This window comes from Pseudomonas sp. p99-361, from assembly GCF_003935475.1.
In the GTDB taxonomy this organism is placed as follows: domain Bacteria; phylum Pseudomonadota; class Gammaproteobacteria; order Pseudomonadales; family Pseudomonadaceae; genus Aquipseudomonas; species Aquipseudomonas juntendi.
Map to the genome: position 1 here is coordinate 52094 of NZ_RHQO01000010.1, position 55705 is coordinate 107798.

Sequence of the window (55705 nt, forward strand, 5' to 3'; positions counted from 1 at the left end):
CAGGTGAACCTGAAGTGCCAGCTCTTCACGCCAGTGTTGGCGATGTACAGCGTCAGCCCGAGCGAGTCCGCTAGGGTGTAGCCCTTTTCCCGGGGCTTGGCCTGCCTGGCCGCGGTGTCCGTGAGCGCCACTAGTACATTGCCTCTTGCTGGTCGTTGGATGTACTGGATGATGTACTACGTTTTGGTCATTGGGAAGGTACAGCGTGGTACGCGGCGATACGCCAATGACGCCGCATTCAGGGCGTCATGGCTGTTTGTGGTATCGCGCGGTTTTCGGCGGGAATCCACTGTTGAATCCTTGAAGATTTCCACGCTGTCAGAACTCTGAGTGAATCAATAATGCGCGCAGTTTAACAGCATGACCGCTACAAGGCTTGCAGGCGTTCATGCAGCCGCCCGGTGGCGACCAGTTCCAGCAATTCGTCGCCCAGCCGCTGGCTTTCGGCAATGGCCTTGTACCAATAGCGTTTGCGCCCCGCGGCATCGCCCATGAAACGCTTGAAGTCGTTGCGGTCTGGCAACTTGCCGAAGGGCAGGGCGGCCAGATAGTGCGGCGAGGGCGTCATCAGCAACACGTTCTGCAACCGCCTGGCATCGCCCTTGCGCCAGGGCAGCGCCTTGTCGAACCAGCCGGGTATGACCTTGTCGGTGAAGTGCGGGTACAGCACCAGGTCGTCGCCGTGGTAAGGCAGGTCGAGGTGGTAATCGAGCAAGCCGCCGTCGCGGTAAGTACCGGCGCCCGCCCCAGGAATATCCTTCACCCCCTGCATGACCATCGGGATCGAGCCCGAGGCGAGCAGGGCCTGGCGCAGGTTGGCCAGGTCCAGCGGCAGACAGCGCGAAGGGAAGTCGGTCAAGGCATCGAGCGGCGGCGCGCTACGCCCGTCATGCAGGATGATGCGCTCGAAGTGGCGCGCCAGGCGTGCCCGGCCCAAAAGATTGCTGGCGACCACCGAGCCCAGGCCGAGGCCCAGGCGGGCGCGCTGGTCGTGGGCGAGCTGACCATGGCTTTTCACCACCAGGATGTTCAGGCGATAGTGCGGGTTGGCCAGCAACTGGGCGTCGCGGCCCTGCAGCAGGTCATCGAGCATTGTTGCGCAACTGCGGCTGATTTCTGCCGGTGTAACCCCTTTGGCAAAGTCTTGCTCGGTATACAGTTCGCCAAGCCGGCGGATGCCGGCTACCGGGTCTTGCAGGCAGGCACTGGCGAAGCGCCAGGCGCCGATCGAGGCGCCGATCAGTGCGCGTTGGCGGGGTGCCGACGGTAGCCACTCACCGAACAGGGCCAGGTCCAGGCCTTGGATGCCGAGTGGCTTCGGCCCGCCCGCCGCGCCTGGCAGTACACCCACATCGGCCGCCTGTAGCCCGCGTTCGCGGATGTGCCGTAGGGCACGTTGGCCCGCCTTGAACGTGAGCGCAGGGTATTTGATGTGGATGGCGCTCATGACGGATCTCCTGGGTATCGAGCCGGTGATTATAAGGTTCGGTGAAGCGAATACTGCGTGCCGATGCAACGGCGCGGTGGAACATCACAGGGGCCCGCAGGCTGCGCTATCATGCCGCCCGTTGCTTTCAGGTTGAATTAAGGACCGCCGGGTAATCTTAACCCCGTAGACAACTTGTACAGCTCTCAGGAGAGAAGCACGATGAAAACCTTGACTGCCCTGTTCACCGCCGCCGCCCTTGCCCTGGGCGCCAATGCCGCTTTCGCTAAGGATGTGCAGCCCGACGAAGTGGTCAAACTGGTAAACGCCAAGACAATCAAGTCGCTGGACGAACTCAAGGCCACTGCCATGGCCAAGCACCCCGGCGCCACCGTTACCGATTCCGAGCTGGAAGACGAGTACGGCCGTTACATCTACAAAGTCGAGCTGCGCGATACCCAGAACGTGGAATGGGACGTGGCACTGGACGCCAAGACCGGTGAAGTGGTGAAGGATGAGCGAGACAACTGATGCGTCGCTTACCACGGCCAGCGCGCTACCTGGCGCTGGCGCTGCTGGCCGTGTGCTCGCTGGCAGCCGCCCGCGACCTCGACCAGGATGAAGCCCTGAAGCTGCGGCAAAAGGGCGTCATCCTGCCACTCGAACAGTTGCTGGAAACCGCCCTGGGGCGTTACCCCGGGGCGCGTTTGCTGGAAGCCGAACTGGAAGAGGACGATGATCGCTACGAATATGAGGTCGAGCTGCTGACACCTGCTGGCGTGGTTCGCGAAATCAAACTTGACGCCAGCACCGGCGCCCTGCTTAAAGATGAGGAAGACGACTGAATGCGCCTGTTGCTTGTCGAGGACAACGTACCGCTGGCCGATGAGCTGATTGCCGGCTTGCAACGCCAGGGCTATGCCGTGGACTGGCTGGCCGATGGCCGTGACGCGGTGTACCAGGGCCAGTGCGAGCCTTATGACCTGATCATCCTCGACCTCGGCTTGCCGGGCATGCCGGGCCTGGAGGTGCTCGCCCAGTGGCGTGCCGCTGCGTTGGCCACGCCGGTGCTGATCCTGACCGCGCGCGGCTCCTGGGCCGAGCGTATCGAAGGGTTGAAGGCAGGGGCCGATGACTACCTGAGCAAGCCGTTTCACCCCGAAGAGTTGCAGTTGCGCATACAGGCGCTGTTGCGCCGTGCCCGCGGCCTGGCCAACCAGCCCAGGCTGGAAGCGGCCGGCTTGCACCTGGATGAAGGCCGCCAATGCGTGAGCCGCGAAGGTGTAGATATCCAGCTGACCGCTGCCGAGTTTCGCTTGCTGCGCTACTTCATGCTGCACCCGCAGCAGATCCTGTCCAAAAGCCACTTGGCCGAACACCTGTACGACGGTGAAACAGAGCGTGACTCCAATGTATTGGAGGTGCACGTCAATCACTTGCGCCGCAAGCTGGGGCGCAGCGTGATCGAAACCCGCCGTGGGCAAGGTTACATCTACGCCGGGAGCGCCGAGTGAAGTCGATCCAGGCGCGCTTGAGCCTGGGCCTGGTCGCTGTGCTGGTGGTGGTGGGCGTGATGCTGGCACAACTGACCCTGTGGTTGTTCGAAGCCGGCCTGCAACGCTACCTGGAAAACGGCCTGCGCAAGGAAAGCGAGAACCTGCTGGTGGCCCTGGTGCGGGGGCCGTCCGGCCTGCAGCTGGACGAGCGGCGTATCTCGGCGGCTTATCAGCGGCCGTTTTCCGGCTACTACTTCCGCATCGACTTTGACCAGGGCACCTGGCGTTCTCGCTCGTTGTGGGACCTGGATATGCCCAAACCGGCGGCCCCAGGGCTTTCCGACAGCCATGAGCTGCGGCCGGAAGGGCAGCACCTGTTGGCCCTGCGTGCCGACTACCGGCGCCTGGGGCAGGATATTTCCATCAGCGTGGCCCAGGACTATTCCCCGGTACGCCAGGGGTTCCGGCGCCTGCAACAGATAGGCCTGGGCATGGGCCTGGTGGCGTTGATCCTGGTGCTGGTGCTGCAGCGCATTACCGTCACCCGCTCGTTACGGCCGCTGGAGCGGGCTCGTCAGCAGATCGCCCAGCTGCAGCAGGGGCAGCGTTCGCAACTGGATGCCGAAGTCCCCAGCGAGTTGGCCCCGTTGGTGGGGCAGATCAACCATTTGCTCAGCCACACCGAAGACAGCCTGCGCCGTTCCCGCAATGCCCTGGGCAACCTTGGCCATGCGCTGAAAACACCGCTGGCAGTGCTGCTCAGTCTGGCGTCGAGCGAGCGCCTCAAGGATTTGCCGCAAGTCAGCGCGCAGATGCGTGAGCAACTGGAGCAGATCCAGCAACGCCTGGCCCGTGAGTTGAACCGGGCGCGCCTGGCCGGCGACGCCCTGCCAGGCGCGCAGTTCGATTGCGATGCCGAGTTGCCCGGCCTGCTCGAAACCCTGGGCATGATCCATGGCGAAGGTTTGCTGCTGGCCAGTGATGTGCCGCCTGGGCTGTCACTGCCATGGGACCGTGAAGACGTTCTGGAGCTGCTGGGCAACCTGCTGGACAACGCCTGCAAATGGGCTGACAGCGAAGTGCGCCTGGGGGCCGAGGCGGATGCCGAAGGGTATCGGCTGTGGGTCGATGATGATGGGCCAGGCATTCCCGAGGGGCAGCGCCAGCAGGTGCTGGGGCGTGGGTCGCGGCTGGATGAACAGGTGGACGGGCACGGCCTGGGCTTGGGCATCGTGCGCGACATCGTGGAGGCCTGGGGAGGGCAGCTGGCGTTGCAGCAAAGCCCGTTGGGCGGGCTGCGGGTGAGCCTGAACCTGCCGCGCAAGGCCTAGTGGTCCCGAGCCGCGCCTGCGGCTGCGGCGGCCTGCTTTGCCGATAGGCACTGCAAAAAAATTGCAGTACAGGCGCATTTTTTTGAATTGGCCCATTCGTGCCGCGCTCGGCACAATGCCTTCACGAAACCGCGTGGTTTCCATCTCTCCACGGACGGAGCCCCTTGTGATATTGCCTGCGCAATACCAGGCCCAGGCAGCTGCCCTGGGCTTTCTTTTCAAACCGAAAAAAACACGACCCCGATAGTTCAAATGCCTGCCTCGCGTTCCGAAAGTCGTCTGCTGCGGCTATTGCCGCCCGCCCTGAATATCCCCCCCAAGGAATGGTTGCGTGCCGGTATTGGCGCACTGCTTGGCTTGTTCCTCGCCGGCTGGCTGACCAGCATGGCCTACGGCCCGGGCATTGCTCTGCACTTGCTCGGCCCGTTGGCCGCGTCGGCGGTGCTGGTGTTCGCGGTGCACTCCGGCCCGTTGGCCCAGCCTTGGCCAGTGCTGGGCAGTTACGCCCTGGCAGGCGCTGTTGGCCTGGCCATGCGCCAGGGGTTCGGCCCCGAGTTGTGGGTGGCCGCCGTGGCGCTGGGGATCTCGATCCTGGTCATGTGCCTGCTGCGCTGCCTGCACCCCCCGGGTGGCGGGGTGGCCGTGAGTGCGGTACTGGCCGACCCGGGCCTGAGCGCCCTGGGCGACCACCTGTTGCAACCGGTGTTGCTCAATGCACTGATCCTGGTAACGGTGGCAGTGCTCTACAACCGCCTGACGGGTGTGCGATACCCCAAAGGCGCGGTAATCCGCAAGGACCTGCACCATACCCATGACCCGCTGCCTACCGAGCGCGTTGGCGTGCGCGGCGAAGACCTGGACCATGCCCTCGAAGAGCTGGGCGAGTTCGTGGACGTCACCCGTGATGAACTGGAGCGCATTATCCTGGCCACCGAGCAGCATGCCTTGCAGCGCAGCCTGGGCGGCATCACTGCGGCGTCGGTGATGTCTCGCGATGTGCAATTCGCCAGCCCCGACACGACGCTGGAGCAGGCCTGGGCCATGCTGGCCAGCCATCATCTGAAAACACTGCCGGTGCTGCAGCACGGCAAACTGGTGGGCATTGTCAGCCTCAGCGATCTGGTTGGCCCGGCCATGCAACGTGGCCGCTTCACCTGGCGCGGACTGTTCGGCCGCCCGCCCGTGCGCTTGGCCCAGGTGATGATGCAGCCAGTGGTCAGCGTCAGCAGCCAGCACCCGCTGGAGCGCCTGCTGCCGCTGCTGTGCGAACAAGGCCTGCATTGCCTGCCGGTGCTCGACGATGGCCGCCTGGTGGGGGTGATCACCCAGACCGACCTGATCGCCGGCCTCAAGCGCCAGTTGCTCAGCAAGGCCCAACAGGTTTCAGAGAACAGGGTCCCAGCGTTGTGACCAGTCGCTTGCGCCGGCGGCCACCAGCCGGCGCAGCACGCTGAACGCCTGTTGCAGGGCTTCGCTGTCGCGTTTGCGCGGGTAGACCAGATAGGTTGGGTAGGTGAATTCCGGCGCGTGCGGGACTCGCTCGAAAACCCCGCTGTCGAGGTAGGCTTGAACTACCCGTGTGCGGAAGTAGCCGCTACCGCCTTGGTCGAGAATGAACTGCAGCGCCAGTGGGCCGAGGTTGAAGCTCAGCGCCGGGCGCGCGCAGTCGGGCAAGGCCGCGTCATGCTGGCGACGGAAGGCCTGGCCCCAGTCGATGTAGATATACGGCTCTGGCCGATCGACCCGGCGCACGCGGATCAGCTTTTCTTCCATCAACTGCTCGACCTGCAAACCCGGGCCATAGGTTGGCTGGTAGACCAGCGCAGCGTCCAGCAGGCCCATCTCGACCTTGCGCAGCAGCGCCTCGCCGTCGCTGACCTCGCTGCGGATTGCGTGGCTGGGCAGTTCGCGATGCAGGGCGCTGACCCAATCGAGCATCATCGGGTTGCCCAGGCTCACTTCACCGCCTACATGCAGCACCTGCTGGCAGCCCTCGGGCAGCGGCAGGTCACGGCGCGCCGCCTCCCAGGTCTGCACCAGCTGGTTGGCATAACTGACGAAAGCTTCGCCATCGCAGGTCAAGCTGGCGCCACTGCGGCTGCGCACGAACAACTGGCAACCCAGCTGCTGTTCAAGGCGCTGCACCCGGGCGGTGATCGCCGTTTGCGAAACGAACAGGCGCTCGGCGGCAGCGACCAGGCTGCCGCAACGCACGATCTCCAGAAAGGTACGGGCCTGTTCGATATCCATGGGCTGCTCGGTGGCTTGAGGGGGGCCTATTCTAGGGGTTTTGCACCGAAATAGGGCGCATTGGCGCGTTATGCAAATTTGCAGGTCGGTTGTGACTTTAGTCGCCTGGCGAGGCGGGCGGTGCAGGCCATACTTCAGGTTCGCCCTTCAATAACAACAAAATCGGGTTCCTTTCGATATGAGCTACCAGCACAGCTACGCCCAGTCCATCTCCGACCCTGCCGCTTTCTGGGCGGAACAGGCCGCTCACCTGGCCTGGTATCAAAAACCTGCCCAGGTCTTGCAAGAGAACGCCGATGGCACCCACCGCTGGTTCGCCGATGGCCGGCTCAATAGCTGCTACCTGGCCCTCGATCACCAGATCGAGCAGGGCCGCGGCGAGCAATTGGCGCTGATCTACGATTCGCCGGTGACTGGCGTGCAGCAAACCTACACCTACCTGCAGTTACGCGACGAGGTGGCGCGCCTGGCCGGCTTGCTGCGCGAGCTGGGCGTTAACAAAGGCGACGGCGTGATCATCTACATGCCCATGGTGCCGCAGGCGGCCATGGCCATGCTGGCCTGTGCGCGGATTGGTGCGGTGCACTCGGTGGTGTTCGGTGGCTTCGCCGCCAACGAGCTGGCCCTGCGCATCGATGACGCGCGGCCGGCGCTGCTGCTGACGGCTTCCTGCGGGCTGGAGTTTGACAAGGTGATCCCCTACAAGCCACTGGTCGACCGTGCGCTGCAACTGGCCAGGCATCAGCCGCGCTCGGTACTGGTGCTGCAGCGGCCGCAGGTGAAGGCCGATCTGCTGCCAGGGCGCGACCTGGATTGGCAGGTGGCGGTGCAGACTGCCAAGCCGGTTGAGCCGGTGGCGCTGGATGCCGGTGACCCGCTGTACATCATGTACACCTCGGGCACCACGGGCAAACCCAAGGGCATCGTCCGCGAAAACGGCGGCAACGCAGTGGCACTGTGTTACGCCATGCGCCATATCTATGGCATGCAAGCCGGTGATGTGTGGTGGGGCATTTCCGATGTGGGCTGGGTGGTGGGGCACTCGCTGATCGTCTACGGGCCGTTGATGAGCGGCTGCACCACGATATTCTACGAGGGCAAGCCGATTCGCACGCCAGACGCCGCTGCCTACTGGCGGGTGGTCGAGCAGTATCGGGTCAATGCGCTGTTCTGTGCGCCCACGGCCATGCGTGCCATTCGCAAGGAGGACCCGCAGGGCGAGCGGGTGCGCAACCATGACCTCAGCTCGCTGCGCCATGTGTTCCTGGCGGGTGAAAAGCTCGACTCGAGCACCCATCAATGGCTGGAGCAGGTGAGTGGCAAGCCTGTGCACGACCATTGGTGGCAGACCGAGACCGGCTGGCCAGTCACTGCGCCCTGCGTGGGGCTGGAGGGCAGCGCGGCACGGCCGGGTTCGAGCAACCGCGCCGTGCCCGGCTATCACGTGCGTGTGCTGGACGACGAAGGGCGCCTGCTGGGCCCCCACCAGCAGGGCTCGATCGTGATCGCCCTGCCATTGCCGCCCGGTTGCAGCCAGACGCTGTGGGGCGACCACGCACGTTACCTGCAGGCCTATCTGCACAGCTACCCTGGCTACTACCACACGGGCGATGGCGGCTACCTGGACGATGATGGCTTCGTTTACATCATGGGGCGCACCGATGATGTGATCAACGTGTCCGGGCATCGGCTTTCCACGGGGGAAATGGAAGACCTGGTGGCGCGCCACCCGGCAGTGGCCGAGTGCGCGGTGATTGGCGTGCATGACGAAATAAAGGGCCAGGTGCCGTTGGCGCTGGTGGTGCTCAAGGACGGCGAGGGCATTACCGAGGCGCAGTTGCTGGTCGACCTGGTGCGCTGCGTGCGCGAGGAAATAGGCCCGTTGGCGTGCTTCAACCGGGTGCGGCTGGTGAAGCGCCTGCCCAAGACCCGGTCCGGGAAGATCCTGCGGGCGGTGTTGCGCAAGATTGCAGATGGGCAGGATTACGTCCCGCCTTCGACCTTGGACGACCCGGCAGTGCTGGGAGAGATCGAGGCGCTGCTGGCTGACTTGCCCAGGGCGGTTTAGCCCTGCGGCCCGACCACCTGCAGCTGCCCCAGGCGGCTGCGGGTGCGCATCAGGTCGGCAAGCGGCCCACCCAGGCTTTCTTCCAGTGGTCGTTTGCCGATCACCGTCACCTGTCTGTCCTGGTCGTACAGCACATCCACCAGGTTGACGAACCGTTGTTGCGCCGCCAGGGAGCAGTCCGCCAGGTCATCCAGCCCATCGATGACCCATTCGTCGTACTGCTCGGCCAGCACCAGGTAGTCGATCACCGCCGTGGCCTTTTCACACAGGTCGTCAAAGCCGAGCACCACGCGCCGGCCCTCCACCGCAAGGGCCCGCAGTGGGCGCTTGTTCACGTCCAGCTGCACGGGCTGTGGCGCGGGTACGTGCAACGCCTGGCGCTGCGCGGCAGTGCCGGGCCATACATAATGCCCTTGGGTGAACCGCTGCTGCTCGCGGTTGGCCGGCAGGCTGCGAAAGTCGGTATCGCCACCGACTTCCAGGACCTCCATCGAGCTGTTGATCAGGCGGATCACCGGCAGGAAACGCTCATGGTACAGGGGGTTGGGCAGCAGCCCCTCAGGCGCGTAGTTGGACGTCACCAGCAAAAACACCCCGCGGCTGAACAAGGCATTGAACAGCCGGGTGAGCAGCATGGCATCGCCAATGTCATGTACATGGAATTCATCGAAACACAGCACCCGGCAATCGCCTATCAGCTCGTCCAGGGTCGCGCCCAGTGCGTCGTCCAGCGCCCGGTGGCGATGCATGCCTTGGTGCAGGCGGGCAAAAAAATCATGAAAGTGCAGGCGCTTCTTGGCTTGGACCGGTACGGCCTGATAGAAGCCGTCGAGCAACCAGCTTTTGCCCCGGCCGACCGAGCCGTACAGGTACAGGCTACGCGGCTGGCCTTGCTCCAATTGTGCCAATTGCCTGGCCATGCAGTCGATCACCCGGCGTTGGCCATCGCTGAGCTGATAACCGCGGCTGTGCGCCTTGTCTTCGAACCAGGCGAGCAGTTCGCTCTGATGCGCGGCAGCGCCGCGCAGGCGTTGGCCAAGTTGGCGCAGCGGGGTAGGGATCCAGGCAGGCAAAAGCACAGCTCCTTGGGCATTGACGGGGCAGTGTGCAGCTTGCCCGAGGGCGGCGATTTTGACCAATAGAGAAATTGCGCGGCAATCATCACTTCTCGCGATAGGTGTCGCCGCCACGGCTGCCGCTGGGCTATGCCTTGCGTTCCAGCTGGCGCTCGATCATGTACTTCACCGCCAGGCGGCGCTCTTTCAGGTGGCGCAGGTCCTCGTCGACGAAATTGCCTGCCGAGATGGCCTCGGCGGCCAGTACCTGGTTGTCGATATCGACGTACTCATCCAACAAGCGATCCAGTGCCTTGTCGGCCTGGCGACGTTGTTGAACGATCTCGCGTGGGTAGTGCAGGTCCTGGTAAAGGTCGTGAGAGACAGGCATGGGTTCCTCCTTGGTCAATGCAGATGGGTTATCTGATTTGAAGGGAGGAACGCGAATGTGTTGAAGCGAAGCGAGAAGAAAACGACGGATGGTAGGCGGCGGCGGCAGAAATGACTAAGCCGCTGTTTTTTGACAATTTTTTTTCATCAGGGGGTTCACAGATCGAAACTTTGTTGTTAAAGTGCCGCGCATTCCAAGACAACACGCAGTTGTCACTCACTTGGAATTGTCAGAGCAGCTCACGCTGCATCCGATACAGGGGCGTCGCCAAGCGGTAAGGCAGCAGGTTTTGATCCTGCCATGCGTTGGTTCGAATCCAGCCGCCCCTGCCATTTCCCAGTTCCAAACGTAACTTGCCCGGTGCTTATTCTGATGAGCGTCGGGTTTTGTCGTTTCTGCGCGTGCGAAATGCCACACCCACTGTGGCCGCAGCGTTGCGTTGGCCCAGGGCCGCAAAGCGGCCCAGCCATTGGTCAGCCCTGGCGCACTGCCAGGCCGCCCAGCATCTCGTTGAGCACCCGCGCCAGTTCATCGGCTTGCACCGGTTTCTGCATCACCAGGCTGCCCGGCAATTCCAACCCTTGCAACTCCGCATAGCCAGTAAGAAACACCACCGGCAGGTGCGGGCGCCGCTCGCGGGCCGCCAATGCCAGTTGCCCTCCGTTGAATTCCGGCATGGCGAAATCGGTCAGCAGCAAGTCAATCTCGTCATCCAGCAACGCCAGTGCCTGTTCGCCGCTGTGCGCCTGGCGCACCTGGTAGCCGTACTGGCGCAGTACATCGCCGAGCATGTCACGTACCAGATGGTCATCGTCCACCAGCAGTACGGTCCGGTTACGGCCGCTATCGTTGATCGAAAGGCTGAGCACGGCAGCTGCCGGTTCACTGACCGCGCGGTCTTTCACTGCTGGCAGGTATACCGCCACCTCGGTACCACGCCCTGGCTTGGTGTCGATGCGCACACCACCACCGGACTGTTTGGCGAAACCAAAGACCTGGGCCAGCCCAAGCCCTGAACCCTTGCCGATATCCTTGGTGGTAAAGAACGGCTCGAACACCTTGGCCACCACCTCTTCGCTCATGCCGCACCCGGTGTCGCGAATGCTCAGCATCACGTATTCGCCCCGCTCCGGGTCTTCCGGGCGCTGTGGGGGGGTGTCGATGCAGGTGTTGTGGGTCGCCAGGATCAACTGGCCGCCATCGGGCATGGCATCGCGGGCATTGATGGCCAGGTTGAGAATGATCATTTCAGTCTGGGTCGGGTCGGTCAGCGCCTGCCACAGGCTTGGGTCCAGGTCCAAGCGCACCGAGATATTGCCGCCCAAGGTGCGGCGTAACAGTTCCTCAAGGCCTGCCAGGGTACGGTTGAGGTTCAGCGGTACCGGTTCCAGGCGCTGGCGACGGGAGAAGGCGAGCAATTGCGAGGTCAACTTGGCACCGCGCTCACCCGCTTCGCGAACATGCTTGAGGCGCGACCGGGCTTTGTCCAGGTCGCCCCGGGTCAGGTCGCGGTCAAGGAAACTGGCACCGGTGAGGATCACGGTCAGCAGGTTGTTGAAGTCGTGCGCCACGCCGGCAGTCAGCTGGCCGACCGCTTCCAGGCGTTGCATCTGCTGCAAGGCGGCCTCGATGCGCTCGCGCTCATCGATCTGCTCGCGCAGGCGAGCATTGGCTTCGGCCAGGCCCAGCGCGGTTTCGCGCTCGCTGGTGATGTCCCGGGCGACCACGTAAAGCAGGGTGTCTTCGGGCACCACGACCCACGACAGCCAGCGTTGCTGGCCACTGGCGTGAAGGATGCGGCCAACGAAACGCACGCTGGTACGGCCGTGCGCGAGCGCGGCCAGTTCGGTCAACAGCAGTTCCTGATCGCTGTCGGGCAACAGGTGCAACAGCGACGACTGGCTCAGGCGCTCGCGGGAAAAGCCCAGGCTGGCTTCCCAGGCGGGGTTCAGCGCCACCGGGGTCAGGTCCTTGTTCAGCACTGCCAGCAGATCCTGTGACAGCTCCCAGGCGCGGTCGCGTTCACGGGTGCGGCGCTCGACCCGCTCGCCCAGCATTTCGTTGAGCTGGCGCAGTGCCTGGGTGGCCAGGCGCTGGGTGTTGATGTCTTGCAGCACGCCGGAAAAGCGCACGCACTGACCGTTCACGAACTGGCTCTGGCCACTGCTGAGCAACCAGCGCGGCTCCTGGCCACTGGGTTGGGCAGTGCGAAATTCCACCCGGTACTGGCCACCACTTTCGGGCAGCATGGCGTATTCGACGGCATCGCGCACCAGCGCCAGGTCGTCTGGGTAGATGCCGTCGTAGAATACCTGCATGGTCATGTCGGCGCTGGCGGGCAGACCGAACAGGGTCTTGCAGCGCTCGTCGCATATCAACAGGCCATCTTGCGGGCGCAGGTCCCAGGTGCCCATGCCCGCGGCGTCGATGGCGATGCGCGCCCGCGCTTCGACATCGACCAGCGCCTCCTCGGCGCGGCGCCGGCGCTGGCGCTCCTGCACTTCGGTCATTGCCCGGCGTACCGCCTTGGGCAGTAGCTGCAGGTTCTTCTTCAGCACATAGTCGGTAGCACCCAGGCGGATCATTTCCACGGCGTGCTCTTCGCCGTAGATCCCGGATAGAAATATGAACGGGGTGTCGGCAGCCAGGCGCTGGGCGATGGCCAGCACCTCGGTGCCGGACGAGCCCGGCAGCACGCAGTCGCAAAGGATCAGATCGTAGTGGTCCTGCTTCAGGGCATGCTCGACCCCCGTATGGTCGAATACCAGATGCGATTGCACATGCAGCCCGCTGCGCTCCAGGCGCATCAAGGTCAGCTCGGCGTCCATCGAGCTGTCTTCGACCATCAGTAGTTTCAACGGCGTTTGCGGCATCGTTGCGGCGGCCTCAATTGCTACCGCGACGGTTCAGCCGCAGCGAGCCAGGTGGTGGTTCATTCAGTACGGCCCAGAAGATGCCCAGGTCGGAAATGGCGGCGACGAATTCCTTGAATTCCACGGGTTTGACCACATACGCGTTGACCCCTAGCTCGTAGGCGCGCAGCAGGTCGGGCTCTTCGCGGGACGAGGTCAGCATGACCGTGGGGATGCTACGTAGCTCGGCAGTGGCGCGCACTTCCTTGAGCACCTCCAGGCCGTCGACTTTGGGTAGCTTCAGGTCCAGCAGCATTACAGCAGGGTTGCCGTCATCACGATCGGCATAGGCGTTGCGGCGCAACAGGTAGTCCAGCGCCTCGGCACCGTCGCGCAGGACGATGACCTCGTTGGCCAACTGGCTACGCTCCAGAGCCAAAAGCGTCAGCTCCAGGTCTCGTGGATTGTCTTCGACCAGCAGGATGGGTTTGAGCATGATTGTTCAGGTGCCTCGGGTAGTCGCGGGTTGGCGCGGTAGAGAAAAGTGGAAACTGGCGCCATGGTCGATCTGGCCCTCGGCCCAGACACGGCCATCATGGCGCTCGATGATACGGCGCACGCTTGCCAGGCCAATCCCTGTGCCTTCGAACTCTTCCATGCGGTGCAGGCGCTGGAATACCCCGAAAAGCTTGTTGGCGTAGGCCATGTCGAAGCCCACGCCGTTATCGCGGATACAGATTTCGGTTTCTTCCGGGTGCTGCTCGGCGCTGATCGAAATGCGCGCGGGCTCACGACCGCGGGTGTACTTGATGGCATTGGCGATCAAGTTGTGCAATGCCAGGTTGATGAATGCCGGGTCCCCGATCACCTTCGGCAGTGGCGCAATGTCCCAGATGATCTCGCGGCCTTGGTAATCGGGCGCCAGTTCGCTGCGGATAGCCTCGACCAGGGCGTTCAGGTCGACATCGGACATGCGCAGGGCAGAGCGGCCCATTTGCGAGAAGTTGAGCAGGTTGTCCACCAGGCTGCCGGCGAAATTGGCGGCTTCACCGATGTGCTGCAGGAAGCGCTGGCCACGCTCGCTCAACCCTGCGCCCTCGATTTCGCCGAGCAGCTCGGTATAGCCGGCAATGTGCCGCAGCGGCGCGCGCAGGTCGTGGGAAACGCTGTACGAAAACGCCTCGAGTTCCTTGTTCGAGCGGCGCAGTTCACCGGCCAGCTGTGCCAACTCCTCGGCCTTGCGCAGCACAATGCCCAGCACCGCCGTGCGCAGATCCTGCACGCCCTCGACCACCAGTGGCTCCCAAGGTGCGCAGTAGCCATGCAGTCGCTCCTGCCAGCGCTCGAAACTGTGCCGCGGGTCGAGGTTGCCCTGTGGCCCCACCTGCTTGGTCGGCTGGCCTGCCCAATTCACCGTGCGTACCTGTTCGGGGCGGAACCACAGTAGGTAGTGCGAATGGATCTGCGAAATCGCAACGGCCAGCACGCCACCGGCATGGTCTGCCAGCTCGGGCAACTCGTCGATGTCGCGGCGCACGTTGTCGGTGCAAAATACATGTTCGTTGCCACGTTGGCTCAGCCAGTGCACCAGCGCCGTGACCTGGGCGGTGGGTGGCGTCTGGCCGAACAGGTCGCAGCGCTCTGCCGAGATCACCGCGGCGCCCTGGGCGTCGGCAAAGGCCAACAGGACGTCGGGCACGTCGCGCAGGCCATCGCTGACGCTGTCATGGTCGGCCATGGACGAAATCATGCGGACAATGTGCTGGCGCAGTTCCAGGACCTTGCTGGTGCTGGCATGTGACTCGCGGGATTCGACCTGCAACGACAGCACGCTGGCCAGTAGCTCGCAGGCGGTGCGCGTACGCAAATCTACAGGCCTGGGTTGCTGATGGTGGCAAGAAATCAGCCCCCACAACTCCCCATCGGCCACGATCGACAGGGACATCGACGCCAGGGTACCCATGTTGCGCATGTATTGCAGGTGCACCGGTGAAACGCTGCGCAGTGTCGCAAAGCTCATGTCCAGCGCCTTGCCGGTACGCGGGTTGGCTGCCGGCAGCAGCGGCGAGGGCTGATAGTTGGCGTCTTCGATCACGCGGATACGGTTGACCCGGTACAGTTCGCGCGCCTGGCGCGGGATGTCCGAGGCCGGAAAGCACAACCCCAGGTAGCTGGGGTAGCCCGGGTCGGCGACCTCTGCCAGAACCTGGCCATTGCCTTCTGCATCGAAGCGGTAAGCCTTGACCCGGCCAAAACCGGTGATGCGCTTGAGTTGAACCACCGTTTGCTGCAGCAGCTCTTCAAGGCTGCCGGCCAGGTGCAGGGTGCTGACGAAGTTGCGCACCAGCGGGTAGTAATCGCCTTGCCCGGTGAGGTCGGACGGCAGCCGCGGTGGTTCGAGTTCAGCGATCAGCACCTGATCGTGACGGTGGGCCAGCAGGTGCAAGGCGGCGGTGTGCGGTGCCCCTTCGCACAGGTGCACATCACCAATGTGAAAGGGGAATACTTCGTCTTCGGGTAACCGCGAAAGGTGCATGCGCAAGTCGAACTCGCCACTGACCAGCTCGGCGAAATGGCAACCGATAAGCTCCCTGGCCGGCTTGCCCAGCCACTGTTCGACGTTTTCACTGGCCTGGAGTACCCGCAAGTCGGCTTCGTCGACGACCACCAGGAAACCGTGGGGCTGGACGCTGCCGGGCACCTGGATCGGTTCCTGAGCGCAACGCTCCACGGCTTGGGCGAGCGTGCTATCTGCAGTCATCAATTGAAAGCTCCTGTCTTGTCGGTCCATGCTTGCCGCACGAGTTTGAGGCAGGATGATGGAGGTACACCTTATCAGAATATCGGCCCATTCGCCGGCTTCTGGCCATTTGAGGTCTGTGAGTCACGATGGGTTCTGCCCCTTGCAGGTTTTTTTTCATCGAACGCTATCGCTTTGTTGCTAATACCAAAAAACGGTCGGTTGCAGCTTTTGGCGCCGTGCCTCGCTGCTAGGCTCAATTGAGCATAGAGCGATAAGGACAACAAGGTGAAGGAGCGCTTACTGGCCGGGTTGTTTGGCCTGTTACTGAGCAACGCTGGGGCAGCGGCAGAATTCCTGGTGGAGGTGCGGGTGCTGGTGCAGCGCGGCTGCATGCTGGTCACCCAGGCCCGCGACGCGGGCGCGCAGGCTGCTGGGCGAATCGACCTGGGTGCTGCGCCGCGGCTGGATGGCCCGGCGGCACCGCTGGCCGGGGTGTTGCTGAGCCAGCGCCCGCCGCGCCTAGAGTGCAACCCCGACACGCCTTATCAAGTACAGGTCGACGGCGGCCAGCACGGCGGCACTGGCGACGTGCGTTTCCTGGCCAGCGACGACGCCCCGGGCCGGCCTATTCCTTATCGGCTCTATCGCGACGCGGCCTGGCGCGAGCCACTGCCAGTGAACGTTGCGCAGGCGGCCCGGGTGCCCGATAGCGGCTCGGCCGAGTTGCCGCTGTATGCGCGAATCGACACGCTGGCCTGGGTGCCGAAAGCCGGCCTGTACGCCGACCTGTTGAAAGTCACGGTCACTTGGTGAGGATGCTGCCATGCACAAGGACGCGCAGCCATGAACCGCACCTCGATCCTGCTGTTGACCCTGGGGCCTTTACTGGTACCAGGCGGTGCAGCGCATGGCAGCGCCACTGGCTTCATTCAGGCGCGGCTGGTGATCAGCGCCGCCTGCCAGATCAGCAGCAACGAAGCGCAACCGGCGACCCTGGCCAACCCGGGCTTGCTGGACTTCGGCGAGCGGGGCCCGAACTGGGACCAGCCGCTGCGTAGCCGGGTGGATGAAGCGGGCGGCGAGGGCAGCCTGCAAATCAGTTGCACCCCCGAAGTGCGTGCATTCAACGTGCGCATCAATGGTGGCATGCATGGCGACGACGGCATTCGTCGCCTCAGCAACGGCAGCCAGCTGATTCCCTATCAGCTGGCAGTGGACCCGGGCGGTAACAGCCGTTACGGCATCGGCCAGGCACGGGCCTTCGTCATCAGCAGCACGCAACAGATACCGATCCCCATCTACGGCGTGGTGGTGGCGCAACCGCGTGCGCTGCCAGCCGGGCTGTACCGCGACACCCTCCGGGTGACCCTGGACTGGTAACCACGCAAGGAGACTCCGATGCGAACGAACCTTTCATGCTGCATCCTCGCCGGCCTGGGTTTGGCCCTGGCCACGCAGGCCCAGGCCGCCACGGTGACCGGGACCATCAACTCGACGCTGACCTTGACGGCGGCCTGCCAGGTGAATGGCAGTTCAGGCACCTCGGGGTTGAACTTCGGCTCGCTGGATTTCGGCACCCAGGATGCCTTGTTCACCACGGCCAACGCACAGGTGCTGGGTAGCGGTGGCGCGCTGAGCATTCTGTGCTCAGCGGGCACGGTGCCGGCGATTCGCGTGCGTGCAGGGTCGCATGATGGTCAATCGACCGGCGGCACCCGTGCACTGGCTGATGGCGCGGGGAATTTCGTGCCCTACGACTTCTATACCGACTCCGGGCGCACCACCGTGTTGGCCATCGATGGCACCATCACCCTGCCAACCAGTACCGGTGTGGCGCAAACCGTCAACCTGTACGGCCAGGCGCGTGGCAAGGCCGGGTTGCCAGCTGGGGTGTACACCGACACGGTAGCCGTCGAGTTGTCGTTCTGAGCCATGCGCCATTGGCTGACGGTGGGCCTGGCTGGCCTTGGTGCGCTACTGGCGGCGCCACTGGATGCGGCCACTACCAGCACCTTCACGGTCGCGGCGCAGGTCGCTGCCGGTTGCCTGGTGGTGGGCGGTGTCAGCCAGTATGGGGTGCTGAACTATGGCACCCAGTCGGCGTTGTCCACCAGCGTGCTCAGTACCTCGCTGGGCGGCACCACGGTGACCTTCCAGTGCACCCCGGGTGTGGCGGTGAGCATGAGCCTGGGCGGTGGCCAGAACAGTACCAGCGGCACGCGCCATCTGAAGAACACCAGCGGCAGCCAGGTCCTGGCCTACCAGTTGTACCGGGATGCCGCCTACAGCCAGCCGTTGGGCATAGGGCAGAGCGCCACCGTGAGCTACAGCGACGCCACGGCGATCAAGCTGCCGGTGTATGGGCGGGTTCAGCTGACCGGCAAGCTGCCGGCAGGGACTTATACCGATGTTGTGCAAGTGATGGTGACCTGGTGAACGCCAGCGGCGCCAATGACCAGTGCTAAGGAGAGCTTGATGGCAGTAGGCGCGAAGTGGGCGCGAGGGCTGATCGGGTTGTGGTGGTTGGCAAGCTTGCCGGCTGGTGCAGCCACCTCGGTGTTGATCTGGCCGATTGACCCGGTGCTGGAGGCCGACCAGAAGGCCGGCGCACTGTGGCTGGAAAACCGCGGTACCGAGGCTGCCAACTTGCAGGTGCGGGTGTTTGCCTGGCACCAAGGGCGTTACCAGGAGCAGTTCCAGGCCCAGCGCGAGATCATCGGCAGCCCGCCGGTGGCCAATATTCCTCCTGGGCAGAAGCAATTGATCCGCCTGACCCGCACCGGCCCTTCACCTGCCGGCCAGGAAAAGGCCTATCGCATCATCATCGACGAAATTCCGCCGGCCATCCCGCTCGACAAGGCCGGCCCCGGCACCACGGCCGCCATTCGGCTGCAGATGCGCTATTCCGTACCGCTGTTCGTCTACGGCGAAGGGCTGTGGGGCAAGGCGGACCCCGAGGGCGGGCGCGCCACCGCCAGCGTGGGCAAGCCCCAGTTGAGCTGGCGGCCTGTCACGGTGGAGGGCAAGCCTTATGTGGAGCTGCGCAATACCGGCCCGGTGCATGCACGGCTGACCGACGTGGTGCTGCAGCAGGGCGGCCAGCGCAAGGCGCTGGTCGAAGGTTTGCTGGGCTATGTGCTGCCGGGCGCGAGTATGCGTTGGCCGGCACCCGTGGCGCCGAATACAGGCAGTGTGCTGCAAGGCCGGGTCAACGGCCAGGCCACGGCCGGCACCATACCCCAGGGGCAGTGAACCAGCACCAGAATGCAGCGCAGGGGCCAAGGAGGACCCGGCAATGGTTGGATACCGTGTGTGAAATGGCTAGCGCTGAGGTTGCGCCGCGGGTGCCTGCAGTTGGCCGTGCTTGGCCCAGCGCTGGCGCTGGCCGACGACCTGCCGCCGCCGCCCACGGAGCTGTCCGCCATTGCCGACGCCACGCTGTTCCTCGACCTGATGGTGAACCGCATGCCCAAGGCTGAGCTGGTGCCGGTGCAGCAGCGGGCCGGCCAGTTGTACCTGGACAGCGCCGTGTTGCGTGCGGCGGGTGTGACACTGCCCGGCGACCCCCAGGGCGAGATCGCCCTGGACGCGGTGAGCGGGCTGCACGCCGATTACGACAGCCGGAACCTGCGGCTGTTGCTGCAAGTGCCGCCGGCCTGGTTGCCCGAGCAACAGGTCGGCGATCGTAACCTGTACCCGCCTAGCGATGCGCGGAGCAGCTTCGGCGCGTTGTTCAACTACGACCTGTACCTGAACGACACCGATGACGGCGGCACCTACCTGGCGGCCTGGAACGAACTGCGCGTGTTCGACGGCTGGGGCACCTTCGCCAGCACCGGGCAATGGCGCCAATCGTTCAATGGCGCGCAGGCCGACCCGGCAAGGCGGGGCTTTCTGCGCTACGACACCACCTGGCGCTTCACCGACGAGCAGCGCCTGTTGACCTACGAGGCCGGCGATTTCGTTACCGGGGCACTGCCCTGGACCCGTTCGGTACGGGTGGGCGGCGTGCAACTGTCGCGCGACTTCGCCGCGCGGCCGGACCTGGTCACTTACCCCTTGCCGGCCTTTGCCGGCGAAGCCGCGGTACCGACCTCGCTCGACCTGTTCATCAACGGCTACAAGGCCAGTTCCAACGAATTGCAGCCAGGCCCCTACACGCTGACCAACGTGCCGTTCATCAACGGTGCCGGCGAAGCGGTGGTGGTCACCACCGACGCCCTGGGCCGGCAGGTTTCCACCACCTTGCCGTTCTACGTCACCAGCAGCCTGTTGCAAAAAGGCCTGTCAGACTATTCGATAGCGGCCGGGAGCCTTAGGCGTGACTACGGTGTGAGGGACTTTGCCTACGGCGCGGGGGCGGCCAGCGCCAGCCTGCGCCATGGGGTAAGCGACACGTTCACCGTGGAAACCCACCTTGAAACCGCTGCCTCGCTGATGCTGGGTGGCCTGGGTGGCAACCTGCGGCTGGGCAACTTCGGTGTGCTCAATGCCGCGCTCGCGCAGAGCCGTTTCGACGGCGATCAGGGGCAGCAGGTCGCGCTGGGTTACCAATACAACAGCCAGCGCTTCGGTTTCAGCTACCAGCGCCTGCAACGGCGTGCCGACTATGCCGACCTGAGCCGGGTCGACACCCCGGACATACAGGCAAGCACTCGCAGCGAGCAGGTCAGCCTCAGCCTCAACCTTGACAGGTACGGCAACGTCGGTGCCGGCTACTTTGACGTGCGCGCTGCAGACGGCACGCGTACCCGGCTGATCAACCTGAGCTACAGCAGGCCGTTGTCAGGCAGCAGCAGTGTGTACCTGTCGGCCAACCGCGAAATCGCTGGCGGGCAGTGGGCCGTGCAGGCGCAACTGGTGATTCCGTTCGACACCCATGGCACGCTGGCGCTAGGCCTGGAACGCAGCAACACCGGTGAAACCCTGCAGCGGGTCAATTACGGGCGCGCCGTGCCGGTAGGCAGCGGCGTGGGCTATAACCTCGGCTATGCCCAGGGTAGCGAGCGCGATGCCTATCGCCAGGCCGATGTGACCTGGCGCTTGCAGTCGGTACAGCTACAGGCCGGCGTATATGGCAGCAGCGGCGCAACGACCCGCTGGGCCGATGCCAGTGGTTCGCTGGTATGGATGGATGGGCTGTTCGCCGCCAACCGGATCGACGACGCTTTCGTCGTGGTCAGTACCGACGGCTATGCCGATGTACCGGTGCGCTATGAAAACCAGGAGGTCGGCCGTACCGACGCCGGCGGCCACCTGCTGGTGCCGTACAGCAGTGGTTACTACCGCGGCAAGTACGAGATCGACCCCATGGACCTGCCGCCCGATGTGCTGGCGCCGAATGTGGAGCAGCGTGTGGCCGTGCGCCGCGGCAGTGGCTACCTGCTGGAGTTCCCGCTGAAACGGGTACTGGCGGCGAGCATCGAGCTGGTTGATGCCAGCCAGCAGCCGCTGAAACTGGGCAGCCGGGTGACCCACGAGCAATCGGGCAGCCAGGCTGTGGTCGGTTGGGACGGGCTGGTGTACCTGGAGAACCTGTCGCCACGCAACCGCCTGCAGGTCGCGCTGGAGGGGGGCGGGCGCTGCCAGGTCGAGTTCGACTTCCCCGAAGCGCAAGGTTCGATCCCGTTGCTTGGGCCGTTGGTGTGCCGATGACGGCCTGGCAGCGGGGCCTGCTGGCAAGCTTGCTGTGGTTGCCCATGGGGGCCGCCTGGGGGTTGTGCTCATCGGTGGCGACCCTGCCGGCCGCGTTCGGCAGCCTCAATTCCACGCAGGTGCGCACCACGGCACAGAACGCCTCGACCCTGAACTCGGGGTTGCAGTGCACAGGGTCGCTGCTGAGCGTGCTGAGCAACAGCGACCATTTCTATCTCACTATCACGTCGCCCAGCAGCGGCCTGGTAGGCCCGACGGGGGATGTGATTCCTTACACGGTGTACGGCGACAACACCACCAATTACCCGATTGCCCGCGGCGTGGCCTATGACTTCGCCCGTACCGGCATTCTCGACCTGTTGGGTTTGCTCGGCGGCACCACCCCCAAATCGGTGCCGCTGTACATGCGCACCCAGGTGGGCAGCAATGTTGCCGCTGGCCTGTACCAGGAAACCCTGACCATTGCCTGGAGCTGGGACTACTGTTCGGGCATTGGCTTGCTCGGCGCCTGCCTTGGGCGCGACGTCGGTTCAGGCAGCAAGACCCTGACCGTGAGCCTGACAGTGACCAACGATTGCCAGATCACCACGCCCAACATCAACTTCGGCAGTGCCCCGGTGGTGGCAGGGTTCGCCACGGTCAGCCAGAGCCTGAGTGTGTCGTGCACCAAGGGCAGCAACTACACGGTTGGCCTGGACGACGGGCAGAACGTGGCCAATGGCAGGCGGCGCATGAAATCTACCACCAGCAATTACCTGGCATACGACATTTTCAAAGGTGCCGGTACGGTGCGGTGGGGCGCGGTCGGTGCGGCACGCCGCGCGAGCACTGATGCGGATGTGAACCCCGGTGCCGGTACCGGCACCGGCAGCCAGGTGTTCAACTACAACGCCAAGGTCTACACCGACCAGGCCACGCCGCCCGCGGCCAGCTATACCGACAGTGTGATCCTGGATGTGCAGTTTTGAAGGCGTGCGCCAACCGCGGGGTCAGCGCAAGTCACCAAGCATGCCTGCCAGCGTCTCCAGCACGGCGCCGGCCAGTGCCTTGGAGCGCGCGCCCGACCAGCCGGTGGCGGCGTTGGGCGCATCATCATGGTCCTTGAATGGCATTTCCAGGGTCAGCGACAGGCAGTCGTACGCCATGCCCACCGCATTGCAGGCCAGGGTGGTGTTCGCCTGGCCAGGCTCGTCGCGGGTGTAGCCATGTACCGTCTGGAAGTCGCGGGTAAGGCTGCACAGGGTGCTGCGGAACTGCGCCTCAAGCTTTGCCAGCCGGGGTGTGTAGCCTGGGTTGCCCTCGCACGCCGCCGTGAATACATGGGGGATTTCTTCATCACCGTGCACGTCGATGAAGGCGTCCACACCATATTGCTTCATCTGCGCCTGGGCGAAGAACACTTCCGGGGTGAGTTCGACACTGGCGTCCTGCCAGGCACGGTTGAGGTCCTTGCCTTTGAAGTTGGTGCGCAAATGGCCAAGGAAGGCGCCGTCGGGGTTCATGTTGGGGATCAGGTACAGATCGGCTTTGCCCAGCAGTTGCTGAATCACCGTGTCGTTAGCCTGCAGGCGGTCTATCACGCCCTCCATGAACCATTCGGCCATGTGCTCGCCGGGGTGTTGCTGGGCGATCAGCCATAGCTTGCGCTTGCCCTCGGCACCATCACCCGCCCGTAGCAGGGGAATGTCCCGGCCTTGCACGCTGCGGCCGCTTGCCAGCAATTCGACACCGGGCAGTTGCCGGGCCCGCTCGATCAACTGGTTGTGGCGAGCGCGCGGGTAAGGTTCGAAGTAGGCGAACCAGACCTGCGGCTGTTCAGCCTTGAGCTCGAACGAAAGCGCGCTGCCATCGAACTGGCTGGGTACCCGGAACCAGCGTTGCTGGTCGTAACTGGCAACGGCGTTGTAGCCGCTCCAGGCATGCTTGTACGAAGCGCCAGAGGCGTTGTCGAGGCTGAAGCGGTGGACCTGGCCCAGCGTCAGCCCGCTGACCCTGAAGTGGAACCACTGGTAATGGTCGCTGTGGGTGTCCGGGCGGATGGCCAGGCGCACCTGCGCCGGGTTGCTGGCATCCAGTACCTGGATATTGCCAGAATCGAAATCGCAGTCGATGTGCAGGGGGGACAGCGTTACGCTCATGGGCCGGGCTCCTTTGTGGGCATTGTTGTAGGCGTACTGTACACGGCTTGGCCGTGCAAAGTGGCGCTCGGTCCCATGACCCCCCCTGCAGAGTGTCTCAGTCCCAATCAGGGGCAAGGCCCGGCGGGCTGACTTCACGGCCATTGCGTTCCAGCGTGGCGATGCGTGCCATGTCTTGGTCATCCAGCTTCAGGCTACGGGCCAACAGATTGCTGGCCAGGTTCTCGCGCTGGGTCGACGAGGGGATCACCGCGTAGCCCAGTTGCAGGGCCCAGGCCAGGGCAACCTGGGCCACCGTGGCCTTGTGCTTGGTGGCGATCTCGGTCAGCACCGGGTCCTTCAGCACCTTGCCGTAGGCCAAGGTCATGTAGGACGTGACAGTGATGCCTTGCGCCTCGAGGTAGGCAGCCAGCTTGCTGTTCTGCAAGTACGGGCTGAGCTCGATCTGGTTGGTGGCGATTTCGCCTTTGCCCACCACCTCGATGGCTTGCTCGGTCAACGCGATATTGAAGTTCGACACCCCGATCTGGCGGGTCAGGCCCGCTTTCTTGACCTCGGCCAAGGCGGCCATGTAGGCGGGCAGGTCAACGCCGTTGCCCGGGGCTGGCCAGTGGATCAGCAACAGGTCCACGTAGTCGGTGCGCAGTTTTTCCAGGCTTTCCTTCAAGCTGTCTTGCAGCTTGCCAGGGGCGTAGTTGTCGACCCAGATCTTGGTGGTAATGAACAATTCACCGCGTGGTACACCGCTCTCGGCGATGGCCTGGCCGACCTCTGCTTCGTTCTTGTAGATCTGCGCGGTGTCGATGGCCCGGTAGCCTAGCTCGAGGGCGGCCTTGACCGAGTCGATGACCGTCTGGCCCGTAAGGCGAAAAGTACCGAGACCAAAAGATGGAATGCTCATGAGGTGGCTCCTGCTAGGTGAGGGAAGGGGCTGGAATTCAGCCAGGGGGTGCAGCCCCGTCCGTTGTTTGAGTGTGGAGCAGTGTGCAAGTTTGACGCGGTTTGATTAAGGCGGTGTTCGGCCAAGGACATTTGATCCCCAGGCAAAAAAGGGCGCAGGCGTGGGTGGGCTGGGAGGAAGCTGGGGCAGGGTTGAGCGGTACCGGCGGGTGCAAATGAAACGGCCCGCCATCGCGGCGGGCCGTGGGTGTTGCAGGTGGCAATCAGCGGCGACGGAACAGCGGCAGCGGCTCGTCGGTAGCGGCCTGGTAGGTCACCGAGAAGTCCTTGAGGCCCTGCAATGCGTCTTCCGGGTCCTTGTCGGCACGGATGGCGAATGCATCGAAACCGCAACGGGCCATGTAGAACAACTGGTCGCGCAGCACGTCACCAATGGCACGCAGCTCGCCCTTGAAGCCGTAGCGGTCACGCAGCAGGCGCGCGTTGGAGTAGCTGCGCCCGTCGGTGAAGGCGGGGAAGTTCAAGGCGATGACCTGGAAGTACTGCACGTCTTCACCGATTTCTTCGGCTTCCTGGTCGCTGTCCAGCCACACGCCAAGGCCGCCGTCGCGGGCCTTGAGCACATGGGCATGGTCACGCCACATCTGCAGCGGAACGATGTAGTCGTCGCAGTTGGTCAGCTCGTCGAAAGCCGTTTCCTTGGGCAGCAGGTGCCAGGTTTCGTCGACGATCTGATTGTTCTTAATGATTCGCTGCATAGACGCGTTCCTTGAAGGGGTCGATACCGATACGCTGGTAGGTGTCGATGAAACGCTCTTCCTCGGTACGTTGCTCGACGTACACCGCGATCAGCTTTTCGATCACATCGGCCATGTCATCCTGGGCGAAGGACGGGCCGAGGATCTTGCCCAGGCTAGCGCCGCGTGCAGCGTTGCCGCCCAGCGACACCTGGTAGAACTCCTCACCTTTCTTGTCCACGCCGAGGATGCCGATGTGGCCCACGTGGTGGTGGCCGCAGGCGTTCATGCAGCCGGAAATGTTCAGGTCGATTTCGCCGATGTCGAACAGGTAGTCCAGGTCGTCGAAGCGGCGCTGGATGGACTCGGCAATCGGGATCGACTTGGCATTGGCCAGCGAGCAGTAATCACCGCCCGGGCAGCAGATGATGTCGGTCAGCAGGCCGATGTTCGGGGTGGCGAAGCCGCTTTCGCGCAATTCCAGCCACAGCGCGTGCAGTTGGCGCTGCTCGACATCGGCCAAGATGATGTTCTGCTCGTGCGAGGTACGCAGGAAGCCGAAGCTATAGCGCTCGGCCAGGTCGGCCACGGCGTCCAGCTGCTTGTCGGTCAGGTCACCCGGGGCCACGCCGGTGGGTTTGAGCGACAGGGTAACGGCCACGTAACCCGGCCGCTTGTGAGCGCGGGTGTTGCGCGAGCGCCAGCGGGCGAAGCCAGGGTACTCGGCGTCCTGGGCGGCGAAGTCGACGTTGTCCAGGGCCAGGTATTCGGGGTCGACGAAGTGGCGCGATACCCGCTGCACTTCGGCTTCGGTCAGGGTAGTGCTGCCGCCACGCAGGTGGACCATTTCGGCCTCGACCTTTTCGGCGAACACTTCCGGGGTCAGGGCCTTGACCAGGATCTTGATCCGCGCCTTGTACTTGTTGTCACGGCGACCGTAACGGTTGTACACGCGCAGGATGGCGTCGAGGTAGCTGATCAGGTCTTGCCACGGCAGGAATTCGTTGATGAACGAGCCGACCACCGGGGTACGCCCCAGGCCGCCGCCTACCAATACGCGGAAGCCCAGCTCACCGGCCGCATTGCGCACCGGCTCCAGGCCGATATCGTGCACTTCGATGGCGGCACGGTCTTCCTGGGAGCCATTGATGGCAATTTTGAACTTGCGCGGCAGGAAGGCGAATTCCGGGTGGAAGGTGGTCCACTGGCGCACGATTTCGCACCATGGCCGCGGGTCGATGACCTCGTCTGCAGCAACCCCGGCGAACTGGTCGGTGGTGGTGTTGCGCAGGCAGTTGCCGCTGGTCTGGATCGCGTGCATCTGCACTTTGGCCAGCTCGGCAAGGATGTCCGGAACATCTTCCAGCGCCGGCCAGTTGTACTGCACGTTCTGCCGGGTGGAAATGTGGGCGTAGCCCTTGTCGTAGTCGCGGGCGATTTTGGCCAGGGTGCGAACCTGGGTGGCGTTCAGCTGGCCGTACGGCACGGCGACACGCAGCATCGGCGCGAAACGTTGGATGTATAGGCCGTTCTGCAGGCGCAGAGGGCGGAATTCTTCTTCGCTCAGCTCACCGGCCAGGTAGCGGCGGGTCTGATCACGGAACTGCTTGACGCGGTCCTCGATGATCCGCTGATCGTACTCGTCGTATACGTACATAAAAGTCCTGTCTCAGGCATGCAGCTATTCGCGCGCACGGCCGCGCACTCCGGTACGGAGCCGGGGAACGATAGCAGGTTGCGTTTATGCGCTAAAGTGATGTTTTTGCATATGAAAAGAACCAAATGGACTATGTGAGACTGACTGCCATTTGTGCCCAGTATACCGGCGCGGCGGGTATAATCCGCGGTTTGCGTTACAGGGATGCCAGCCTATGTTGAAGGCGTTGTGCCAAAGCATTTGTCTTGCCTTGCCGCTGGCGGCGAGCGCACAATCGGCTTCAGTGGTATTCCTCAACCCGGGGCTGTCCAGTGAGACGTTCTGGAACAGCTACAGCCGGTTCATGCAGGCCGCCGCCCAGGAGCTGGGCATGACCCTGCGCGTGCAATACACCGAGCGCAACCCCGACCAGGCGTTGACCCAGGCCAGGGCGATACTCACCGCGGCGCAGCGTCCCGATTACCTGGTGGTTGTCAACGAGCAATACGTGGCGCCGGAAATCCTGCGCCTTTCGCGCGGCTCTGGGGTGAAGCTGCTGCTGGTGAACAATGGCCTCACGGCCAGCCAGGAGCGCAGCATCCTGGCCCAGCCCGACAAGTTTGCCGCGCCACTGGGCACATTGACCAGCAATGACGAACAGGCTGGTTTCGAGATGTTGCATCAGATGGTCGCGCAATTGCCACGTGGCCATGGCCCGGTAGAGTTGCTGGCGTTTGTCGGCGTCAAGACCACGCCGGCCTCGCAACTTCGCGAGCAGGGTATGCGCAGGGCGCTGGCCGATTTCCCCCAGGTGCGCCTGCGCCAGGTGGTGTATGGCGGCTGGAGCCGACAGCGGGCCTACGAGCAGGCACAGCTGCTGCTGCAGCGTTACCCGAACATTGGCCTGGTGTGGTCGGCCAATGACGAAATGGCCTTCGGCGCCATGCAAGCTTTCCAGGAAGCCGGCCATACGCCGGGGCGTGATGTGCTGTTCGGTGCTGTGAACAGTTCGCCCGAGGCGCTGCGTGCGCGCATCGACGGCCGCTTGAGCGTGCTGTTGGGTGGGCATTTCACCCTCGGTGGCTGGGCCATGGTGATGCTGCACGATGATGCCCAGGGGCTGGCGCTGGACCGTGATGGCTTGCGTGTACACACGGCGCCGGTCATGCAGGTGATTGACCAGGCCAAGGCCAGGCGTTGGCTGAAACTGCTGGAGCGGGACGACTATGGCGTGGATTTTCAGCGTTACAGCGCCGAAGGGCGGCCTGCCAGTTACCAATACCCGTTTTTGACGTCGCCGGTCGAATATTGAAAGACCCTGCTTGAGAGAAGGGCATTGCTCGTCTTAACTGCTGGTTGTGAAGTGCATTCCCATAACCACTACAAGAGGCAATGCAATGGGAAACTCAACCAAGGTCCGCAAAGCTGACAGCAGTGTCGATGCCTGGGCGATCCTCTGCCTGATCGTGCTGGTGGTCGTCACCGCCGTGTACTGGGTCAGCCACCAGTGACTTGAACCTTCCGACCGTGATGCAGCCACGGCGCCTGCGGCAGCCATTGCGCAGGCGTTGTGCTTTGCGGCCCAGTGATTAACGCGCGGTAAGGTGTAGCGCCAGTTGCACCAGGCCAATCAGCACGGCAATGAACACCAAGGTGAACAGTGTGCCCATGACGATGAAATGGCTTGCCTTGCCATGGGTGAAGTCGCGGGCGCGGTTCTTGCCGCTTTGCACGCCGAAGGCGGCGGCGAGGATGCTGTGCAGCATCTGCCAGAAAGTCGGCGGTTTGCCTTGGCTGGAATCGTCCATGGTGGCTCCTGAATAATCAGAGGCAATCAAGGACAGTGTAGGTGGGGTTTGCCGCTGCTGTGCAACCCCTTTGGCGACCTGAGCCCGCACCTGCCGAAGCAACCGGGCCCGGGCAGCCGCAACCGGGTGTCGCGAAGGGCCGCAAGACGGCCCCGGCAGACTCAGCTGTCGTAACCCAGGTTAGGGGCCAGCCAGCGCTCGCTGACGCTGACATCCTGGCCTTTACGCGCGCTGTAACACTCGATCTGGTCCTTGTCGACCTTGCCCACGGCAAAGTACTGCGCCTGCGGGTGGGCGAAGTACCAGCCACTGACCGCCGCGGCCGGGAACATCGCGAAGTGCTCGGTGAGGAACACGCCGCTTGGCCCGGTTTCGCCAATGGCCGTGCCATCGAGCAGGCGGAACAGGGTCTCTTTTTCGGTATGGTCCGGGCAGGCCGGGTAGCCCGGTGCCGGGCGGATGCCGCGGTACTGCTCCTTGATCAGCGCTTCGTTGTCCAGTTGCTCGTCGCGGGCATAACCCCAGTGTTCCTTGCGCACCTGTTCGTGCAGCCATTCGGCACAGGCTTCGGCCAGGCGGTCGGCCAGGGCCTTGACCATGATCGAGCTGTAGTCGTCGCCTTTGTCCTGATACGCCTTGGCCACTTCCTCGGCACCAATGCCGGCCGTGGTGATGAAGCCCCCCACGTAATCGGACACGCCGCTGCCTTTGGGCGCGACGAAGTCGGCCAGCGACCAGTTGGCCTTGCCGTCCGGCTTGATGGTTTGCTGGCGCAGGTGGTGCAGGGTGGCCAAGGTCTGGCCATCTGCACCGTAGACTTCGATATCGTCATCGGCGACCTGGTTGGCCGGCCAGAAGCCGAACACCGCCCGGGCACTGATCAGCTTTTCGTCGATCAGCTTGTCGAGCATTTCGCGGGCATCGTTGTACAGCGCCGTGGCCGCTTCGCCGACCACCTCGTCGGTGAGGATGCGCGGGAACTTGCCGGCCAGGTCCCAGGAAATGAAGAACGGTGTCCAGTCGATGTATTCGGCCAAGGTGCGCAGATCGATGTCTTCCAGCACCTTCACGCCGGTGAAGGAGGGTACCGCTGGCTGGTAGCCGGCCCAATCGTATTGCGGCTTGGCGGCGATGGCCTGGGCGTAGCTCAGGCGCTCGGTACGGGCACTGCGGTTGGCGGTGCGTTCGCGTACTTCTACGTACTCCTGGCGGGTCCGCTCGATGAAACCTGGCTTGAGCTCCCTGGAGAGCAACTGGGTAGCCACGCCAACCGCGCGCGAGGCGTCGGTGACGTAGACCACGGCATCGTTGCTGTACTTCGGTTCGATCTTGACGGCGGTATGCGCCTTGGACGTTGTGGCGCCCCCGATCATCAGCGGCAGCGTGAAGCCCTGGCGCTGCATTTCGCGGGCAACGTGGACCATCTCGTCCAGCGACGGCGTGATCAGGCCGGAGAGGCCGATGATGTCGCACTTTTCGTCGCGAGCGGTCTGCAGAATTTTCTCGGCCGGCACCATCACGCCAAGGTCGACGATATCGTAACCGTTGCAGCCCAGCACCACGCCAACGATGTTCTTGCCGATGTCGTGCACGTCGCCTTTCACCGTGGCCATCAGGATCTTGCCTTTGGCTTCGGGCTTGTCACCTTTCTCGGCCTCGATGAAGGGGATCAGGTGCGCCACTGCCTGCTTCATCACCCGGGCCGACTTGACCACCTGGGGCAGGAACATCTTGCCCGCGCCGAACAGGTCCCCGACCACGTTCATGCCGTTCATCAGCGGGCCTTCGATCACTTCGATCGGGCGTGCGCACTGCTGGCGGCAGGCTTCGGTGTCCTCGACGATGAATGCGGTAATGCCCTTGACCAGCGCGTGCTCCAGGCGTTTTTCCACCGGCAGCGAGCGCCACTCTTCGTTTTCCACCTCTTTGGTGGCGCCGCCGCCGCGGTAGTCTTCGGCGATTGCCAGCAGGGCGTCGGTGCCGTGCGGGGTGCGGTTGAGCACCACGTCCTCGACCTTTTCGCGCAGCGCAGCGGGAATTTCGTCGTAGATTTCCAGCTGGCCGGCGTTGACGATACCCATGGTCAGGCCGTTCTGGATCGCGTGGTAGAGGAACACCGAGTGGATCGCCTCACGCACCGGGTTGTTGCCACGGAACGAGAACGACACGTTGGACACACCGCCCGAGCTCAGCGCATGCGGCAGGTGGTCGCGAATGTAGGCACAGGCTTCGATGAAATCGACGGCGTAGTTGTTGTGCTCTTCGATACCGGTGGCGACGGCGAAGATATTCGGGTCGAAGATGATGTCTTCCGGCGGGAAGCCCACTTCGTTGACCAGGATGTCGTAACTGCGCTGGCAGATTTCCTTCTTGCGCGCAGCCGTGTCGGCCTGGCCCACTTCGTCGAAGGCCATGACCACCACGGCGGCGCCGTAGCGTTTGCACAGGCGGGCATGGTGCTTGAACTGCTCCACGCCTTCTTTCATGGAAATGGAGTTGACGATGCCCTTGCCCTGGATGCACTTCAGGCCCGCCTCGATCACTTCCCACTTCGACGAGTCGATCATGATCGGCACGCGCGAGATGTCCGGTTCGCCAGCGATCAGGTTGAGGAAGCGGACCATGGCGGCCTGGGAGTCGAGCATCCCTTCGTCCATGTTGATGTCGATCACCTGGGCGCCGGCTTCGACCTGCTGCAGGGCGACTTCCAGGGCTTCGGTGTAGTTCTCTTCACGGATAAGCCGGGCGAACTTGGCGGAGCCGGTGATGTTGGTACGCTCGCCAACGTTCACGAACAGCGACTGGCGGTCGATGGTGAACGGCTCCAGGCCTGACAGGCGGCAGGCCTTGGCGATTTCCGGAATCTCGCGTGGCGGGTATTTGGCGACCGCTTCGGCAATCGCCTGGATGTGGCCTGGGGTGGTACCGCAGCAACCGCCGATGATGTTGAGGAACCCGCTGGCGGCGAATTCCTCGACCACCGCGGCCATTTCGGCAGGGCTTTCGTCGTATTCACCGAAGGCGTTGGGCAGGCCGGCGTTGGGGTGTGCCGAGACATGGGTGTCGGCCTTGGTCGACAGTTCTTCCAGGTACGGGCGCAGGTCCTTGGCGCCCAGGGCGCAGTTCAGCCCCACGGAAATCGGCTTGGCGTGGCGTACCGAGTTCCAGAACGCTTCGGTGGTCTGGCCCGACAGGGTGCGCCCGGAGGCATCGGTAATGGTGCCGGAGATCATGATCGGCAGTTCGATGCTGTCTTCCTCGAACACCTGTTGCACGGCGAAGATCGCCGCCTTGGCGTTGAGGGTATCGAAGATGGTCTCGATCAAAATCAGGTCGGCGCCGCCTTCGATCAGGCCACGGGTGGCCTCCACATAGTTGACCACCAGCTCGTCGAAGGTGACGTTGCGGTAGCCAGGGTCGTTGACGTCCGGTGAAATCGAACAGGTGCGGCTGGTAGGGCCGAGCACGCCAGCAACGAAGCGCGGCTTGTCGGGGGTTTCCAGCGTCTTGGCATCGGCCACCTGGCGGGCAATGCGCGCGCCTTCGACGTTCAGCTCGTATACCAGCGATTCCATGCCGTAGTCGGCCTGGGAAATTTGCGTGGCGTTGAAGGTGTTGGTTTCGAGAATATCCGCGCCCGCATCCAGGTAGGCTTTCTCGATGGCAGCGATCACGTCTGGGCGGCTGAGCAGCAACAAATCGTTGTTACCCTTGACATCGCTTGGCCAATCGGCGAAACGCGTGCCACGATAGTCGTGTTCCTCGAGCCGGTAGCTTTGGATCATAGTGCCCATGCCGCCGTCGAGGATCAGGATGCGCTCTTCGAGGGCGTTCTGGAGTGCTTGGAGACGAGCGCTGCGGTCGGACATAGGAACTACCTGGTCGGGCGAATATCAGAAGGGGCCGAATCATAACAAAGCTGCGCGGTTTTTAGGTGCATCGCCCATTTCCATGAATTCTGCTCATGTTGGCCTAGCCGGTGAAAAACGGTGGCCAAGGACGACCAGGCAACAAATCGTGATGGCTTCAAGAACCAGGACTTTCCGCACATGGTGCAACGTATCCTTGCCGGCGCTTTCGCCCTGCTCCTCAGTGGCGCGGTGCTTGGGCAAGCTCCCCAGTCGAGCCCGGCCATATCCTACACCCGGGACATCCAACCCATTTTCACCGAGAAATGCGTGGCCTGCCACGCCTGCAACGATGCCGCCTGCCAACTGAAGCTGGAAAGCCCCGAAGGCGCAGTACGCGGGGCCAGCAAGGTTCCGGTGTACCAGGGCGAGCGCAGCCAGGCAGTGCCCACCACGCGGCTGTTCTACGACGCCCACAGCGAGAGCGAGTGGCGCAAGAAAGGCTTTTACTCGGTGCTCGACAACCAGGGCAGCCAGGCCGCGCTGATGGCGCGCATGCTCGAACTGGGGCACAAGACGCCACTCACGCCCAATGCCAAGGTGCCTGACGAGATCGTCCTGGGCCTGAACCGCAACAACATGTGCCCCTTGCCCCATGAGTTCGATGCCTACGCCGGCGCCCATCCCAGGGAAGGCATGCCGCTGGCCGTGACCGGGTTGACGGACCAGGAATACGACACCATGCGCCGTTGGCTGGCCGCCGGCGCGCCGGTCGAATACCAGCCGATCCAACCCAGCGCTGCCGAAGCCCGGCAAATCGCCGAATGGGAGGAACTGCTCAACCGCCCAGGCTCCACCGAAGCGCTGGTTGGCCGCTGGCTGTACGAGCACCTGTTCCTGGCGCATATCTATTTTACAGGGGGCGAGCAGGGCCACTTCTTCCAGTGGGTGCGCTCGCGCACGCCAAGCGGCCAGCCAGCAGACATCATCGCCACGCGGCGGCCCAACGACCCGCCCGGTACCGACTTCTACTACCGGTTGATCCCGGTGCAGGGCGTGATCGTGCACAAGACGCACATCACCTACCCAATGGGGCCGCAAAAGCTCAAGCGGGTGAAGCAGCTGTTCTATGCCGGTGACTGGCATGCCAGCGCGCTGCCCGGCTATGGCCCACGCCACCGCGCCAACCCGTTCGAAACCTTCGAGGCCATCCCGGCGGTGGCGCGCTACCAGTTCATGCTGGATAACGCCGAGTACTTCGTGCGCACCTTCATCCGCGGGCCTGTTTGCCGGGGGCAGATCGCCACCGACGTGATTCGCGACAACTTCTGGGCATTGTTCCAGGAGCCCGCGCACGACCGCTACATCACCGATGCGCACTACCGCGGCGAAGCCACGCCGTTGCTGGCCATGCCAGGCCAGAACGACGACGTGGGCAGTGTGCTGAGCCTGTGGCACGCGTACCGCGACAAGCGCAACGCGTATGAAAAGCTGCGCCGGGAAGCCTATGCCGAGCTGCCGGCCCCAGGCTGGGCGACGCTGTGGGCGGGTAACGACAATGCCTTGCTGAGCATATTCCGTCATTTCGACAGCGCCTCGGTCACCAAGGGCCTGGTCGGCGATGTGCCCCTTACCGTCTGGCTGTTCGACTACCCGCTGCTCGAACGCACCTATTACCAGCTGGCAGTCAATTTCGATGTGTATGGCAACGTGTCCCACCAGTTGCAGACGCGCCTGTACTTCGACCTGATCCGCAACGGTGCCGAGGTCAATTTCCTGCGCCTGATGCCGGCAGAACAGCGCAAGGCGATTCTTGGCGACTGGTACCAGAACAGCGGCAAGGTCAAGATGTGGCTGGACTACGAGGACATCGACAGTGACACGCCGAGCGGTATCAAGCTTGACCCGCGCAACCCCACGCGCGACTTCGGCCTCAAGCTGTTGCAGCGCACCGGCAGCCTGAATGCCGCGCCCGACCCGATCAACCGCTGCCAGGGCGCCTTCTGCTCGCGGCCGCAAATTAGCGAAGAGTTCCGCAATGCCGAGCAGTCGCTCAGCCGCCTGGTCTCGCGCCCGGCGGCCGGGCTGAAGGTGATCAACCAGCTGCCCGAGGCGACGATGTTGCGCATCGAAGGGCAGGGCGGCCAGCGCCAGGTGTACAGCCTGCTACGCAACCGCGCGCACAGCAACGTGGCCTTCCTGCTTGGCGAGGCCTATCGCTACCAGCCTGGCCTGGACACCCTGACCCTGTACCCCGGTGTGCTCAGCAGTTACCCGAACTTCATGTTCAACATCCCGACCAAGGATGTGCCGGAATTCGTCGAGGACATGGAGTACGCGAAGGACGATGCGGCGAAGTTCGAACGCATTGTCATGCGCTGGGGCGTGCGCCGCAGCCACCCCGAGTTCTGGCGCTACTTCCATGACCTGAACAGCTACATCAAGGAAACCGAGCCGCTCGAGGCCGGGGTGCTGGACATGAACCGCTACGAAAACCTCTGATCGGTTTGGCTGACCTTTCCGATACACCTGCGGTCGGAGAGGGTTAGGTGGCCTGTATCGGTGCTCACGCAGCCGATACGGGCCTCAATGCACCGAAAAGCGCAGGTTCTTTCATGTTGTATTCGCTTCAGGCATTGCGGGCATTCGCCGCTTGGGTGGTGGTCTGCCACCATTTCATGCAGATCTTCTTCGACTTCCATGCTACGGGCCCCGTCGGCCAATTGCTCACTGACCGGGGCGCCGTGGGCGTGGACATCTTCTTCGTGATCAGTGGGCTGGTCATCTACCTGTCGACCTGCGACAAGCCGGTCGAGCCGCGACAGTTTCTGCTCAACCGGGTGCTGCGCATCGTTCCCGCCTACTGGTTCTATACGGCCCTGATGGCCTTGCTGTTGCTGGCGTTCAGCCAATGGATGCCGCACCAGGTGTTCAGTTGGCATCACTTGCTGCTGTCGCTGCTGTTCATCCCGGCGGAGAACCCCGGCGGTTACGGCCTGTATCCCACCTTGAACGTGGGCTGGACGCTGAACTTCGAAATGTTCTTCTACCTGCTGTTCGGCCTGGCTTTCCTCGTGCGCAAACGGCACCACCTGTTGCTGGTGGCTGGCGCCTTGCTGCTGGTCAGCGAGGTGCTGGGGCGGTTTGGCTTGCTCAGCCGCTTTTACAACAACGACATCATCTATGAGTTCCTGCTCGGCATCGGCCTTGGGGTATTGTATCGCCATGGGCTGATCCGCCAGGGCCGGGTGCTGGCGTTGCTGTTGCTGGGGGCGGCAGGCCTGGCCATCTATCACCTCGATGCATCGCAGCGTTTGCTGCATTGGGGCGTGCCGAGCGCAATGATCGTGCTGGCCTTCATCGCCCTGGAACCGATGTTCGAAGGCAACCGGCTGCTCAAGGCGCTGGGCGACTGCTCGTATTCCGTGTACCTGATCCATGTGCTGGTGCTGTATGCCGGCTGGTTCGCCAGCCAGCGGCTGCAGTTGAATCCTTACTGGGTATTCGCCGTGTGCGTGCCGTCCATTGGACTAATGTCGTGGTTCAGCTATTGCTGGCTGGAACGTGGCCTGTACCGGCGCATGCAGGCGTGGCTGGCGGCGCCGCGAGGGGGCGAGCCGGCCTATGCGCTTTCCCGAGTCAAATACTAGGACTTTGTTCGATGCGCCGGTTGGCGTACACTTGGCGGCAAGTCTGTGAGGAACCTACATGAGCGCTATAACCATTACCGACGCCGCCCATGACTACCTGGCCGATCTGCTCTCCAAGCAGAACACGCCTGGCATCGGCATTCGTATTTTCATCACCCAGCCGGGCACCCAGTACGCCGAAACCTGCATCGCCTACTGCAAGCCGGGCGAAGAGAAGCCTGACGACACCGCCGTTGGCCTCAAGAGCTTTACCGCTTACCTGGATGCGGTCAGCGTGCCGTTCCTGGAAGATGCCCTGGTCGATTACGCCACCGACCGCATGGGTGGCCAGCTGACCATCAAGGCGCCGAACGCCAAGGTGCCGATGGTCAATGAAGACAGCCCGATCAACGAGCGTATCAACTACTACCTGCAGACCGAGATCAACCCTGGTCTGGCCAGCCATGGCGGCCAGGTCAGCCTGGTAGATGTAGTGGACGACGGCATTGCTGTGCTGCAGTTTGGCGGTGGTTGCCAAGGGTGCGGCCAGGCTGACGTTACCCTGAAAGAGGGCATCGAGCGCACCCTGCTCGAGCGTATCCCGGAGCTGAAGGGCGTGCGTGACGTGACTGACCACAGCCAGAAAGAAAACGCCTACTACTAAGCCTTCCGGCAGCTGCTGGGCTGCAGCCGCACCGTTGCCTTGGCGCATGCTTGCTCGGGCTGCGTTGCAGCCCGATCGCGACACGAGGCCGCGCCTGAACAGGCCGCTAAAGTCCGCACACTTAGCAATAAAGTGTTACGTTTTCAAGCCCTGCGACAACAGGCCGCAGCCCGTATTTCAAGGGCTGCAGGCCTTACCTGCCCAGGTCGGGTAGAACCCCTCTGGGTGTCATGCCAGAATGCCCCGGTTTTTCGACCGGCCCGTCCCGAGGGCCGGCACCTTCCCTGTAAAGGATGGTTTCATGAATGATCTATATAGCCGGCGGGCAGTCGTCGCCGGCATGGGCGTTCTCGGGCTCGGCCTGCTGGCGGGCTGCAGCCCGGCGCGGGGGCTCGAGTTCAAGTACGGCAAGAACATGAGCAACGAGATCCTCGGGCGCAAGTTCAGCCTCAAGGACCCGCAAGGCAACGTGCGTACCCTGTCGAGCTTCTACGGCAGCATGCCCATGATTTTCTTCGGATTCACCCAGTGCCCGGCGATCTGCCCGACCACGCTGGCGCGTGCGGCGCAGATCCGCAAGACCCTGCGCGGCCGCGACCGCGACCTGTTCCAGGTGGTGTTCATCACCCTGGACCCGGAGCGCGACACCCCCGAGGTGCTCGATGCCTACGTCAAGGCCTTTGACCCCACGTTCATCGCACTGACCGGCACCCCCGAAGAAATTGCCGCAGTAGCCAAGGAATTCAAGGTGTTCTACGAGAAAGTCCCGGCCGGGGACACCTACACCATTTCTCATTCGTCCACCAGCTACGTCTACGATACACGTGGCACCCTGCGCCTGAGCCTGGGCCATTCCCTGACAGCCAAGGAATGCGCCGAAGACCTGGTCACCCTGATGGAGATCTGCTGAATGTTGATGCAACCGATCAAACGCGGCTTGGCTGCCCTGGCCCTTGCCGGGCTGGCACTGCCGGCCCTGGCCCAGACCACCGTGAGTGAAGCCTGGGTGCGTGCCAGCGTGCCGCACCAGCAGTCCACCGGCGCATTCATGACCCTGACCGCCAGCAGCGACAGCAAGCTGGTGAGCGTGGCGTCGCCAGTTGCCAAGACCGTTCAGGTACACGAAATGACCATGAACGGCGATGTGATGGGCATGCGTGAGGTGAAGGCTGTCGAGCTACCAGCGGGCAAAGCCGTTACGCTGGACCCCAATGGCCTGCATGTGATGCTGATGGGCCTGAACGGCCAGGTCAAGGAAGGCGAGAAAGTACCGCTGAGCCTGACCATCGAAGACGCCAAAGGCGCCAAGGAAACCGTGGAAGTGCAGGCTGAAGTGCGCGCGCTCACCGCCGAGGCGGGCGGCGGCCACGACCACATGCACATGCAGCACTGACAGGTTTCAGCAAGGTAGCCTTGGCGCGCCGGTCAACTGCGAAACTTGGGCAGTGGCCGGTCGAGGGTCAGCGAGGTCAAGGTCTTGCGGACCTGCGCCTCGTCGGCTTCCAGCGCCCGTAAACTCGCGCGAATCTTGCCTGCGGCGGGCACATCGCCCTGCCGGTCGATCCAGTCGGCAATCTCCTTGCACGCGCTACTCAGGCAGGCCTGGCGCTGGTTCATCAGCGACAGTAGGGTGGTGAGCTCTCTTTGGGACATGGCAGGATCCTCCGTTCAGCCCTGTTAGTGTAGCAGTGGCTAGGCGGCCTGCCTGTGGCGAGGTGCCACAGCTCAGCCTGACCTCCAGGCGCTGCGATAAACGCCCGGCGGCACGCCGTAGGCCTGCTTGAACTGCCGGCTCAGGTGGCTCTGGTCGGCAAAGCCCAGGTCGAACGCGACCTGCGACGCTACCAGGCCGCTTTTCAGCATTTCCCGTGCACGGGCCAGGCGCCGCTGTTTGAGCCAGGCATGCGGCGGCAGGCCGGTAGCCTGGCGAAACACCCGGGCGAAGTGAAATGGCGACAGGTTGACCGCCGCTGCCAGCGCCTCCAGCGAAGGCGGGTCGGCCAGCCGGCTTTCCAGCAGTTCGCGCGCGCGGGCCACTGCCAGGGGCTCTTGGCCCGGGGCCGAAGGCGCCGCGCATTGCCCATGGCGCTGCACCAGCGCCAGCACCGCCTGGCGCCAGGCCGTCTGTTGCTGCAGGGCGCTGGCACCGGCTTCGGACAACTGGTGCAGTTGGCTGAATGCAAAGGCCAGCGCCGGGTCTTGGATCACGCTGGCCTTGAAGCTGGGCATGCCGTGACGCCCCAGCTCCAGTTCGTCGAGCACACCGGTAACCCGCTCATGCTCCGGGTAGAAACCGCGATAGCGCCAACCTGCTTCGTGAGCGGTGGCGCCGGTGTGCAGTTCGTCCGGGTTGATCAGCACCATGCTGCCGACCGGGGCCAGGTGCTCGCTGCCGCGGTGCCAGAAACGCTGGGCGCCGGACTCGATCACGGTGAACACATAGCCCTCGTGGACGTGCGGGGCGAAGCGCTGCTGAACGTAACGCGCGTGCAGCATCTCGACGTCGCCCAGCGCTGGCGCCTGCCAAAGGTGTGTCTGCTCCCGCAGTGCCCCGCTCATGCCAGCCAACTGCGCAACAGGAAGAAGATCAACATGCTCACCAGCATGCTCAGCACTACGCTGCGGGTCAACAGCACCAAGGTGATGGCCGCCAGTGAGCCCAGCAGGTAGGGGTTGAGCAGGCTCAATTCGAGCTGGTGCTCGGGCAGGAAAATGATGGGGCCGCAGATGGCCGTGAGCATGCCCGGTACGGCAAAGCCCAGAAATTGCCGCGCGTTGGAGCTAAGCCGTAAGGGCAGGCGCGGTTCCAGAAACGCGTAGCGGTTGAGAAACACGATGGCCCCCATGGCAAAAATCAGCACCCAGGTCATGTGCGTGCTCCGGCAAATTTCTGGCAGATGAAACCGGCGCTCATGCCCAGCAGCCCGGCGGCGACCAGGGCGGTCTCCCAGTGCCAGTAGCTGAACAGTACCGAGCAGAACAGCGACACGGCTACGCACGCCAGCGTGGCGAGGTTGCGCACCAGCGGCGCGATCAAGGCCACGAAGGTGGCGACGATGGAAAAGTCCAGCCCATACTGGTCCAGGTGTGGAATGCTCTGGCCCAGCAGGATGCCGGCCAGCGTGAACAGGTTCCAGGCAACGTAGAAGGTCAGGCCTACCCCTAACGCGTACCAGCGGTTGAACTGCTGCTGGTCGTACTGGCTGGTCAGGGCGAAGAATTCGTCGGTCAACAGAAAGCCCAGGCCCAGCCGCCAGCGCAGCGGCTGGTTGGACAGCACTGGGCGCATCGACAGGCCATACAGCAGGTGCTGTGAGGTCAACAGCAAAGTGGTCAGCAGTATCGATGCCAGGTTGGCGCCGCCCTTGAGCATGCCGATGGCCACCAGTTGCGCGGCGCCGGCAAAGACGATGGCCGACAGCCCTTGGCCCTGCCAAGGGCTTAGGTTGGCCTCGATGGCCATCGACCCGGCGAGCAGGCCCCAAGGGGCGACGGCAAGGGACAGCGGCAGGATGGCGATGGCGCCGTGGAGAAAGGCTTGGCGAGCAATGGTGGGCATGGTGTCTGCAATGCGTTTACAGGGCAGGCCAGCATGCCAGACGGGCAGGGGGTTGGCTTGAACGATCTTGCTGGTCGACAGCGCTTTTGGCGTGAGCGCCTGTAATGCCCCCGGGCACCGGCTAGGGGTGCCGGGTCAGGTGTTGCTGCGCTGTCACGCAGCCATTGATGTCGACCGCCTTCTGCAGCAGGCTCAACCGGTGCTGTGGGTCCAGTTCGCTGAGCAGGCGGTACACCTCGGCCTGGTAGTCACGCTGGCGCCCCCACAGCATTTCCAGGCCTTGTGGCTGGTTGCGTCGGCAGGCCAGGTGGGTGGCAGGCTGCGGGTAGTAGGGGGCGTACACGGTGGCCATGCTGGGGATGGCCTCCAGGGCTGTGCGGTAATCGCTACTGGCATTGTAGGGCTGGCACCAGGTGGCGATGGCCGGTGCGGGTGCGGCAAAGCCCTGCTTTAGGCTGGCTTCGAGCAACGGGCAGGCAGCTTCAGGGATCTGCGCCGCGGGAAGGTAGGTCATGTAGTACAGGGCCAACCGGTACTGAGCGACCGGGTGGCCCAGTTCGACCGACTTTTTCAACAGGGCCACCGCTGTAGGCAAGGTGTGAGCCATTGCCTGCCCCTGGCGGCTGAGCTCCGGGTCGGCGCCCAGCGACGTGCGCAGAGTGCTGCTGCCTTCTTCCTGATTGTCGGCCTGTTCCAGCAATGGCAACGCCTGGCGGTAGAGCAGGTCGGCATGCGGGTCGATATTAACCTCCAGCGCCTGGGCAGCCAGCGGCAGTAACGCAACCAGCAGCGCGGGCAGGCGCATGGCCAGGCTCACAGGTGAACCCCATGGGCGGCCAGGTGAGAGTGCACGGTTTCGACGGTCATGGCGGTCAAGCATTGCGCCTCGGGGAAATCGGAACGACCACGTATTCTAGCCAGCCAAGGGGCCTGGCCGAAAGGCCGCTGTGCAAATGTCAGACGAGCCTGATAGGGGTGACATTACGTTGGGCGTGTTTTTCCTGGGCCAGGCCCAGCTTGGCGGTGATCACCTTGGCCAAGGCATTGTTGCCCAGGTCGTTCAGGTGCAGGCGATCGATGAACAAATCTGCCCCGAACACGGGCGAGCTGCTGAGCATGCCGTTCATGTCGTAGCAGGGGACCGGATCGGCCTGGCTCTTGATGCGGCGAAAAAACGCCGAGTGCAGTTGGCTGTCGAAGGCGCCGTCGAGCAGCCGGTCGAAGTTGCCCGGCTGCTGCTCCAGTGCCGCCAACATGGCCTGTTCACCGGCAGGCAGGGTTTCCCGGCACCAAGGCAGCAACGGTTGCAGGATGAAGGTCAGGGTGGCATGGCTGTCGGCCAGCAACCGGTCCCACTGCCGCAGCGTGCGGCCAATGGTGTCGGCGGCGCGGGCCAGGCGCTTCTCCGGGGGAGATAGCGGCCAACTGCCCACGGCTTCGGCTGGCGGCGGCGCCAAGGCTTGGCCGATGCGCCGCCACAACGATTGCTGGCGGGCAGCGGTGGCAGGCTGCAGGCCTTCGCTGAAGCTGTTGAGAAAGTCCTGGTAAGCCTTGCCATGGGCCGCTGCGGGGCTGGCGAGCACTTCGCACAGGGCTTCGTGGGCCAGGCTGTTCAGGCCGCTGAGCACGACCACGTGGCCGAGCTGGCCCAGGCGATGCTGGTGGGTCAGGAACAACAGCAGCTCCTGGCTGGCATTGAGCCCGCAACCGGCCAGGCTCAGCCAGACTTCGCCGGTGAGCATCGACAGGTGCGAGGCCACGGTGTGCTCGTCGGAGCTGGCGCCGATGCCCAGGGCTGTCGAGCCACCCACCAGCAAGTTGATGCGTGAAGCGCCGCCGCGCTCGCCCGCAGAAAAGCGCTTGCCGGCGCAATGGCTGTAGCGCAGGCCCAGGGCATCGGTGTTGATGGTGCCGGAGCGGTAGCCGGTTTCGTGCACATGCACGGTGTGTGGCGCACGGCGGCTGCCGCGCAGCAGAAAGCGCTGGTAGTCCTGTGGCAGCGGCGAAGGAGGCGGGCTGGTGTGGGTGGGGTTCATGAATGCTCCTTCAATGGCGCCGTAGGGTGCACAGCAGTTTCAGGCCGCCAGTTCTTTCAGGTTGTACAGCAGGCCGCCTGCGGCGATCAGCAGCAGCGCCACGCCGGACGCCAGGCTGATGACCCGGTTGCTACGCTGTGAGGCGATCTTGCCGATGGCGAAGATGTACAGGCTGAGCACAGCGAAGTCGATGGCCACCCAGAGCAGCGACAGGACCACCATGCTTTTGCCGAACGACTCGGTGATCTGGATGAACTGCGGGAAGAAGGCGATGAAGAAGATGATGTCCTTCGGGTTGGAAATGCCCACCATGAACCCTTGCAGCAGCCCGCCACGGGCCTCGTTCGGGGCCTCGTTCGGGGCCGCAGCAGCCGGCGCCTGCAGCGCCTCGCGCAGGGTACCCACGGCAATGTGGCCGATGAACAGGCAGCCCAGCAGGCTCATGATGTTGAGCCAGGTCTTGTCGATGGCCGCGCTGGTGAGGATGATCCAGGCGGCTGCGCCAATCAGCACCAGGGACGCCCAGTTGGTGCCGACGGCGGTGAACATGGCCTTGCGCGAGCCCGAAGCGGCCGCAGTGTTGACGATCAGTGCCACCACTGGGCCGGGCGTGGCGATCAGCAGCAGGACGGTGAGGGCATAAGTGGCGGTGAGTGCGGTATTCACGGTCAGTTCTCGATCAGTATGTCGGGTGTCGGCTGGTGTGCGGTGTGGGTATGAAACGGGCAGCGCGACGGGTTCAGCGAACCTGCCTCCTGCAACTGGTACTGCTTCCATTCGTAGTTATCGGCATCGCCAAAAGCGCCAAGGGTGTCGGGCACGACGCCATCGTTGTAGTGGTGTACCCGCTCGCGGATGCGCGCGCGGATGCGCCGGCCGCTTTCGCTGCTGGTGTCGGCCACTTCGTCGAAGTTTTCCCGGGGGTTGATGACGAAGGTGATGTGCTGGCCCAGGTTGCGGCTTTTCATGCGCTGGTGGCCGGGGAAGTTCATGTTGATGAACAGCGGCATGCCGGCGTAGCAGAACGACCAGCCGGTATCGGCGGGGTCGGTCGGTATGCCCTGTGGCCAGGGGTGGGGGTCGCGCGCATGCACCCCGCGCAGCACCTTCCAGGCCAGCGCCTGCTGTTCGCTCAGGCTGCTGTCGGCTGCCGTCTGCAGAAACACCACCAGTGGGCTGCCGATGCGCTGCCGGGGTGTGACAGGTGCGATGAGGCGCACATAATCGGCCAGGCCCTGTGCGATATCATCCGCCAGTTGCTCGGCGCGTGCGAACAGGATGTAACAGGTTTCGCCGTTTACCGCCTTGCGGCCGAACAGGCACGGAAATTCGGGGTTGGCGAGAATGGTGCGAAATTGTTCTACGGTGGTGTGCGTCCAGTGTTGCATGTCATGATCATGTTCAGCGGCGAGCTCTAGCGCATCCAGGCGATAGCAATTTCCATATCCCGTAAACATGATTTCCCCAGGCGTGAATTTAAATGAACGTTCCAGTCATATGCAGGCAGGATCTTGGTTATATTTGTTTTTTACCTGCATTTTCCGAGACGCACTTCACATTGTAAAACGCGTGGAACTATGACCTACTATTAGTCTCACTCATGCTCGGGATATCGCCATGTCGGAACGCATCCAGGCCCTGCACGCATTGCGTGCCTTCGAGGTGGCGTCACGCTATGGCTCCTTCACCCGTGCGGCCGAAGAGCTTGCCTTGACCCAGGGTGCGGTCAGCCACCACATCAAGACCCTCGAAGCCATGTTTGGTTGCGACCTGTTCGAGCGCCGTGGGCCCAAGCTGAGCCTGACCGAGCATGGCCGTGTGCTGGCCCAGGAACTGAAAGTGGGCTTCAAGATCATCGAAAATGCCTGCGCGTTGTTGCGCCAGGACCGTTATGGCTTGCGCCTGAAGGCGCCTTCCACGCTGACCGTACGCTGGCTGCTGCGGGCGCTGGATGCGTTCAAGAAGCACGAAGACCACTGCAGTGTGCAGCTGTCGAGCGTGTGGATGGACATCGACAGCGTCGACTTCTATTCCGAGCCTTACGACTGCGCCATTCTTCTGGCCAGCGGGCGCTTCCCTGCCGATATCGACAGCTTCAAGCTGTTCGACGAGTGGCTGATACCGGTATGCCACCCCGATTACATGGCGCAAGCGCAGCCAGCCCTCAGCGACCTGCCGCAGTGCGAGTTCCTGCACCCTTCCCCCGACCGGCGCGACTGGCGGCGCTGGTTGGCGCGGATGGACGCGCTGCACATCAGTATCGACCAGGGGCAGGTATTCGACACACTGGACCAGGGCATTTCGGCTGCCCAGCAGGGTCTGGGCATTTCGGTCGTCGACCTGGTACTGGCCAGTGCCGACCTGGCGGCCGGGCGCCTGGTTACGCCATTCAAGCATGCCGTGGCCACCGGCGACGGGTACTACATGACCTGGCTCAAGGCCAGCCCCAAGGCGCGGCAGATGCACAAGCTGCGTGACTTCCTGATGGGCCAGGTGCCGCCGCTGGCCTACAAGGATATCGACTACCTGTACGGTTGAGCCGTACTGCTTCGCGGTGGCAGAGCGCTGTGGCCAAAGTGCCTTGCAACGGCTGCGCGCATGCCAACCAGCGGTTTAGAATGGCCGGCTTGCCATTTTGTTACCCGGAGCCTGCCCATGAGCAACCTGCAATTTCGCCAGCCCGTCATGACCGACGCCGAGCGCTGCTACCAGATTGAGGTGAGTGCCTACGAGGGCGACGAGGCGGCCACCCTGGAAAAGATCCGCACCCGTATCAGCCAGTATCCACAGGGCTTCCTGTTGCTCGAAGAGCAGGGCGGCATCGTGGGGTTCATCAACAGCGGCTGTGCCCATGCCGTGGTGATGGCTGACGAGGCGTTCAAAGAGTTGGTCGGGCATGACCCGCTGGCAGCCAATGTGGTGATCATGTCGGTGGTGGTGGACCCCGCGCACCAGGGCAAAGGCTACGCCAAGCGGCTGATGGACGAATTCATTGCGCGGACCAAGGCGCAAGGCAAGCAGACCATTCACCTGATGTGCAAGGAGCAGCATGTGGAGCTGTACCGCAAGATGGGCTACCAGTACGTGCGGCCTTCGCCCTCCGACCACGGCGGCATGGCCTGGCACGAAATGGTCATGGCCCTCTAGGCAACCGTGAAGCGGGCCTCAGCAGCCAGTGGCTGCTGAGGTTGCTGGGGTATCAGTACTCCCAGAAGATCCGCTGCAGCTCCTTGCTGTCCTGGGTCTTGGTCATTGCAACCATGGCCAGAATCCGCGCCTTCTGCGGGTTCAGGTCGTGTGCCACCACCCAGTCGTTCTTGTCATCTGGCTGTTCGGCGTTACGCAGCACGAGGCCACCTTGGTTGACGTGCGACGAGCGAATGATCTGCACACCCTCCTTGCGCAGTTCCTGCAGCGCCGGCACTACCCGTGAAGACACCGAGCCATTGCCGGTACCGGCGTGGATCAGTGCCTTGGCGCCATGCTGCGCCAACGCTTTGTAGGCGGTGTCGGTCACGTTGCCATAGCCATAGGCAATGTCCACCTGCGGCAGGCTGCTGATCTGTTTGATGTCGAACTCGGAGTTGACTGTGTGACGCTTGGCCGGCAGGCGGAACCAGTACGACTTGCCTTCCACGACCATGCCCATTGGCCCCCAGGCGCTCTTGAACGCTTCAGTCTTGATGTTGACGGCCTTGCTTACGTCACGGCCAGACTGGATCTCGTCGTTCATGGTCACCAGCACGCCCTTGCCTCGCGACTGCTGGTCGCCGGCCACGGCCACTGCGTTGTAGAGGTTGAGCATGCCGTCGGCGGACATGGCGGTGCCCGGGCGCATCGAGCCGACTACCACGATTGGCTTGTCGGTTTTCTCGACCAGGTTGAGGAAGTAGGCGGTTTCTTCCAGGGTGTCGGTACCGTGGGTGATGACGATACCGTCCACATCCTTGCTGTCGGCCAGTTCGGCGACGCGTTTGGCCAGCTTCAGCAGGTCATCGTTGCTGATGCTTTCCGAGGCGATCTGCATCACCTGCTCGCCACGCACATTGGCGATGTCAGCGAGCTCCGGCACGCCGGCGATCAGCTTGTCCACCCCCAGCTTGGCGGCTTGGTAGGTGGCGCTGTTGGCGGCGCTGGCGCCAGCGCCGGCGATGGTGCCACCGGTGGCGAGGATGACCACGTTGGCCAGTTTCTGCCGGGTTTCGGCTTCCTTGGCCGAGGCGGCGGTGGGCAGGACCAGCAGCAGGGCGAGGGCGCTGGGGGCAAAGGTTTTCAGTGCGGCATTCATCGTTCTTGTGCTCTCTTCCAAATGAGATGGTTTTTGAATCGCGCAGCTTGCAAGGCATCTTTCATACCAGCTTGCGCGCGCAGTGGTGCAGGCACCGCCTTGTGTTGCAGTGGTGTGCGCAGCAGCCCCGAAACCACGGCCGCAGCGCAGGTTGGCGCATGTGCAGCGCAGCCCGGCGCGACCCGGGAGTGCCAGTGCGGGGATAGTGTTCCATTCGAGAATCCGAACAGGCGTAGGAAAAGGTGTTCGGTTTTGCGGAAAGATTCTGGATAATCAGCGCCAACGGTTTCGGCGGCTGACCTGAAAAACGGATTTGACAAACCCTGGTACTGTTTCCATAGTTACGTACCGCAAACGTTTGCGATCCGATAAAAAAACAAGATTCGGAGTCATCGTCCATGAAACTGCCGTTCCCCGGTCGTCTGCTGGCCCTCGCTGTCGTTTCCTCACTCTCCCTTGCCTTGCCGTTTTCTGCCGCTCACGCCGAAGACAAGCCCAAGGTCGCCCTGGTCATGAAATCGCTGGCCAACGAGTTCTTCCGCACCATGGAAGACGGTGCCAAGGACTACCAGAAAAGCCACGCCGCTGAGTTTGATTTGATTGCCAACGGCATCAAGAACGAAACCGACACTGGCGAACAGATCCGCATCGTCGAGCAAATGGTAAACGCCGGCGCCAAGGCGCTGGTGATCGCGCCGGCCGATTCCAAGGCGTTGGTATCAGCGGTGAAGAAAGCCATGGACAAAGGCGTGGTGGTGATCAACATCGATAACCGCCTGGACCCCGACCTGCTCAAGAGCAAAGGCATCAGCGTGCCCTTCGTCGGCCCTGACAACCGCAAAGGCGCGCGTATGGTGGGCGAGTACCTGGCCCAACAGAAGCTCAAGGCCGGTGACCAGGTGGGCATCATCGAAGGGGTGCCAACCACCACCAACGCCCAGCAGCGCACTGCAGGCTTCAAGGACGCCATGGAAGCCGCCAAAATGAACATCGTCTCGGTCCAGAGCGGTAACTGGGAGATCGACAAAGGCAACGCCGTCGCCGCTTCCATGCTCAACGAATACCCCGACCTGAAGGCCCTGCTGGCCGGTAACGACAGCATGGCGCTGGGTGCGGTTTCGGCTGTGCGCGCCGCCGGCAAGGCGGGCCAGGTGCAAGTGGTCGGCTATGACAATATCAACGCCATCAAGCCCATGCTGGCCGATGGCCGCGTGCTCGCCACCCTTGACCAGGCCGCCAGCCAGCAAGCCGTATTCGGTATTCAGGCAGCATTGAAAATGGTCAAAGGCGAAAAGCCTGACGTGGATGCCGACAACGTCATCCAGACCCCAGTCAAGCTCATTACCAAGTAGCCCCGACCCTGCCAGGAGAACCGGCCATGCCTGCATCGGCCAATGAAGTGGTGCTCGCTGCCAGCGGCCTTGGCAAGACCTACGCCCAGCCGGTGCTGGGCGAGGTCAGCCTGAATCTGCGTGCCGGCGAAGTGCTGGCCCTGACCGGCGAGAACGGTGCGGGCAAGAGCACGCTGTCCAAGTTGATCAGCGGCCTGGAAACCCCCACCACCGGGCACATGACCTACCGCGGCCAGGCCTACGCCCCCGCCAGCCGCAGCGAGGCCGAGCGCCTTGGCGTGCGCATGGTCATGCAGGAACTGAACCTGCTGCCAACCTTGACCGTGGCGGAAAACCTGTTTCTCGACAACCTGCCCAGCCGTTTTGGCTGGATCAACCACAAACGCCTGCGCCAGTTGGCCACGGCGGCCATGGCCAGGGTCGGGCTCGATGCCATCGACCCGGATACCCCAGTCGGCGAACTGGGTATCGGCCACCAGCAAATGGTCGAAATCGCCCGTAACCTGATCGGCGACTGCCACGTGCTGATCTTCGACGAACCCACCGCGATGCTGACCGCGCGCGAAGTGGAGCTGCTGTTCACCCAGATCGACCGCCTGCGCGCGCGAGGGGTGGCCATCGTGTACATCTCGCACCGCTTGGAAGAGCTGCAGCGCGTCGCCCAGCGGATCGTCGTACTGCGCGACGGCAGGCAGGTGTGTGACGAGCCCATCCAGCGCTACAGCAGCGCCGAACTGGTCAACCTCATGGTGGGCCGCGAACTGGGCGAACACATCGACCTGGGCCGGCGGCAGCTTGGCGCACCCTTGCTCAAGGTCGAGCGGCTTACCCGCAGCGACAAGGTGCGCGAGGTTTCTTTCGAGGTCAGGGCAGGGGAGATATTCGGCATCTCTGGCCTGATCGGCGCGGGCCGCACCGAGTTGTTGCGCCTGATCTACGGCGCCGACCGTGCTGACAGCGGCAGCATCGCATTGGGCCAGCCACCGCAGCCGGTGACCATCGACTCGCCCAAGGCGGCCGTGCGTGCAGGCATAGCCTTGATCACCGAAGACCGCAAAGGCGAGGGCCTGCTGCTGAGCCAGTCGATCAGCGCCAACATTGCCTTGGGCAACCTTGGCGCCGTGTCACGGGCCGGCGTGCTCGACGGCGAGGCGGAAAGGGCCTTGGCCGAGCGGCAGATCCAGGCCATGCGTATTCGCAGCGCCGGTGCGCAACAGGTGGTGGGCGAGCTGTCGGGTGGCAACCAGCAGAAGGTCGTGATCGGCCGTTGGCTGGAGCGCGACTGCCAGGTGCTGCTGTTCGACGAGCCCACCCGGGGCATCGATGTCGGTGCCAAGTTCGACATCTACGGCCTGCTGGCCGAGCTGGCACGTCAAGGCAAGGCCCTGGTGGTGGTGTCCAGCGACCTGCGCGAGTTGATGTTGATCTGCGACCGCATCGCCGTGCTGTCTGCCGGCCGCCTGATCGACACCTTCGACCGTGAGCACTGGACGCAAGATCAACTGTTGGCGGCAGCCTTTGCCGGTTATCAGAAACGTGACGCTCTGCTGCAAGAGGCAGCCCCCAGGATGGACGTATGAAAACCACACCGCTCGACAGCCAAGGCGCCGCCGTGCGCCGCAACGGTTCCTATTATGGCCTGGGCACCTACCTGGGCCTGGCCGGCGCCTTGCTGGCGATGATCGTGCTGTTCTCGTTCCTCAGCAGCCACTTCTGGTCGTACAATACCTTCAGCACATTGGCCAACCAGATCCCGGACCTGATGGTACTGGCGGTAGGTATGACCTTTGTGCTGATCATCGGCGGTATCGACCTGTCGGTGGGGTCGGTGCTGGCCCTGGCCGCGTCGACGGTGAGCGTGGCGATGCTCGGTTGGGGCTGGGGCGTGCTACCCGCCGCGCTGCTGGGCATGGCCGTGGCTGCGCTGGCCGGCAGCATCACTGGCAGCGTGACCGTGGCCTGGCGCATCCCGTCGTTCATCGTCTCGCTCGGCGTGCTGGAAATGGCCCGTGGCCTGGCCTACCAGTTCACCGACTCGCGCACCGCCTATATCGGCGATGCCTATGCCTGGTTCTCCGACCCGGTCGCCTTAGGCATCTCGCCAGCGTTCATCATCGGCTTGCTGGTGATCGTGCTGGCCCACCTGGTACTGACCCGCACGGTGTTCGGCCGCTACCTGATCGGCATCGGCACCAATGAAGAGGCCGTGCGCCTGGCGGGTATCGACCCACGGCCCTACAAAGTGCTGGTGTTCTCGCTGATGGGCCTGCTGGCCGGGCTGGCTGCGCTGTTCCAGATTTCCCGGTTGGAAGCGGCCGACCCGAATGTCGGCTCTGGCCTGGAACTGCAGGTCATTGCCGCCGTGGTGATCGGCGGCACCAGCCTGATGGGCGGGCGTGGCTCGGTCATCAGCACCTTCTTCGGCGTGCTGATCATTTCCGTGCTGGCCGCGGGGCTGGCGCAGATCGGTGCCAGCGAACCGACCAAGCGCATCATCACCGGGGCGGTGATCGTCATTGCCGTGGTGCTCGACACTTACCGTAGCCGGCGTGCAGGCCGGCGGAACTGACAACATGGCAACCATCAAAGATGTCGCGGCATTGGCGGGTATTTCCTATACCACGGTGTCCCATGTATTGAACAAGACCCGACCGGTCAGCGAGCAGGTGCGGCAGAAAGTGGAAGCCGCGATTGTCGAACTCGACTACGTGCCCAGTGCCGTGGCGCGTTCGCTGAAGGCTCGTAGCACGGCGACCATCGGCCTGTTGGTGCCCAGCAGCGTGAACCCTTACTTTGCCGAGCTGGCGCGGGGCATCGAGGATGCCTGTGAGCGTAACGGCTATTGCGTGATTCTGTGCAACTCCGACGACAACCCGCAAAAGCAGCGCAGCTACCTGCGCGTGTTGCTGGAAAAGCGCATCGACGGGCTGGTGGTGGCGTCGGTGGGCGAGGACAGCGACCTGCTGCAAAGCCTGGCCGGCGTACGTACGCCCATGGTGATCGTCGACCGCGAGCTGGAAGGGGTGGACGCTGACCTGGTGCGCATCGACCACGAGCACGGCGCTTACCTGGCGACCCAGCACCTGCTGGCCCTGGGGCACCGCGACATCGCCTATATCGGTGGCCCCGCCGATACCGGGGTAACCCAGCTGCGCCTGCGCGGCTTTCATCGGGCCATGGCCGAGGCGCAGGCGCCGGTGCACAGTGACCGTGTGCTGCACTGCGACTTCACCAGCCCGGGCGGCCATGCCGCCGCTGCGCAAGTGTTGCAGGGGCGGCGACCTACGGCCATTTTTGCGGGCAACGACATGATCGGTTTCGGCGTGCTGCGCGCTGCCGCCGAACGCAATATCAACGTGCCCGGCGAATTGTCGGTGATCGGCTTCGACGACATCGAGCTCAGCCGCTACGTGTACCCGCCGTTGACCACCGTGGGCCAGTCGATCCGCGAACTGGGCGAGAGCGCTGCCTCGCTGTTGCTGGCGCGCATCGGCACACCCCGGCAAGGCATGGCCGAGCAGCGCATCGTCGCCCCGCGCATTGTCTTGCGCGAATCCACCGGGCCGCGCCCGGACCTGTTCAACGATTACCGCTAACGCTAAGGAACTGTCATGAATGCCAAGGTTGTGGTGGTCGGCAGCCTCAACATGGACCTGGTGGTCCGCGCCCAGCGCTTGCCTCGCGCCGGCGAAACCCTGCCCGGTGAGCGTTTTTTCACGGTGCCGGGCGGCAAGGGGGCCAACCAGGCCGTAGCGGCTGCGCGCCTGGGCGCCAGCGTGGCGATGATTGGCAATGTCGGCGATGACGATTATGGCCGCCAGTTGCACCAGGCATTGTCCGCAGAAGGCATCGACTGCCAGGGCGTCAGTACCTGCCCGGGCGTGTCCAGCGGTGTAGCCCTGATCACCGTGGATGCCGCCAGCCAGAATTGCATTGTCATCATCCCCGGCGGCAACGGCCTGCTGACGCCGCAGTCGGTGCAGCACTTCGAGGCGTTGTTGCAGGCTGCGCAGGTGGTCATCTGCCAGTTGGAGGTGCCGGTCGAGACGGTGGCCTGGACGCTGAAGCGGGCGCGTGAACTGGGCAAGCAGGTGATCCTCAACCCGGCGCCTGCCACCGGCCCGCTGCCTGCGCAATGGTTCGCGCTCATCGATTACCTCACCCCCAATGAAAGCGAGGCCGAAGCGCTGACCGGCATTGCGGTGACCGACCAGGCGAGCGCGCAGCTTGCCGCAGAGCGCTTGCTGCAGGCGGGGGCGGGCAAGGTGATCGTCACGCTGGGCGCGCAAGGGGCGTTACTGGTAACGCCCGAGGGCCACCAGCATTACCCCGCGCCGGTGGTGCAGCCGCTGGACACCACTGCTGCTGGCGACACCTTCATTGGCGGCTTCGCTGCAGGCCTGGTGCGTGGTTTGGAGGAGGGCGAGGCCATCGCCTTCGGCCAGCGTGCTGCGGCGCTGTCGGTGACACGCGCTGGCGCGCAGCCATCAATCCCTTACCTGGCGGAGCTGGTGCCATGAAGAAAACCCCGCTGCTGAACGTTGCCCTGTCGCGCACCATCGCCGGCATGGGCCATGGCGATATCCTGGTGATCGGCGATGCGGGCCTGCCTGTGCCGCCAGGCGTGGAAATGATCGACCTGGCGATTACCCCTGGCTTGCCGGACTTCGCCAGTGTGTTGCGCGCCGTGCTGAGCGAGCTTCAGGTGGAGCGGCATGTGCTGGCCGAAGAAATGCAGAAAGTGGTGCCGCCAGCGCTGGTCGAGCTCGAGCGCCTGAAGGGCAAGCTGGGCAAGCGCGAATGGCTTAGCCATGAAGCATTCAAGGTGCTGTCGCGCAGTGCCCGGGCGGTGGTGCGTACCGGTGAGTGCCAGCCCTACAGCAATATCGCGCTGGTTTCCGGCGTCACGTTCTGAGCCGTTGACCAGCCGCCGGTGCCACCCGGCGCGTCGGCCGTTATTCACCAAAGGCAACAGGAGTGCCATTCCATGCTCAAGCCCTGGCTTCAAGGACTCGCTTTCATGCTCACTGCCACCAGCTTGCAGGCTGCCCCCATCGACCTGATCATCGACACCGACCCCGGTGCTGACGACGTGGTCGCTTTGTTCCTGGCCCTGGCCTCGCCAGAAGAACTCAATATTCGCGCCATCACCACCGTGGCCGGCAATGTGCGTCTGGATAAAACCTCCCGCAACGCGCGCCTGGCGCGCGAATGGGCTGGCCGCGAAGACATCCCGGTTTACGCGGGGGCCGGCCGGCCGCTGGTGCGCGCCCCTGTCTATGCCGCAGAAGTGCACGGCGAAGAAGGCCTGGCCGGCGTTCAAGTGCATGAGCCGAAGGCCCCGCTGGCCGCCGGCAACGCCGTGCAGTACCTGGTAGACACCTTGGCGGCCGCCAAGCCGCACAGCATCACCGTGGCCATGCTCGGCCCACAGACCAATCTGGCCCTGGCGCTGATCCAGCGCCCGGAGATTGCCAAGGGCATCAAGGAGGTGGTGGTCATGGGCGGCGCCCACTTCAACGGCGGCAACATCACCCCGGCGGCAGAATTCAACCTCTACGCCGACCCCCATGCAGCCCAGGTGGTTCTGGCCAGCGGGGTGCAACTGACCTATCTACCGCTGGACGTCACCCACAAGCTGCTGACCAGCGACGCCCGGCTGCAGCAGTTGGCCGCGGTGAATACACAAGCCAGCAAGCGGGTGGTGGACATTCTCAACGTGTACATCAAGCACGACATGGCGTTGTACGGCATGCCCGGCGGTCCGGTGCATGACGCCAGCGTCATTGCCTACTTGCTCAAGCCCGAACTGTTCAGCGGCCGGCGCATTCACCTGAGCATCGACAGCCGCGAAGGCCCGACCTTTGGTCAGACCGTCGCTGACTGGTACGGCGTGCTCAAGCAGCCGGCCAATGTGCTGTGGGTGGAGCAGGGTGACGCCCAAGGCCTGTTCGACCTGCTTAGCGCCCGGTTGGCGCGGCTGCAATAGCTGCGTGCGGGGCGTAGCGCTCCAGCACCTGCTCGATGAAGCTGCGTGCTGCCTCGGGGCCGCGGTCGCGCACCAGCAGGTCGATGCCGATCAACAGCAACTCCTCTGGTGTGCCAGGGCTGTAAGCACTCTGGCCCTCGGCCCACTTGACCTTGATATCGGCATCGATGGTGTGGCTGCTCATGAAAAGCTCTCGCTAGGGGCCCGGAACGAAGGGGTGAACACCTGACCCTGGTGTTCGATGGAGGCGGGATGCACTCCACTTCTTGCAGCAAATCATGGCTTTGCGCCAGTGACCGTGCGCGCTAAGCATATGGCAAACGCAGCGGGTTGTGCAAAATCCGGTCACGATTGCTTTTCCCCCTCGTTGATCGAGTTCAGGCAGACTTGGCCGGTTTTGCAACAAATGATGAGCGGAACTGTCGGATCAGACATTCCCATACCGATTTAGGAGGCTTCATGTTCCGTACCCGTGCTTACCTGGCAACCCTGGCGATGGCTGCTGTCCTGGCTGGTTGCAGCACTGGTGGCGATGCTGGTGGTAATGCCGGTGGGGCTGCACCGGCTGCGCCGGCCGGCAACGACGGCCGCTGCGATGCCAGCGGCGCAGACTTTGCCATGGGCAAGCAGGCCAGTGCCGAGTTGCTGGAGCAGGCGCGCAAGGCCAGTGGTTCGCAAATAGCGCGTATTCTCAAGCCGCACGACGTGGTAACCCTGGAGTACCGGTCCGAGCGCTTGAACCTTAACGTCAATGAGCAGGGTGTGGTCAACCGCGTCAACTGCGGCTGATTCAGCTGCCCCCGGCCCCTGGGGCGCGCCCAAAAAAAACCCGCCACAAGGGCGGGTTTTTTTACAGCTATCCGAATTACTCCGGACGAACCTGTGCAGCCTGCATGCCTTTCTGGCCGCGCTCGGCGACGAAGGAAACAGTCTGGCCTTCTTTCAGGCTCTTGAAGCCGTCAGATTCGATGGCTTTGAAGTGAACGAACAGGTCGTCGCCGCCGCCTGCTGGGGTGATGAAGCCGTAGCCTTTCTCATCATTGAACCATTTGACGGTGCCTTGTTGGCGATTGGACATGGGTGAATCTCCAGAACATTTAGTTTTTTCGGTGGTGCAATGCGGCCGAGGCTACGGAGCACGGGACGTATCATAGTCCATTTCTACGCATCTAGCGCCTTTTACCTTCGCCGGATATTGATCCAGCTCAAAGATTTACCGGCCGACTTTGGCTTTAAGGTTTCAGCCCTTTGGTGCGCAGGCCTGTTTCACAACCGTTTGCGCTTTCTGCATCAGCTTGGCGTCCACGCCATCCTTGCTGTCCAGGTCGGCGATTTCGGCATCGGTGAAGTTCTTCTTGATGGCTTGGGCGCCACAGTCGCAGTGTTTCTTCGCAGTTGCAGCATCAACGCCCTGGCCGCTGGCCACCTGCGTGCACTGGGCCATGTAGCCGGCCTCTTTCCCCGGTGGGAAGTTGCCAGCGTTCGCGGCTACCGGCAGCAGCAGGGCAGCAGTGGCCGCCAGGGCCAGAAGAGACGGAACTCGCATAACCAGTTACTCCTTGGGTTAAGGTCTCATCAAGAGTAGGTTGCTTCCCAAAGTCTGATAGGGCTTTTTCGGGGTTAGTTCACCCCGACCCTGTAATTTCCAAATATTTCTGCCGACGGTGCAACCCGCGTGCTAGCATGCTCGGCTTGTGTTCGCGCCTTTGCCGGGCGTAGCCATTTTTCTTTCCAGTCACTCTGGTTCGTCCCTCGCAAGCCGAAAGGCTTCTGCCACTGTGAGGCAGGCTTCCTTTGCAGGAAGGCAGGTCGGATCTTGTACTGGCTCATCCCAACCCACGTGACCTTTGGTAG

55 protein-coding genes and 1 tRNA gene (1 of these 56 only partly in view) are annotated in these 55705 nt (G+C 63.4%); 30 read left to right on the forward strand and 26 right to left on the reverse strand.

Annotated elements, in window-relative coordinates; translation table 11 throughout:
• A protein-coding gene (locus EGJ22_RS06885) for a tyrosine-type recombinase/integrase (RefSeq protein ID WP_029886950.1) crosses the window boundary here: on the reverse strand, positions 1 to 131 show its beginning. 1048 nt of this gene lie to the left of the window's left edge; the window shows 131 of its 1179 coding nt (coding positions 1–131); the start codon lies at positions 129 to 131; its stop codon lies beyond the left edge, outside the window.
• Positions 132 to 367: 236 nt separating this feature from the next.
• Positions 368 to 1447, reverse strand: a complete 1080-nt coding sequence (locus EGJ22_RS06890; protein WP_029886951.1) for a patatin-like phospholipase family protein — start codon at positions 1445 to 1447, stop codon at positions 368 to 370.
• Between the two features lie 201 nt (positions 1448 to 1648).
• On the opposite strand from EGJ22_RS06890, the gene EGJ22_RS06895 reads away from it, so the two are divergent.
• The 5 genes from EGJ22_RS06895 (at position 1649) to EGJ22_RS06915 (ending at position 5663) form a co-directional block, all read left to right on the forward strand.
• Entirely contained in the window at positions 1649 to 1957 is a 309-nt protein-coding gene (locus tag EGJ22_RS06895; RefSeq protein WP_029886952.1) for a PepSY domain-containing protein, read from the forward strand.
• On the forward strand, positions 1957 to 2271 hold the full coding sequence (locus EGJ22_RS06900; RefSeq protein WP_009685937.1) for a PepSY domain-containing protein: 315 nt from the start codon (positions 1957 to 1959) through the stop codon (positions 2269 to 2271). Before EGJ22_RS06895 ends, EGJ22_RS06900 begins: the two co-directional genes overlap by 1 nt.
• On the forward strand, positions 2272 to 2940 hold the full coding sequence (locus EGJ22_RS06905) for a response regulator transcription factor (RefSeq protein ID WP_029886953.1): 669 nt from the start codon (positions 2272 to 2274) through the stop codon (positions 2938 to 2940). It begins immediately after the preceding gene.
• Entirely contained in the window at positions 2937 to 4253 is a 1317-nt protein-coding gene (locus EGJ22_RS06910) for a sensor histidine kinase (protein ID WP_029886954.1), read from the forward strand. Before EGJ22_RS06905 ends, EGJ22_RS06910 begins: the two co-directional genes overlap by 4 nt.
• Before the next feature lie 252 nt (positions 4254 to 4505).
• Positions 4506 to 5663 carry an HPP family protein gene (locus EGJ22_RS06915; RefSeq protein ID WP_029886955.1) on the forward strand — a complete coding sequence of 386 codons (1158 nt, stop codon included), beginning with the start codon at positions 4506 to 4508 and terminating at the stop codon, positions 5661 to 5663.
• On the opposite strand, the gene EGJ22_RS06920 is transcribed toward EGJ22_RS06915, so the two are convergent.
• Positions 5637 to 6503: a LysR family transcriptional regulator gene (locus EGJ22_RS06920; protein WP_009685932.1), complete on the reverse strand. Its 867-nt coding sequence runs from the start codon at positions 6501 to 6503 to the stop codon at positions 5637 to 5639. The two genes, EGJ22_RS06915 and EGJ22_RS06920, sit on opposite strands and share 27 nt — an antisense overlap.
• Positions 6504 to 6681: 178 nt before the next feature.
• Between EGJ22_RS06920 and EGJ22_RS06925 the strand changes: the two genes are divergently transcribed.
• The gene (locus EGJ22_RS06925; protein ID WP_029886956.1) at positions 6682 to 8571 is read left to right on the forward strand and encodes a propionyl-CoA synthetase; all 1890 of its coding nucleotides are present in this window, start codon (positions 6682 to 6684) and stop codon (positions 8569 to 8571) included.
• Here the strand turns inward: EGJ22_RS06925 and zapE are convergent.
• Both zapE and EGJ22_RS06935 read right to left on the reverse strand, forming a co-directional pair.
• Complete coding sequence (gene zapE, locus EGJ22_RS06930) at positions 8568 to 9644, reverse strand: cell division protein ZapE (protein ID WP_029886957.1); 1077 nt, start codon at positions 9642 to 9644, stop codon at positions 8568 to 8570. The genes EGJ22_RS06925 and zapE overlap by 4 nt on opposite strands.
• Positions 9645 to 9774: 130 nt before the next feature.
• Positions 9775 to 10017, reverse strand: a complete 243-nt coding sequence (locus EGJ22_RS06935) for a DUF465 domain-containing protein (protein WP_009685928.1) — start codon at positions 10015 to 10017, stop codon at positions 9775 to 9777.
• A 257-nt stretch (positions 10018 to 10274) separates the two neighbouring features.
• Between EGJ22_RS06935 and EGJ22_RS06940 the strand changes: the two genes are divergently transcribed.
• Positions 10275 to 10349 (forward strand) — tRNA-Gln (locus EGJ22_RS06940).
• A gap of 141 nt (positions 10350 to 10490) precedes the next feature.
• Here EGJ22_RS06940 and EGJ22_RS06945 read toward each other — a convergent pair.
• From EGJ22_RS06945 to EGJ22_RS06955, 3 genes are read right to left on the reverse strand one after another with little or no spacing between them, the layout of a single operon-like run.
• Positions 10491 to 12890 (reverse strand): response regulator, encoded by a 2400-nt coding sequence (locus tag EGJ22_RS06945; RefSeq protein ID WP_064314465.1) that lies wholly within the window; start codon positions 12888 to 12890, stop codon positions 10491 to 10493.
• Between the two features lie 13 nt (positions 12891 to 12903).
• Positions 12904 to 13365, reverse strand: coding sequence for a response regulator (locus EGJ22_RS06950; RefSeq protein WP_009685925.1), 462 nt, complete (start codon positions 13363 to 13365; stop codon positions 12904 to 12906).
• 6 nt (positions 13366 to 13371) lie between these two features.
• Positions 13372 to 15630 carry an ATP-binding protein gene (locus EGJ22_RS06955; RefSeq protein ID WP_029886959.1) on the reverse strand — a complete coding sequence of 753 codons (2259 nt, stop codon included), beginning with the start codon at positions 15628 to 15630 and terminating at the stop codon, positions 13372 to 13374.
• A 267-nt stretch (positions 15631 to 15897) separates the two neighbouring features.
• On the opposite strand from EGJ22_RS06955, the gene EGJ22_RS06960 reads away from it, so the two are divergent.
• The 7 genes from EGJ22_RS06960 to EGJ22_RS06990 are packed head-to-tail and all read left to right on the forward strand — an operon-like array spanning position 15898 to position 22235.
• Positions 15898 to 16425 (forward strand): spore coat U domain-containing protein, encoded by a 528-nt coding sequence (locus EGJ22_RS06960; protein WP_009685923.1) that lies wholly within the window; start codon positions 15898 to 15900, stop codon positions 16423 to 16425.
• Positions 16426 to 16455: 30 nt separating this feature from the next.
• Positions 16456 to 16992 carry a spore coat U domain-containing protein gene (locus EGJ22_RS06965; RefSeq protein ID WP_029886960.1) on the forward strand — a complete coding sequence of 179 codons (537 nt, stop codon included), beginning with the start codon at positions 16456 to 16458 and terminating at the stop codon, positions 16990 to 16992.
• Positions 16993 to 17010: 18 nt separating this feature from the next.
• Positions 17011 to 17541 (forward strand): spore coat U domain-containing protein, encoded by a 531-nt coding sequence (locus EGJ22_RS06970; RefSeq protein WP_009685920.1) that lies wholly within the window; start codon positions 17011 to 17013, stop codon positions 17539 to 17541.
• Between the two features lie 3 nt (positions 17542 to 17544).
• Complete coding sequence (locus EGJ22_RS06975) at positions 17545 to 18048, forward strand: spore coat U domain-containing protein (RefSeq protein WP_029886961.1); 504 nt, start codon at positions 17545 to 17547, stop codon at positions 18046 to 18048.
• Between the two features lie 39 nt (positions 18049 to 18087).
• Positions 18088 to 18864: a molecular chaperone gene (locus EGJ22_RS06980; protein WP_029886962.1), complete on the forward strand. Its 777-nt coding sequence runs from the start codon at positions 18088 to 18090 to the stop codon at positions 18862 to 18864.
• A gap of 12 nt (positions 18865 to 18876) precedes the next feature.
• On the forward strand, positions 18877 to 21267 hold the full coding sequence (locus EGJ22_RS06985; protein WP_259367479.1) for a fimbria/pilus outer membrane usher protein: 2391 nt from the start codon (positions 18877 to 18879) through the stop codon (positions 21265 to 21267).
• Entirely contained in the window at positions 21264 to 22235 is a 972-nt protein-coding gene (locus EGJ22_RS06990; protein WP_029886964.1) for a spore coat U domain-containing protein, read from the forward strand. Before EGJ22_RS06985 ends, EGJ22_RS06990 begins: the two co-directional genes overlap by 4 nt.
• 21 nt (positions 22236 to 22256) lie before the next feature.
• On the opposite strand, the gene EGJ22_RS06995 is transcribed toward EGJ22_RS06990, so the two are convergent.
• The 4 genes from EGJ22_RS06995 to EGJ22_RS07010 form a co-directional block, all read right to left on the reverse strand.
• Positions 22257 to 23405, reverse strand: coding sequence for a M14-type cytosolic carboxypeptidase (locus tag EGJ22_RS06995; protein WP_029886965.1), 1149 nt, complete (start codon positions 23403 to 23405; stop codon positions 22257 to 22259).
• Between the two features lie 97 nt (positions 23406 to 23502).
• Positions 23503 to 24306, reverse strand: coding sequence for a 2,5-didehydrogluconate reductase DkgB (dkgB, locus tag EGJ22_RS07000; protein ID WP_029886966.1), 804 nt, complete (start codon positions 24304 to 24306; stop codon positions 23503 to 23505).
• Positions 24307 to 24568: 262 nt separating this feature from the next.
• Positions 24569 to 25063, reverse strand: coding sequence for a DUF934 domain-containing protein (locus tag EGJ22_RS07005; protein WP_029886967.1), 495 nt, complete (start codon positions 25061 to 25063; stop codon positions 24569 to 24571).
• On the reverse strand, positions 25047 to 26699 hold the full coding sequence (locus EGJ22_RS07010; RefSeq protein ID WP_009685912.1) for a nitrite/sulfite reductase: 1653 nt from the start codon (positions 26697 to 26699) through the stop codon (positions 25047 to 25049). Before EGJ22_RS07010 ends, EGJ22_RS07005 begins: the two co-directional genes overlap by 17 nt.
• Before the next feature lie 214 nt (positions 26700 to 26913).
• On the opposite strand from EGJ22_RS07010, the gene EGJ22_RS07015 reads away from it, so the two are divergent.
• A complete protein-coding gene (locus EGJ22_RS07015) occupies positions 26914 to 27990 on the forward strand; it encodes an ABC transporter substrate-binding protein (protein WP_064314466.1) in 1077 nt (358 codons plus the stop codon).
• A 277-nt stretch (positions 27991 to 28267) separates the two neighbouring features.
• Here the strand turns inward: EGJ22_RS07015 and EGJ22_RS07020 are convergent, their stop codons facing one another.
• Positions 28268 to 28486 (reverse strand): DUF2970 domain-containing protein, encoded by a 219-nt coding sequence (locus tag EGJ22_RS07020; RefSeq protein WP_009685910.1) that lies wholly within the window; start codon positions 28484 to 28486, stop codon positions 28268 to 28270.
• Positions 28487 to 28647: 161 nt separating this feature from the next.
• Positions 28648 to 32355, reverse strand: a complete 3708-nt coding sequence (gene metH, locus EGJ22_RS07025) for a methionine synthase (RefSeq protein WP_029886969.1) — start codon at positions 32353 to 32355, stop codon at positions 28648 to 28650.
• A 180-nt stretch (positions 32356 to 32535) separates the two neighbouring features.
• Between metH and EGJ22_RS07030 the strand changes: the two genes are divergently transcribed.
• The 5 genes from EGJ22_RS07030 (at position 32536) to EGJ22_RS07050 (ending at position 38020) form a co-directional block, all read left to right on the forward strand.
• On the forward strand, positions 32536 to 34836 hold the full coding sequence (locus tag EGJ22_RS07030; protein WP_029886970.1) for a fatty acid cis/trans isomerase: 2301 nt from the start codon (positions 32536 to 32538) through the stop codon (positions 34834 to 34836).
• Positions 34837 to 34949: 113 nt separating this feature from the next.
• Positions 34950 to 35984: an acyltransferase gene (locus EGJ22_RS07035; protein ID WP_064314467.1), complete on the forward strand. Its 1035-nt coding sequence runs from the start codon at positions 34950 to 34952 to the stop codon at positions 35982 to 35984.
• Between the two features lie 58 nt (positions 35985 to 36042).
• Positions 36043 to 36627, forward strand: coding sequence for a Fe-S biogenesis protein NfuA (nfuA, locus tag EGJ22_RS07040; RefSeq protein ID WP_003250416.1), 585 nt, complete (start codon positions 36043 to 36045; stop codon positions 36625 to 36627).
• A 301-nt stretch (positions 36628 to 36928) separates the two neighbouring features.
• Positions 36929 to 37537, forward strand: coding sequence for an SCO family protein (locus EGJ22_RS07045; protein ID WP_009685906.1), 609 nt, complete (start codon positions 36929 to 36931; stop codon positions 37535 to 37537).
• A complete protein-coding gene (locus EGJ22_RS07050) occupies positions 37538 to 38020 on the forward strand; it encodes a copper chaperone PCu(A)C (protein WP_029884912.1) in 483 nt (160 codons plus the stop codon).
• A gap of 32 nt (positions 38021 to 38052) precedes the next feature.
• On the opposite strand, the gene EGJ22_RS07055 is transcribed toward EGJ22_RS07050, so the two are convergent.
• The 8 genes from EGJ22_RS07055 to EGJ22_RS07090 all read right to left on the reverse strand — a co-directional run bounded on the left by EGJ22_RS07055 (position 38053) and on the right by EGJ22_RS07090 (position 43679).
• A complete protein-coding gene (locus EGJ22_RS07055) occupies positions 38053 to 38280 on the reverse strand; it encodes a hypothetical protein (RefSeq protein ID WP_029884913.1) in 228 nt (75 codons plus the stop codon).
• Between the two features lie 72 nt (positions 38281 to 38352).
• Entirely contained in the window at positions 38353 to 39186 is an 834-nt protein-coding gene (locus tag EGJ22_RS07060) for an AraC family transcriptional regulator (RefSeq protein ID WP_029884914.1), read from the reverse strand.
• Positions 39183 to 39497 (reverse strand): AzlD domain-containing protein, encoded by a 315-nt coding sequence (locus tag EGJ22_RS07065; protein WP_009685903.1) that lies wholly within the window; start codon positions 39495 to 39497, stop codon positions 39183 to 39185. Before EGJ22_RS07065 ends, EGJ22_RS07060 begins: the two co-directional genes overlap by 4 nt.
• Positions 39494 to 40186 carry an AzlC family ABC transporter permease gene (locus EGJ22_RS07070; protein ID WP_029884915.1) on the reverse strand — a complete coding sequence of 231 codons (693 nt, stop codon included), beginning with the start codon at positions 40184 to 40186 and terminating at the stop codon, positions 39494 to 39496. The genes EGJ22_RS07065 and EGJ22_RS07070 overlap by 4 nt, the downstream gene beginning before the upstream one ends.
• Before the next feature lie 121 nt (positions 40187 to 40307).
• Positions 40308 to 41003, reverse strand: a complete 696-nt coding sequence (locus EGJ22_RS07075; RefSeq protein ID WP_029884916.1) for a hypothetical protein — start codon at positions 41001 to 41003, stop codon at positions 40308 to 40310.
• A 139-nt stretch (positions 41004 to 41142) separates the two neighbouring features.
• Entirely contained in the window at positions 41143 to 42222 is a 1080-nt protein-coding gene (locus tag EGJ22_RS07080; RefSeq protein WP_029884917.1) for a hypothetical protein, read from the reverse strand.
• 39 nt (positions 42223 to 42261) lie between these two features.
• Entirely contained in the window at positions 42262 to 42888 is a 627-nt protein-coding gene (locus EGJ22_RS07085; RefSeq protein ID WP_009685899.1) for a LysE family translocator, read from the reverse strand.
• 2 nt (positions 42889 to 42890) lie between these two features.
• A complete protein-coding gene (locus EGJ22_RS07090; protein ID WP_029884918.1) occupies positions 42891 to 43679 on the reverse strand; it encodes a YqcI/YcgG family protein in 789 nt (262 codons plus the stop codon).
• 160 nt (positions 43680 to 43839) lie between these two features.
• Between EGJ22_RS07090 and EGJ22_RS07095 the strand changes: the two genes are divergently transcribed.
• Positions 43840 to 44760 carry a LysR substrate-binding domain-containing protein gene (locus tag EGJ22_RS07095; protein ID WP_029884919.1) on the forward strand — a complete coding sequence of 307 codons (921 nt, stop codon included), beginning with the start codon at positions 43840 to 43842 and terminating at the stop codon, positions 44758 to 44760.
• 117 nt (positions 44761 to 44877) lie between these two features.
• Positions 44878 to 45369 (forward strand): GNAT family N-acetyltransferase, encoded by a 492-nt coding sequence (locus EGJ22_RS07100; RefSeq protein ID WP_029884920.1) that lies wholly within the window; start codon positions 44878 to 44880, stop codon positions 45367 to 45369.
• 52 nt (positions 45370 to 45421) lie between these two features.
• Here the strand turns inward: EGJ22_RS07100 and EGJ22_RS07105 are convergent, their stop codons facing one another.
• Positions 45422 to 46510 (reverse strand): asparaginase, encoded by a 1089-nt coding sequence (locus EGJ22_RS07105; RefSeq protein WP_009685895.1) that lies wholly within the window; start codon positions 46508 to 46510, stop codon positions 45422 to 45424.
• Between the two features lie 398 nt (positions 46511 to 46908).
• On the opposite strand from EGJ22_RS07105, the gene EGJ22_RS07110 reads away from it, so the two are divergent.
• The 7 genes from EGJ22_RS07110 to EGJ22_RS07140 all read left to right on the forward strand — a co-directional run bounded on the left by EGJ22_RS07110 (position 46909) and on the right by EGJ22_RS07140 (position 53851).
• Positions 46909 to 47862 (forward strand): sugar ABC transporter substrate-binding protein, encoded by a 954-nt coding sequence (locus EGJ22_RS07110; RefSeq protein WP_029884921.1) that lies wholly within the window; start codon positions 46909 to 46911, stop codon positions 47860 to 47862.
• 26 nt (positions 47863 to 47888) lie between these two features.
• Entirely contained in the window at positions 47889 to 49442 is a 1554-nt protein-coding gene (locus EGJ22_RS07115) for a sugar ABC transporter ATP-binding protein (protein WP_029884922.1), read from the forward strand.
• On the forward strand, positions 49439 to 50431 hold the full coding sequence (locus EGJ22_RS07120; protein WP_029884923.1) for an ABC transporter permease: 993 nt from the start codon (positions 49439 to 49441) through the stop codon (positions 50429 to 50431). Before EGJ22_RS07115 ends, EGJ22_RS07120 begins: the two co-directional genes overlap by 4 nt.
• Before the next feature lie 4 nt (positions 50432 to 50435).
• Entirely contained in the window at positions 50436 to 51458 is a 1023-nt protein-coding gene (locus tag EGJ22_RS07125) for a LacI family DNA-binding transcriptional regulator (RefSeq protein ID WP_029884924.1), read from the forward strand.
• Positions 51459 to 51473: 15 nt separating this feature from the next.
• Complete coding sequence (gene rbsK / locus EGJ22_RS07130; RefSeq protein WP_029884925.1) at positions 51474 to 52382, forward strand: ribokinase; 909 nt, start codon at positions 51474 to 51476, stop codon at positions 52380 to 52382.
• Entirely contained in the window at positions 52379 to 52777 is a 399-nt protein-coding gene (gene rbsD, locus EGJ22_RS07135) for a D-ribose pyranase (RefSeq protein WP_009685887.1), read from the forward strand. The genes rbsK and rbsD overlap by 4 nt, the downstream gene beginning before the upstream one ends.
• Before the next feature lie 72 nt (positions 52778 to 52849).
• Positions 52850 to 53851 carry a nucleoside hydrolase gene (locus tag EGJ22_RS07140; RefSeq protein WP_029884926.1) on the forward strand — a complete coding sequence of 334 codons (1002 nt, stop codon included), beginning with the start codon at positions 52850 to 52852 and terminating at the stop codon, positions 53849 to 53851.
• Here the strand turns inward: EGJ22_RS07140 and EGJ22_RS07145 are convergent.
• Positions 53823 to 54035, reverse strand: coding sequence for a hypothetical protein (locus EGJ22_RS07145; RefSeq protein WP_009685885.1), 213 nt, complete (start codon positions 54033 to 54035; stop codon positions 53823 to 53825). The two genes, EGJ22_RS07140 and EGJ22_RS07145, sit on opposite strands and share 29 nt — an antisense overlap.
• Before the next feature lie 275 nt (positions 54036 to 54310).
• Here EGJ22_RS07145 and EGJ22_RS07150 point away from each other — a divergent pair, with 275 nt between their 5' ends.
• Complete coding sequence (locus EGJ22_RS07150) at positions 54311 to 54640, forward strand: I78 family peptidase inhibitor (protein ID WP_009685884.1); 330 nt, start codon at positions 54311 to 54313, stop codon at positions 54638 to 54640.
• A 76-nt stretch (positions 54641 to 54716) separates the two neighbouring features.
• Here EGJ22_RS07150 and EGJ22_RS07155 read toward each other — a convergent pair whose 3' ends face one another.
• Positions 54717 to 54929, reverse strand: coding sequence for a cold-shock protein (locus EGJ22_RS07155; RefSeq protein WP_003250656.1), 213 nt, complete (start codon positions 54927 to 54929; stop codon positions 54717 to 54719).
• Positions 54930 to 55091: 162 nt separating this feature from the next.
• Positions 55092 to 55397: a hypothetical protein gene (locus EGJ22_RS07160; protein WP_009685883.1), complete on the reverse strand. Its 306-nt coding sequence runs from the start codon at positions 55395 to 55397 to the stop codon at positions 55092 to 55094.
• Between the last annotated feature and the right edge of the window lie 308 nt (positions 55398 to 55705).

Coding starts and splice junctions, on each gene's coding strand:
- EGJ22_RS06915 (WP_029886955.1), top strand. CDS start 4,506: ATGCCTGCCTCGCGTTCCGAAAGTCGTCTGCTGCGGCTATTGCCGCCC.
- EGJ22_RS07150 (WP_009685884.1), top strand. CDS start 54,311: ATGTTCCGTACCCGTGCTTACCTGGCAACCCTGGCGATGGCTGCTGTC.
- EGJ22_RS07125 (WP_029884924.1), top strand. CDS start 50,436: ATGGCAACCATCAAAGATGTCGCGGCATTGGCGGGTATTTCCTATACC.
- EGJ22_RS07145 (WP_009685885.1), bottom strand. CDS start 54,035: ATGAGCAGCCACACCATCGATGCCGATATCAAGGTCAAGTGGGCCGAG.
- rbsK (WP_029884925.1), top strand. CDS start 51,474: ATGAATGCCAAGGTTGTGGTGGTCGGCAGCCTCAACATGGACCTGGTG.
- EGJ22_RS07120 (WP_029884923.1), top strand. CDS start 49,439: ATGAAAACCACACCGCTCGACAGCCAAGGCGCCGCCGTGCGCCGCAAC.
- EGJ22_RS07160 (WP_009685883.1), bottom strand. CDS start 55,397: ATGCGAGTTCCGTCTCTTCTGGCCCTGGCGGCCACTGCTGCCCTGCTG.
- EGJ22_RS07090 (WP_029884918.1), bottom strand. CDS start 43,679: ATGTTTACGGGATATGGAAATTGCTATCGCCTGGATGCGCTAGAGCTC.
- EGJ22_RS07055 (WP_029884913.1), bottom strand. CDS start 38,280: ATGTCCCAAAGAGAGCTCACCACCCTACTGTCGCTGATGAACCAGCGC.
- EGJ22_RS07105 (WP_009685895.1), bottom strand. CDS start 46,510: ATGAATGCCGCACTGAAAACCTTTGCCCCCAGCGCCCTCGCCCTGCTG.
- EGJ22_RS07005 (WP_029886967.1), bottom strand. CDS start 25,063: ATGCAGCGAATCATTAAGAACAATCAGATCGTCGACGAAACCTGGCAC.
- EGJ22_RS06900 (WP_009685937.1), top strand. CDS start 1,957: ATGCGTCGCTTACCACGGCCAGCGCGCTACCTGGCGCTGGCGCTGCTG.
- EGJ22_RS06950 (WP_009685925.1), bottom strand. CDS start 13,365: ATGCTCAAACCCATCCTGCTGGTCGAAGACAATCCACGAGACCTGGAG.
- EGJ22_RS06895 (WP_029886952.1), top strand. CDS start 1,649: ATGAAAACCTTGACTGCCCTGTTCACCGCCGCCGCCCTTGCCCTGGGC.
- EGJ22_RS06965 (WP_029886960.1), top strand. CDS start 16,456: ATGAACCGCACCTCGATCCTGCTGTTGACCCTGGGGCCTTTACTGGTA.
- EGJ22_RS07020 (WP_009685910.1), bottom strand. CDS start 28,486: ATGGACGATTCCAGCCAAGGCAAACCGCCGACTTTCTGGCAGATGCTG.
- EGJ22_RS07140 (WP_029884926.1), top strand. CDS start 52,850: ATGCTCAAGCCCTGGCTTCAAGGACTCGCTTTCATGCTCACTGCCACC.
- EGJ22_RS06990 (WP_029886964.1), top strand. CDS start 21,264: ATGACGGCCTGGCAGCGGGGCCTGCTGGCAAGCTTGCTGTGGTTGCCC.
- EGJ22_RS07065 (WP_009685903.1), bottom strand. CDS start 39,497: ATGACCTGGGTGCTGATTTTTGCCATGGGGGCCATCGTGTTTCTCAAC.
- EGJ22_RS06970 (WP_009685920.1), top strand. CDS start 17,011: ATGCGAACGAACCTTTCATGCTGCATCCTCGCCGGCCTGGGTTTGGCC.
- EGJ22_RS07110 (WP_029884921.1), top strand. CDS start 46,909: ATGAAACTGCCGTTCCCCGGTCGTCTGCTGGCCCTCGCTGTCGTTTCC.
- EGJ22_RS07030 (WP_029886970.1), top strand. CDS start 32,536: ATGGTGCAACGTATCCTTGCCGGCGCTTTCGCCCTGCTCCTCAGTGGC.
- EGJ22_RS06905 (WP_029886953.1), top strand. CDS start 2,272: ATGCGCCTGTTGCTTGTCGAGGACAACGTACCGCTGGCCGATGAGCTG.
- EGJ22_RS06920 (WP_009685932.1), bottom strand. CDS start 6,503: ATGGATATCGAACAGGCCCGTACCTTTCTGGAGATCGTGCGTTGCGGC.
- EGJ22_RS07015 (WP_064314466.1), top strand. CDS start 26,914: ATGTTGAAGGCGTTGTGCCAAAGCATTTGTCTTGCCTTGCCGCTGGCG.
- EGJ22_RS07035 (WP_064314467.1), top strand. CDS start 34,950: ATGTTGTATTCGCTTCAGGCATTGCGGGCATTCGCCGCTTGGGTGGTG.
- rbsD (WP_009685887.1), top strand. CDS start 52,379: ATGAAGAAAACCCCGCTGCTGAACGTTGCCCTGTCGCGCACCATCGCC.
- EGJ22_RS07050 (WP_029884912.1), top strand. CDS start 37,538: ATGTTGATGCAACCGATCAAACGCGGCTTGGCTGCCCTGGCCCTTGCC.
- dkgB (WP_029886966.1), bottom strand. CDS start 24,306: ATGAGCATTCCATCTTTTGGTCTCGGTACTTTTCGCCTTACGGGCCAG.
- EGJ22_RS06995 (WP_029886965.1), bottom strand. CDS start 23,405: ATGAGCGTAACGCTGTCCCCCCTGCACATCGACTGCGATTTCGATTCT.
- nfuA (WP_003250416.1), top strand. CDS start 36,043: ATGAGCGCTATAACCATTACCGACGCCGCCCATGACTACCTGGCCGAT.
- EGJ22_RS06980 (WP_029886962.1), top strand. CDS start 18,088: ATGGCAGTAGGCGCGAAGTGGGCGCGAGGGCTGATCGGGTTGTGGTGG.
- EGJ22_RS07080 (WP_029884917.1), bottom strand. CDS start 42,222: ATGAACCCCACCCACACCAGCCCGCCTCCTTCGCCGCTGCCACAGGAC.
- metH (WP_029886969.1), bottom strand. CDS start 32,355: ATGTCCGACCGCAGCGCTCGTCTCCAAGCACTCCAGAACGCCCTCGAA.
- EGJ22_RS06955 (WP_029886959.1), bottom strand. CDS start 15,630: ATGACTGCAGATAGCACGCTCGCCCAAGCCGTGGAGCGTTGCGCTCAG.
- EGJ22_RS07060 (WP_029884914.1), bottom strand. CDS start 39,186: ATGAGCGGGGCACTGCGGGAGCAGACACACCTTTGGCAGGCGCCAGCG.
- EGJ22_RS07095 (WP_029884919.1), top strand. CDS start 43,840: ATGTCGGAACGCATCCAGGCCCTGCACGCATTGCGTGCCTTCGAGGTG.
- EGJ22_RS07115 (WP_029884922.1), top strand. CDS start 47,889: ATGCCTGCATCGGCCAATGAAGTGGTGCTCGCTGCCAGCGGCCTTGGC.
- EGJ22_RS06935 (WP_009685928.1), bottom strand. CDS start 10,017: ATGCCTGTCTCTCACGACCTTTACCAGGACCTGCACTACCCACGCGAG.
- EGJ22_RS07100 (WP_029884920.1), top strand. CDS start 44,878: ATGAGCAACCTGCAATTTCGCCAGCCCGTCATGACCGACGCCGAGCGC.
- EGJ22_RS06925 (WP_029886956.1), top strand. CDS start 6,682: ATGAGCTACCAGCACAGCTACGCCCAGTCCATCTCCGACCCTGCCGCT.
- EGJ22_RS07155 (WP_003250656.1), bottom strand. CDS start 54,929: ATGTCCAATCGCCAACAAGGCACCGTCAAATGGTTCAATGATGAGAAA.
- EGJ22_RS06975 (WP_029886961.1), top strand. CDS start 17,545: ATGCGCCATTGGCTGACGGTGGGCCTGGCTGGCCTTGGTGCGCTACTG.
- EGJ22_RS06985 (WP_259367479.1), top strand. CDS start 18,877: ATGCAGCGCAGGGGCCAAGGAGGACCCGGCAATGGTTGGATACCGTGT.
- EGJ22_RS06945 (WP_064314465.1), bottom strand. CDS start 12,890: ATGCCGCAAACGCCGTTGAAACTACTGATGGTCGAAGACAGCTCGATG.
- EGJ22_RS06890 (WP_029886951.1), bottom strand. CDS start 1,447: ATGAGCGCCATCCACATCAAATACCCTGCGCTCACGTTCAAGGCGGGC.
- EGJ22_RS07010 (WP_009685912.1), bottom strand. CDS start 26,699: ATGTACGTATACGACGAGTACGATCAGCGGATCATCGAGGACCGCGTC.
- EGJ22_RS07045 (WP_009685906.1), top strand. CDS start 36,929: ATGAATGATCTATATAGCCGGCGGGCAGTCGTCGCCGGCATGGGCGTT.
- EGJ22_RS07070 (WP_029884915.1), bottom strand. CDS start 40,186: ATGCCCACCATTGCTCGCCAAGCCTTTCTCCACGGCGCCATCGCCATC.